Here is a 56,426-nt window from a genome sequence, read left to right on the forward strand (position 1 = left end):
TCGATCGCGCAGATTCAGCATTTTCAGCATTGTCTTTTTAATCAGCGTCACCATTGGCCTGGTTTACGACTACAGCCGTCCCGCCATTTACCGCAGCAGCGCGACATTGTTAACTTCGGCAATGACCGCTATTGACCGGGAAAGCGGCGATCCGGACGTTCAGCATGTTGCTATCCAAAGGCAGATCCTGCTGGGGCATGAACTGATCGCTGAAACCTTGTCGCGGCTCAAGGCGGCCGATAAATCCCTGCTCCGCCTCACGGCGTCCGATATACAGGCTCTGCTTCATGTTGAACCCGTCTCCGAAACCAATCTCGTTGAAATCCAGGCGGAAGATTCCGATCCGAAGTTCTTGCCCATTCTCATCAATACGTGGATAGATGTGTACCTTGACGCGCGGAATGAAGAAGTCAAACGACTGACGAGCGATACGACCCGAATTCTTGAGGACGAATTGAAAGGCCTGGCCGATAAGATGGAGTCTGCCCGGACAGAACTGGAGGCTTACAGAACAGCTCATGATATTTCCTCGACCGGACGGGAGGAAAATGAAGCGTTGGCTCGCCTTAAAGGCTTGACCGACTCGCTCAACAAGGCCAGCGAAGAGGAAGTCAAGGCCAGGGCAAATGTGGACGCTATAAAATCGGCCATCGCCCGGGGGAAGACTGTCGTCCCGAATGACGAGAAGGGCAGTGTGACCGAGCTCCAATTGCGCTTGCAAAATTTACGCGAGAAGCTGGCGGACCTGGATAAAAGATATACCCGCGAATATATCAATCTGCATCCCGAATTTAAATTTATTCCGGAGCAAATCAAGGAACTGGAAACGACAATCAAAAGTAAGCACCAGGAAGGCAGAGACGTGGTCCTGGCCGATGCGGAAGTGGTTTATGCCGCTGCGCAGCAGACCACGCGGGAAATTCGCAGTCAACTGAATGAACACAAGCACCAGGCATCGGCTTTCACTACGAAATTCGCAAAACATGATGCATTGAAAACCGACCTGGAAAGCCTGGAGAAACTCCACCGTGAAACGCAGGAGCGACTAGTACAGGTCAAAACGGGACAAAAAGAAAAATACCCGCAGGTAACGGTCATTAGCCGGGCCTATGAGTCCAGGGATCCGGTGAGGCCGGATTATGGCCGTGATGCGCTGATCGCCATAGCGGTTTCCTTGTTACTGGGTCTTTTCAGTGTATGGGTTTTTGAGTATTTAACGCAGAGAAAGGAAGAACAACCATCGCCGATAGCGGTTTTCGGGATACACAGCTATCCCTCCACCGGCCGGGAACTGGCTAATTATCCTTCGCCCCCGCCTATTTCGCTGGATAGTAAAACAGAACATGCGCTGAGGGGTCCTTCGGCCAGGGAGCTCTCCAGTCATCAGCTGAGGATTCTGCTCAAAGCTTCAAATCTGAAGGCGAGGCAGTTGATCAGTCTTCTGCTCAGCGGTCTGAGCGTTGACGAAGCCGCCGCCTTGCGGCCGGGCCAGATCGATCTGCAGGCGGCAACCCTCTCGGTTACCGGGAGAACGCCAAGAACCATTCCCATGAGCGGGGCGCTTAAATCATCATTTGAGCAATCGGGTGGCCTCCCCGCATGGAATCCGGATGATCCCGGATTGCGGATCGATCTTTCCGCCGCCCTGGTTTGCGCGGCGGTGGATTCGGGGTTGCCCGATCCCCAGGAAATTACCGCCGAAGCCATCCGGCATAGCTATATCGCTTATCTTGTCCGGCAGGGGTTGCGGCTGTCGGATCTTGAACAAATCACCGGTTACCTGGAGCCTTCCGTTGTTTCTGGCTATAGCGCCTATTCACCCCCGCAACAAGGCCGTCATATTTACGAAATAGAACTCCTGCACCCGGCATTGATGACGAGTGCCTGACAAGATTCGGGGGGCTGGAGTTTACGGGACTGAATCGGCGGTGGCCTGGCCGCGCCACTCCGCCTGCAGTAATGAAGTCCGTTCTGATTCCGGGAGATGACTGATTTCTTTTACCGTCTCATAAAACTTGCCAAGGTTACCCTCATCCCGCGCCAGAAGCGCCTGAAATGCAGGTACCAGGCGTGTATAGGTGGAGATCGACGCGAGATACGCATTATTGAGATGTTGCGCCAGCCACCGGTCATAGTTGCCGGGCCCGGTTTTGGTGGTCTGCAACCCGGAGAGTTTTTCGCGCAGCTCGGCAAAAATGCCTGCCTTGGCCGTACGTTTTTCCGCATTACTCAGGGTGGAGGCAAAAAGCGCTTCCAGCCTTTTGCGGTATTCGAGCATTATTTCGGCGGAAACGGCTTTCCTTTTTTGGGCCGCCTCAAATGCGGCTTGCTGTTCATCTGTCCCATTATCGTTCAGCCACCGGCCTATGCCTTCCAGTTCGACCGCAGTTGCAAAGGATTCATTGAAAGTGCTGTCATCACGCACATACACAACCTGATGGGCAAGCTCGTGAAATATCAACTGGGCGAGTTCAATATCGGAATAGCCAAGGAACGTATTGAGTATGGGCTCCTTGAACCAGCCTAGCGTGGAGTAGGCACGGACTCCGCCGACCGTTACGTCATAACCCTTTGTCCTGAGTCCTTCCGCAAAGCGTTCAGCCTCGATTTTTGAGAAGAAACCGCGATAGCTGACACAGCCAGCCGCCACGAAACACCATTTCTCAAGTTCCAGCGATAGCTCGGGGGCGGCGGATACATTCCAGATCGCGTACGGGCGCCCGATGTCGGCATAAGTCGTGAAGCTCTGGTTATCCGGGAGTTCAAGTTCGCGGATGGCAAACTCGCGCAGCCTGGCCACCGTGGTGAGGGAGCGTTTCAATGCCTCCCCGGTGCCGGGATCGGCGATAATCTCGCTGATGGGCCGGGTGCGGTGCCGGATATCAAGATGGCCATCCACTGCTTGCGCGTAATAGCCGAGATTGGCGCAACCCCCCAAAAAAATGGCAAGGCCTATGGCAAGGTTCAGCGTCAGCGGACGCCATATTCGCAAAGACATGATCCTAAGGCTGCCGGTTTAAAGGAGGATCGGGTAAAAAATGGCCGGATCGCAAGAATGAACAGGCCTGGCGGATCAATGCGGCGGATAGCAGCATCCCGGAATGACTCACATCAAGCACTATTTCGTCGCTGGTGCCCGGCATCCTCGTTTCCTCGACCGCCACCACACCGTCGTTGGGATGCGGCAAGCGGGATATCAACCTGCCACCCCCGATACTCTTGCGGCCCGCGATCACTCCGAGTTCGTATTGGCCATTCCACCCAGGAAATTTCTGGCTTAACCATTGTGGCATGCTGTGTCCGAGAATGTATCGTCCCGGCGCGATTCGTGCAAGCCTCGCTGCCACGCAACTGCCGCCATAAGGGCTCCCCGCCAGAATAACGCGCCCCACTCGTGGCTGAGGATATTCCGCGAGCATCTGCAGCGCTAAAAGACCACCCAGGCTATGACCAATAAGATGGATGCGCGGCGCGGCAATATCCGCCACGAAGTTTGATAGCAATAATGCGTTCTGTGACAGCGAGTTGCGCATGGAAGGGTAGGAAAAAAAGACAGGATGAAAGCCGCACCGCCGCAGCCGAATTCCCATCAGTCTCATTACCCAGCCACGCATCCACAGGCCATGCACGAGCACAACGGTGTCTTGATCGGCGGCCGCCCCTGGCAATTTTACTCCTCGACTGATTTCTTCGTATTTTACTCAGCATCCGTACAAATGAGAATAAAGAAAAACCCCTGGATAAATTCCCGAGGCGCCGGCGCCGGCGCCGGCAAATCCAAGGATTTATTCAGGGGCAGATAAGACAGGCTGATTCGTGTGCCCATCCGGCATCCATTCTGGTATGAGCTTCTACACCAGATTGATGCCTTGCTTCCTCCGGCGCGTCGTCCAGCCCATCAATCCCATGCCTATCAGGATCAATGCATAAGTGGCGGGTTCAGGAATGACACTTGCCGGGGGAATTGCATCGACCGCGCCGACAGTGGCACCATAAAAATACTCATAATCAGGCGTTGTAAAGAGGATATCGGTGTAGGTTCCAATAAACTTGAGCAGCCCATTACCTTCCCAGCCGGTGACAGAACTGCCGTTCTGGGTGAGCAAACCCCCGCCCCAATTGCCCGCACCCTGGCTTACTATGGTGAATGCCGCGTTGTCCAGGAAATTGAACGAGACGGGTACACCTGTTTGCCCCACGCTAAAAAGACTTATGATCGGGTCAACTACTGCCTGGGAAAAATGAAAGCCATTTATTCCGCTGGTGCCGCCGGTCATCAGGAGCGTTCCATTTGTTTCCGGAGTATTTGTCACCTCGGCACTGGTAAACGAAGCCGGGACATTATAGATGTATGAACCATAATCCACCCCAAAGGTACTTCCAGTGTAGGTGACGTTGATGGTATTCGATCCCTGGGTAAAGCTGCCGCTTGATGGTGATGTCCAATGGGTCCAGCTGGCCGTATCCAGGGGTATGGCTTGGGCAGGCGCAATAAACAGGACGCCGATAATAGCTGTGAGTTTTCTTATCATTCTGGATCTCCTGATAATTTCATGCTTAAAATAAAATATTGTTGTATGACGGTTCATCACTTCCACCTCCTTGCCAGCAAAATCCTTTAAACCGCTCCGGGCATGAGGAAGAACCGGTGGATGATGCGGTACTATGACTTGCCTGGCTTTTCGTCACAATTGGACCGAAGTACATCAAGCTGCGGTTTTTTTATTGGACTAAAGTACTAGGACGACAGGCGCGCTCGGCCGGGAAACCGGCACCGGAGGGCGGGGCGGGAAATCGGGGCTGCAAGAAAACGGGGGAAGCATTTAGGCCGTATCGTTAGACTAAGCCGGGAGCAAATCAGTCACGCGGCAGGCATGACGCGATAGGAGCGGGAAACGAGAGCTGGCATTGCCGGGTTGTGAAGGGGGGTCGCACTTGCGGCGGGCGTTAAAATGGAAGGCCCGGATATTAATACGCGCTTGTCGTTCTTTTAGCGCCTTTCAGCCATGATTCGATATATCCGGCCGATACAAGTGGACGCGGAGCCGGTCTACAGCGTCCTTTGTCATGTCGGGGTAATTTTTCGTTCCAGTGCCGGGCGATCCCAATTCGCCAGTGTAGCGGCGGCGTCGTAAGTAGTCTGGAGAAACAGAAGGAGGGTCTGCGCCGGATTTTCGGCTGTCCGTACAGCTTCGTACGGAAGGATAAAAAAATGGAGCTTGTCATGGAAATCGACTGCCTCCGGCTGAACGGGATACTTATCGAAACCGGCAGGAGAGGGATAAGCATAAGCATAGAAAGCCGCCTCGCCTAAACCCATTCCCGGCCAAAACCCGGCGCTCGACACTTCATGCGAATACGCGTCTTGCGTTACCCGGACAGCGACGTTGGGCGCGCCCCCGGGATGCTTCGGCGCGGTTCGCCCGGAAAACCGGGTTACGGCCAGATCAAGCCCTCCCCAGAAGAAATGCACCGGGCTCACCTTGCCCATGAAGCGGGCGCGGAAATCCTTGAAGATACAATCGGCATGCACGAGCGCATGCCAGAAACGAAAGATGGCTTCCGCATCGTAGCTCGCATGCTGATCATCATGCTCGAACGGGATGGCCACTTCGATCTCAACCGGCCGGGCGAGAATCTTGACTTCGATTCCCAACTCGCTGAGTGCCTGCATTGTCTTGCGGTAGAAGCTGGCGACCGACATGGGCTCCAGGGCGAACGACCGCTCGGTACCTGATGATGTAGTAATCCGCAGCACGTGGGCGATAAAATCGAAGTCGATTGCAAACGTAAGCACTCCATAGGGAATGGGCGAGGTGGTGAGGCCGCGCGTGGTGACATAGAATGTCGAACCCCAGCAGTGATTGATGTCCGGCGAAAGCATCAACCGGATTTTGCCGACGATTTGTATCCACATGTGGAAAGTGGTGCAGGTGTCCTCCCAATCCTTCAGCGGAGGCAGCTTGGGCCAATCACCGCGGGCATCAGCTACATAATGGGTCGTCATAGTCATTTCCTCCGATTGTTGGCAAGCGTCGCGCGGTTGTCTTCGCGTAGTGCGGATATGCCGTTATATTTCACCCCGGATCGCTTGCATGGGGCTGGAGAACCCCTGCATAAGCCGTGGATCGCGTTGCCCGGAATCGGGGGATCCATCCGCGGTTTCCTGAGCGCATAATCATTTTCTAGACTACATTGTTATAAATAGCAAGACACGGAATAAATCGCGCCGCACCCGCGCCGGCTGAAATCGACCGCGCATTGATGGCCAAATAGGCCTCAAGCCCCATCGGAAGCAAACTCACATTCAAAAAAGGAGATAGCTATGTCACTTGATTTATCTCATCTTAGGATCGCATCTGCAGAGATAATATCCATAATATCCATGACCCGTTCCTTTCGGCCATAGACACTGACACTCAGCGGCTAGCTAGGACTGAGCTCTCATGAGTTGTAAAATGTTAGCGTGCTTTAAATTCCGATTCGTGAGCTGACCCCTATTACAGGTTACTGAAAAGGAGATTGTGAAATGGTAAAAAGTGCCCGACGTGAATATCTTGAAACCATGGACTCCGTTGCCGTTTCCCGGTAAGAATGAAGTCGGTGAATATTTTGAAGGTGCGAAATACCAAAATTCCTGTTTACTCTTGGTTGGCTGCGCTTCTGCTGCCGTTGCAAAGCCATGCTTTGGACTGCCCCGGCATCCCCGAGCAGGCGCACCAGAACTTACAGATTGAGGTTCGGGCCGCGGTGGGTAGGATTGGCTCTGCCAAGGGTGCCGAACTTGAAACGCTTACTCGCGACACTACCCGCGACCTTCTCGGTAAGCTGCCGCAAGCCGACAAGGTCTATCTTGAACAAATGATGTACGCGACCTATTGCTCGACATTGCGTGATGACCCTGCGCTCAACGAATCGCAGAAGAGCGCTCGCATCAAAGCCTATAACCTTGAGCTAAAGAAAACCCTGCAGGCAGTCCAGGGAAAAGACGGTTCGGGTCAGCGCGGCACCTCTTCCAAAGACGCCGCACGCGCCGCACTGGCGCGGATTCCGCTGCCGTATACGCCGGACGCTTTTATCAAGAGCGCAGGCGATGGAAACCTCTCCGCAGTAAGGTTGTTTCTGGCAGCAGGAATGAACCCCAATGCGAAAGATGAAGATTACGATACTGCTCTAATGTATGCTTCCGGAGGCGGCCACATCGAGATCGTCAAGATCTTGCTGAAGGCGAAGGCCAAAATCAATGAAAGGAATCAAGGGAGCGCGACGGCTCTCTCTATGGCAGCCGAGAGTGATCGCAGGGATGTTCTACGCGTTTTGCTGGATTATGGTGCCGATAAGGATTCAATCAACAAAGCTTTTCTAAGCGCTGCGGAAAACGGGTATGTGGAAGTATTGCGCATGTTGCTGAAACAGGGAGCGGACAAAGGTCTCATCAATGAGGTGCTCATCGGTACCGCCGACTCGCACAGTGGCGCGAGTGAAGCGGATCTGAATGATGTAATCCACTTCCTGCTGAAACAAGGCGCAAACGTCGATGCGAAGGATGATGACGGCTGGACGGCCCTGCTGAAAACGGCATATTTAGGGCGTCTCTTGATCATGCAGACTCTGCTGGATGCTGGCGCTGATATCAACACGAAATGCACATGTATCGAATATGGCGGGTACACCGCCCTGATGATGGCCTCTTTTGAGGTAGTGTCAACCGGTGTGGTATTGACTGAGGAAAATAAGAATGCCATGGTGGATATGCTGCTTGCGCGGGGAGCGAACCCCAACATTGCCAACAATCGGGGTCAGACGGCAATGATGTTAGCATTGGGCAGCATTGATAAAGTGCGCGCCTTGCTGGATAGAGGCGCTGACGCGAACGCCAGAGACGCCAAAGGATCAACAGCGCTTATGTGGGCCGCGTTCTTGAGAGGTGACCCTGAATCCGTTCACGCCCTGCTTGAGAAGCATGCTGACGTGAATGCCAAAGACAATGTTGGGTCAACAGCGCTCATGGGAGCAGCCGCAAGCGGTCATGTCGAAAATTTGGAGGCGCTGCTTGACGCGGGGGCCAATTTGCATGCCAAAGATGCCAAGGGCAGAACAGCGCTCATGCTGGCGGTACAACAAGGGCAAATCAACGAGGTTCAGGCGTTACTTCGCAGGGGAGCCAAAGTTAAGGACGAGGATGCAAATGGCAAGACAGTGTTGAACTACGCGGAAGAAGATCTGAAAGGGCAAAAAAAAATGGATATGATGCGGATTCTGAAGAAGGCGGAGGCACAATGACCATCGTGCGCTGTGAGTTATTTTTGTTCGCGGGTTCCGCTATGGGAATGCTGGCTGCCGCATTCAATGTTTTTGCGCTCGACTGCCCGGCGCCACCGGTGCAGGCAAACAAGGACTGGGAGACGTTTGTGCGAGCCGAGGTTGCAAAGATCGGCCCGGTGACAGGTTCGCAACTGGAAACACGCGTGAAATCAGCGACGACTGACTTATGGGAAAGCTTCCCGGAGCGGACAGGCTTTATCTCGAACAAATGATGTTTTCCGCCTATTCTTCTGCTTTGTTGCGCGGCGACACGTCCATTTCCGAATCAGCCAAGGCAAGGCAAATCCTCGAATACCGTCGTGAACTAAACAAGAGCTTGGCGGCCGCCGCCCCGCCTGCGCAAGCGCGATGAGTTCCAAGTTTCAGTGAGCCAGAAATCTCGCTGGATATTATCAAGGGTCCTTCCAAAAATAATCAATAAGCCGCTGTCCGGCATGCTCTGCCGGCACGCTGTAGCGGTTACGGTCATAGCTCACCAGGTAAGTGGAAGCTACCCGGTTGGTTTGCTCGAAATAGCCGTCGAAGGGAGTGGCAACAGGTCGAAGGCACGATTGTTCTTCGGCAAACACCTCTGTAATGGCGCGCTCCTGCAGCGTGGGGTGATACCGCTTTCCCAACTGGGGTAGACCCAACAGTCGTGTTGTCAGCCGCCATTTCACGAACTACCATACCGACCACTGAATATCAGGTCGACGGTTTCGATTTGCTGGCCCCGTTAGCAACACCAAAAACTTTACTGAATAGGTATTGCCTGGACTAATTCATGACATAAAATACTTGTCATACGTAATCCGGGCGCTGAAATTACGCTCTCAGCCCGCCTTACTGCGGTGTGGGCGACTTCCCGGTATGGTCGGTGAGAAGCTGGATATTATTATCGGCGTGCCACGCGACGGCATGTCCAAGGTGGCCGTGTGCCACAACTTCGGCGTCAAGCGCACTACGTTAATTGAAACCCTTGCTCGGGTCGGCTGGCCCGAATCAACCTGGACCATGGACGGCCAGCATGGCGGAGGCGGTCGACAGCTCGGATGAGCAGTGGATATTGATACCGGGTGATCACGACTTGGTGATGACTAAGCGCCGCGCAAGCCGGCTTGGCTTCGCGATCCTACTCGCATTTTTCCGTGACCGCGGCCGGTTTCCACGGCAGGAATCCGAAATCGAGCAGCAGCGGATAGCCGCACTGAGCCGACAACTCAATATTGCGGTTCCAGTGGATAGCGAAGCATTCCTTATCGGGCGCACCGCAGAGCGCCTGCACGCCGAGATTCGAGTCAGGTTTGGATTCCGGGAGGCTACGGTCGCGGACGCGGAGATGCTGACCGAATGGTTGCGCGATCATGTTGCCGGCGAAGCTGGCGGCGAGATAGAGCCGATGATCGAGCGGCTGGAAACGCCATGCCATGAACTGGCGATTGAACCACCCGGGCCGACCACGTGGAACGCATCGTGCGTGCGGCACTTCGCGCACATGAGGAACGTTTCCATGCCGATATCTACCGGCGGTTGGCGCCGGTGATTCGCAAACGTCTGGACGAATTGCTTCTACCCGACAAGCATGAAAGCGATGGGTCATCACTGGACGACAAGTCGAATAGCGCTCCAGCGGTACTGTTGAAGTTGCGTGGCAACCCGGGGCGGCCCAGTCTTGCCAGCATGCAGGAGGAATTGGCGAAGCGAGATCTGATCTGGCGGATGGATCTCCCAGACAACCTGTTCGATCACGCTTCATCCCGCGATCTGGAACGCTGCCGGCGGCGAGTGGCCGTCGAGGCTCCGCATGAACTTCGCATCTTCTTTCTCTATGTAAGGCTGCTGTAACGGGAATTGGAAATCATCGTGCGGCACCGGGCGACGTAACGGCGAAGGGCTGATGGTCCCCCCAGTTCGTGCCTGGGCCGTCGTGCCACCAAGTGCTCCCAATGGCGCCATCCGGTCCGACCCAAAAGACATCCATGTGCTCCCTCTGGCGGGCAATGCATGCGAGCCGCGCACCGTCGCCCGCGGCATGGGGCGGCGTGATGGCAAACGGCTGATGATCGCCCCAGCCCAGGCCGGTACCTGCGTTCCACCAAGTGCTCCCAATGGCGCCATCCGGTCCGATCCAGAACACATCGAGGTGATCATCTTTTCTGCCGATAGCTACTAGGCCGGAAGACGGCCCGGCTGCAGCAGCAGGAGCGATTGGGAAGGGTTGGTGATCAGCCCAGCTCATTCCGGGGGCCGCATCCCACCATGTGCTTCCAATGCCTCCGTCGTGCCCGATCCAGAAGACATCCATGTGGTTCCCCGCACGAGCTACGACACTGACCGGCGAGCCGCGGCGGGCCGCGTTCGGCTGTGTGATCGCGAAGGGCTGATGATCGCCCCAGCCCAGGCCGGCGCCTGCGTTCCACCAAGTGCTCCCAATGGCGCCATCCGGTCCGATCCAGAACACGTCGAGCTGGTCAGAGGTGCGCGAGACGACCGTGATGCCGCTACCTGGCCCGGCGGCATTGGGTGGCGTGATGGGGAACGGCTGATGACTGCCCCAGTTCATACCGGGTGCCGCATCCCACCACGTGCTCGCAATCGCGCCGTCGGGTCCGATCCAGAACACATCGAGGTGATTAGGGCCGCGTGCGATGGCTGCGATCGGTGAGTCCGCTCTCGCCGCTCCTGGCGAAGTGATTGAGAACGGCGCGTGATCACCCCAACTCATCCCGAGCGCCAAATCCCACCAAGTACTGCCAATCGCGCCGTCAGGGCCGACGTAGAAGACATCAAGATGCTCCGTTGTGCGGGAAACGACCGCAACCCCGCTGTTGAGCGCAGCGGCGTTGGGCGGCGTGATGGGAAAGCTAGGATGGTCTCCCCATCCCGCTCCCGGATTCGAGTCCCACCACGTGCTGCCGACGGCACCATCAGGCCCGACCCAGAACAAGTCCATGTGCTCGCCTTCTCGCGCAACGGCGCCAAGACGGCAATCAGAGTGACTGGTGGTCAGCAATCGTGCGGCGCCGGGCGACGTAACGGCGAAGGGCTGATGGTCCCCCCAGTTCGTGCCTGGGCCGTCGTGCCACCAAGTGCTCCCAATGGCGCCATCCGGTCCGACCCAAAAGACATCCATGTGCTCCCTCTGGCGGGCAATGCATGCGAGCCGCGCACCGTCGCCCGCGGCATGGGGCGGCGTGATGGCAAACGGCTGATGATCGCCCCAGCCCAGGCCGGTACCTGCGTTCCACCAAGTGCTCCCAATGGCGCCATCCGGTCCGATCCAGAACACATCGAGGTGATCATCTTTTCTGCCGATAGCTACTAGGCCGGAAGACGGCCCGGCTGCAGCAGCAGGAGCGATTGGGAAGGGTTGGTGATCAGCCCAGCTCATTCCGGGGGCCGCATCCCACCATGTGCTTCCAATGCCTCCGTCGTGCCCGATCCAGAAGACATCCATGTGGTTCCCCGCACGAGCTACGACACTGACCGGCGAGCCGCGGCGGGCCGCGTTCGGCTGTGTGATCGCGAAGGGCTGATGATCGCCCCAGCCCAGGCCGGCGCCTGCGTTCCACCAAGTGCTCCCAATGGCGCCATCCGGTCCGATCCAGAACACGTCGAGCTGGTCAGAGGTGCGCGAGACGACCGTGATGCCGCTACCTGGCCCGGCGGCATTGGGTGGCGTGATGGGGAACGGCTGATGACTGCCCCAGTTCATACCGGGTGCCGCATCCCACCACGTGCTCGCAATCGCGCCGTCGGGTCCGATCCAGAACACATCGAGGTGATTAGGGCCGCGTGCGATGGCTGCGATCGGTGAGTCCGCTCTCGCCGCTCCTGGCGAAGTGATTGAGAACGGCGCGTGATCACCCCAACTCATCCCGAGCGCCAAATCCCACCAAGTACTGCCAATCGCGCCGTCAGGGCCGACGTAGAAGACATCAAGATGCTCCGTTGTGCGGGAAACGACCGCAACCCCGCTGTTGAGCGCAGCGGCGTTGGGCGGCGTGATGGGAAAGCTAGGATGGTCTCCCCATCCCGCTCCCGGATTCGAGTCCCACCACGTGCTGCCGACGGCACCATCAGGCCCGACCCAGAACAAGTCCATGTGCTCGCCTTCTCGCGCAACGGCGCCAAGACGGCAATCAGAGTGACTGGTGGTCAGCACAAGCGGCTCGCGCTGCTCGTAGCTCTGCGTGAAGAAACAAATCGGCGAATGACCCACGTTGATGTTGGAGCGGACATCGAACAGGGTTTGGTCGGTGCGCGAGATGTCGACACGGATGGTGACGTCGTCATTCAGGGGCGAATTCGGGTCGTAGACCCACACAGTCAGAACCTGGCCTTGCAACTGGTACGCATAGGCGCAGACCTGGTGGCCCCCGTGTGTGACGTCCGGAAGGCGTCCGATCACCACGCCGATAGGGCACGGATGGCCGCTGTCGATGACGTTGCGGATGCCCGGCCAAGTTACATGCGCCATCACCCAGTTGCGGCCATCGGCCGTGATGTCATCGGTGTCGGGATACAAAGGATCCGCGTACTTGACGAAGTCGGCGGCATCGCCGACGTTCAGGCTCTGCGCCAGACGGCGAACGATGTAGTCGAAGAGAGGATCACCCTCGCCGGCGGGGTTGACCTTTTGACGGGGAGCCCGCAGACGCGCCTCGAAGTAGTCGCGCGAGGCAAACGACATCCCGCCGCACAGCCCCCAGGAAGCATTGCCGACTGCGATGTCACCGAATGGATCGGGCAAGGAGATGGACGTGATGTGAATCGAGGGCCAATGGTTGGAGAACGCGAAACCGTGCACCGAAGGCAAGTAGCCCCCCACGGCTCTTCGCTTGTCTGGGATGAGCGCGTAAATGGCTTCAGTGTTGTTGCCCTTGCCGCCCTCGAAATACAGGCCGAACGGCCCTGAAATAGACTGTTCGTAAAAGTTGGTGCCCGCGTAAGGGTTGTCCCAGTGGATGTTGAGTTCGTTGCCGCCGTTTCCTACTCGATAGCGCACACGCCCCTCTGTTCCCGTTTTAATCCCGTCGGATTCGGATTGCCACGACACGGTGGCTCCTGCAGGAATCTCCCGAGGCGGGGTCAGAGGGTCTGTCCATTCGCCGCCATCGAGCGAATCGCCGATGTGGTGCAGAGTCTGTCCAGACTGGTTGCGAAATGTGATACGTGTTGATCGAGCCGCCATGATTTCCTCCTGCTGGCTGGTCTGAGCTTCTTGCAAAAGTCCCTGAGCGAGGGGGCGCGATTACTGCGGCTTGAGGCTCAGGGCGATTTTCTGTTGATCAGTCCTGTTTTTGGTTACGTTCCTTGTAGCGCTGCTTCTGCGCCGGGTCAAACTCGATTTTCTCGCCCTCGCGCGGGTTGATCAATGGCGGCATATGCCCAAATTGCGGCTGGGCTCCGAATCTCCGCGCTGCAATAGGCCGGCGTCCATCAGGTCATAGCAGTGGGTCACCCACTCGTGAGTCACCAGCGCCTGCGCAAATTCGTCAAAGGCCCGCGAGAAGGTCGTGAGGGCGGGCATCCGCTTCCATATCGAAAAGCCGCATATCCGTCGCAGCACCCGGCCCACCTTTAGCCGTTCGGTAAACGCCTCTGTCGTCGTCAAGCCCAATACCGCTTTGGCTGCAAACGCGCTCGCCAAGGCACCTTGATCATATGGTGGCCGACTACACCACACCAGGCCGATTTGATAAATTCTTTGATCCGACCCATCCAGCCTGTGGATCACCTTCTCCAACCTCGGCATGAGCGGCCCAACTTCCAATCTTAGCTTAGGTATCAACTCCTGCTGAACCACCGACCACCGTTGCATCCGCGGTGCGTAGTATTCATTTTGGGCGTAGATGTTTGTCTCGATAACTCCCATCATGCCAGCAATGGCTGCGCCCAACCCCTTCTCACGCCTCTATGCGTGAAACAAATTCTGCTCATCAAGCGAGTTTTGCAAGAGCCTCGTCTGCTCGGTATTTATGTCTATCAGGCCGATTATCTCTTAATGACCGTTTTTGGGTATACAGTGAATTATATCGATCCATCAATAGGTTAAGGATATCTTACTGCCGTTCAGAAATTCCGGCGGTTTGGACATATAACCCCGAGCTGGAAGATTTCATTAGGCTGCCCGAAGAATTATTCGAGTCGCTACCAGAATATGATGTAGTTATGTTCGTAGGGTAAACCTACCATACGCACCACCAAGGGCAGCTGATCTTTTTATAGCACAAGAATTATTTTTTGCATTTAATTCTCGACCTTCCAAAGGTCGGGACCAGCGTAGTGGCATGTAGCTTTTACCCTTGATAACCTATTTTATCCTGGGTAAACCAGCCACAGAATTCCCATTCCCTGTACTCAACACGCATTGTAATACCGTGCGTCCTATGTTTTATCTCGTGGTCTGAAGTCCAATATTTTCATGTTGGCTGCTGGGTATCCATACCGCGCAAATTTATGAAGACATGGCATCGGGGAGCCTGGACGCACGGCTTGGTCTAGCCGCCTGCCTGAAGGCGCTACGGCACGTTTGACGGGCTTGTTCACGATCTCACCCGTTTCCTCGTCCACGTAGTGCACTTGGAAGACCATCTTTGCAGAGGTGGGGTGAGGGGACGAGAAGCCGAGCGGAAGACCTACCCGGATGAAATTACTCTTTATGACTTACGTGATCGCCTTCTATAAAGGCGAGGCTGCCCGATAGGCGAGAGAATTGGACTGCCTACGTTCGGTTGGAAACCCAATCCAGCAACATCCCGGCACGTCGTTTTTATGAACGATACGAATTTAAGTTGGGCGGTTTCGACCGCTACCTTCCCGGATCGCCGTTAGTAGCAACTGTTCGATATACTCCTCGATCGGAAAGCGAAAGATGCCGCACAGGTGAGGCCTTCGATATACGTTGGCGCGATGCGCCCGGTCAAGGCGCTCGGTATGTTCTCGCTTCCCAAAATCTGCCTGGCTCGTATCGCCAGCGGTGGGAAGGGTAAGTAACCAAGGGAAGGGATTGATTCACTTCTGGCGCAATAGTGATTTTATAAAAAGGCGATCATGACAAATTACGAAGGGGTACGTTACGAACCGACATGTTGTGTTTATTGCGGGGAATCAGGAAGGGTAAGTAGTTCCGCTTGTCACACATGCAAAGGGGCGGGGTGGGGCCATGTGAAGTAGGTTTAATGCTATCCCATGTTGCGAGGAGTTGATTCAATCTATTATTCAAAAAGTCAGTACGCTAAAAACAAAAAGAGGTAGTTTGTGCAACATTTAATTGCTGTAATTATTCTGGCTGCATCACTCGGAATTCCAAATCAATCGCATGCAGGTAGGTGTGTAACCTTTCCCGATGGTGGTGCAGAGTGTGATTACGACGCGACGACTTGCATTACTAATCCAAAAGGGGGCGCCGCCTGCGGCGGGCGGTCTACGAGCTGCACCACTACTAACGGGCGCTTGGGGGCGGCTTGCGGCGGAGAGTCAACTTCCTGCACCAGTAATTCAAAGGGGGGCGCTGCCTGCGGCGGGCGGTCTACGAGCTGTACTTCCGATCCAGTAACCGGTGAGGAAGTTTGTGGTGGGATAAGGTAACAAACCTGCATTAGCTACATTGGAGAGGATTGGCCTATTTTGTCCACCTTCAAATTTGCGCCGGAGCAATGCAATGCGGACACAATGAAAGTACCTATAAGCTATGAATCTGATGACTTCGGTAGACAGTTTTGATAAATTAAACTGTTTTCCAGGAGTCGTTATGAAAATAAAAGCGCAGAGAGAAATTTTCCCGCAAACTGACGGTATTCGCCCATGCTGCTGGTTCTGGCAACGTGTTCGAGTCTTCGCATCTAGAACGAGTATGTTGAATTATTGATATAGGTGGCAGTTAATTATTATTGATAAAATATGTTATCAATAAGGGGTATGAGCACCTCTGATCTTCCCGCTTCTCTACCTCCTTCCAGCTAGCTTTTGAGTGCTGCCGACCTCCGCCTTAAGGGGTGAAAGAGGAGCGAAAGTTCTGTCGCAAGGGTTGCACATTGTGAGCAAGGAGGCAATTGCAAAGCTTCCCAGTGGCATCAACCTGCTCGTCGTCAGCCACGCTGACCCCCCGCCGCACTTCGGGAGAGCAGTGGCAAACAACCTTATTGGGCAATAGACTGGGAAGCTCTTTGGTTCTCATTGAGGAAAACTAAAGCGTTTCTTCGTTGACCCGTCGCCGGTATGTCTGTGCGTATTATCAAGGCCTTTTCGCGATCACGCACTGTATGTAAAATTGCGATGACTTGCACTTGGGTTTTACCCCATTTCCACGGACGGTTTGGTTAAGCCTAAAGCATACTGCTGACGCATTTCCAGTTGCCTGCATTTTCGGGTTATGGAATCGTTCGATATAATCGAAGATATCTGTGCGGCGCTTCAGCGCGGGTTCGATACTGCCGACGATATATTCGCTCCCGTTTGAGCACGCCAAAGAAGTTTCCCGCTGCTGCATTGTCGGAACAGCTGCCTGCTGCACTCATGCTGCAAATCAGGTTGTGCCCCTGCAGGAAGCGCTGGTACTCGTCACTGGTAAACTGACAGCCACGATCCGAATGCAGGATGACCGTGGTTTTCACTTCGCGTTGTCACAGCGTCTTGCGCCCTCAGCCCCGCATTGCGGAGTGAGAAATAATACCAGTGTTATCAATATCTTGCTGAGTTTACTCCGCGCCAGTTATTGCGTCGAAAACGAGGGGGAGCCCAATCCGCAACAGTTTTACTTCGGGATAATGACTGGCGGAACAGCTGGAGAAGGCAAAAAATTTGTCGCGGGAAGTAAGGGGAGGTTGGAAATACCGGTCGGACCGGGCGAATATCCTACTTGTTAGCCTCCTTCCATTTCGCCGCCGCCAGGCAAACCGTGGCGCGCAGGGTGGCCGCGCTGGTCTTGATGTCGTTGCAATACAAGGTGAAGCCGCCGGTATATTCCGGGGTAGGGCGGTTATAAACGGCCTGGTCGCAGTATTCGCCCAGCCAGTCGAGTATTTCGGTGTCGGTAAGGGTAAGGGGCGCCGGGCGGTGTTCGATCCATGATTCAGCCCGGCGCCTCATGATCCAATCCTCAATATGTTGATTACAAGTTTTGGGCTATCCTGACCCTTTCAAATCGGGCCGAGTTCCGCGCCAGGCACGGCCTGGACATTTCTTTGCGCTTCTCCGTCGCCAGCCGCTTGTCTTTCCATGCCACAAGGGGCTTACTGGATCGAGGCTATGCCGGTTCGGGCTGCGCGTCTGTTTCGCGGGTGGTTCCTTGAATGCCGTGATGAAGTACGGCATAGGTCGAATATTACAAGTAAAACTTGTAATTGTCAAGAAAATTTGTGTATATGACGGCGCGAGATTAGCGTCATGAGGGGTGAGCGCGGAAGAGGATTGAAGCGTTACCGGTAGGGAACCCGTCTGTAGGGGATCTCTCCGGACTCTCGTTGCTGGGCCCTGCCGGGACCATATTCGATCACCTGGCCATCTTTCAGGATTACCGAATAATCGACAATGTCCTGAATGGAGCCGGAGAAAAAGGACCAGGCGCTGGTGCGCCGCTCAATATAGAGCAGGACTTCGTACTCGCCGCTGCGCTGGTAGCCATCCGGGTTGCCGGCGATTCTGATCACTTCCTCTTTCGAGAGCCCCTCTCGCAACCCCGTCATTTTTCCTCCCATCACGCATGAGGAAAGCATCAATGTGCCGAGCAGGGCGAGGATGATGAATTTCATAATAGGGCTCCGGATGGATGGGTATTCGAGTTGATGGGTCTGTTCAAGATTGTTCTGCTATTGTCCCGAGGCAGGAAGAGATTCAAGCTCCTTGATGAGCAAGGCGACTTCGGCGACTTCCGCCAACACCTCTTTCACCGCGCGCTCAAGCGTGTAATGGCGTTTTTCCAATTCACGCAAATGCTCGGGAAATTGCAGGACATATTGCTCCTGCCGGGCACGTGCCTTTTCCGAAACATGGAAAGCAAACAGCATTTCCAGATTGTCGTAGGGTTTGTGCGCTGTTTTCATCGCTGCGGGTCGATTATTGCCGGAGGGTTGGTCGCGTAGGGGTTATTCGCGCTATCGCTGCCATATGGGCTGCCATAGCGGCCATAGGGATTGTTGATCGAATCTGGGCTGTATTGGCTTCCGTATTGCCCGTAAGGATTGCTGGTGGAATTGGGATCATGCGGGTTGGCGCTTAGATTGCCCAGATATTTTCCGGTCTGCCGGTCCCTGAGTTGCGGCGTTTCCGCATGCGTGTCATGCATCGCCCCGGCCATCAGAATAGCATGCAGTGCAACGATGCCCCATTTCATATCATCCCCCAAAAATGATTGGATTGTCGCATGCGGTGTTGCTCGTCGTTGCATATGAATTACCCTGCGCCTCCTTGCGCCTTGCCCGACGCCCATCCGGTCATTTTAAACCTCTGGCAGATTACCGCCATGCACCGTTGCCGGTAATCATGCATTTTCATTTTAGATGTCTTGCGCAGATTTATCCACTTCTTCAATACATTCGGCTAATTTCTCCCGCGCCGGTCAAATTTCCGTCGGTTTTGTTGATGCCTGTATTGCTGTCTTCTATCAGATTGCCGTCTTTCCCCGAGCCTTGACTCTCGAGGGCATCCGGCGCGCAGGAAATGCCGGAGGTGGGTGAGGCGCCAAATCCGGCTTGGGTAAAGGTTTCAGATCTATCACCGCCTCTTCTGTTTTTTCACCCGGTTCGGCGGCTGCAAGCGCCTTGCTTATCGTCAGTAGGCGGGAGGCATCTTCGTCCGACATGTGCCGCATCGCCCTTGCAACTTCCCTGATGAGTGCTTCTCTGCCGGAAACAGGCGCTTCGGTGGCAGCTTGGGAAGATTTGCCCGAAGCTGCCTTACCGGTCTCGGATGGCGCCGGCATTGTTTCCGCGAACTGCCCCGGTTGCGGCATGGGCATCCCGAAATGCATCAGCGCGGGCGGCAGTTTGAGCACTTCCGCAATTTTGTTCAACCGCTTTCCGCGGGGCTGCGTCACGCCGGACTCCCATTGCTGGACTGCCTGCGGAGAGACGCCAACCAGCTCGGCCAATTGAGATTGGTTCAAGTCGAGTTTTTCACGCCCCTCGCGAATAATCTTCGCAATATTCATGCTTGCGCAATACCGGTACGTCAAAGAAATGTGTTGCCACAATTTATAGCAATGATACAAGCAACACTTGCAGTCTAATTACAAGAATCACTTGACATCTACAAGTAGAACTTGTAATAATGCCTCCCATCGGTATTTCACGGCGAAAAACAGCCGGCCAGCCATCCGGTTTTCGGGAAAGAAGCGGGTTTTAACCCGTTAAAAGCTAAGAGATGAAGCAAGCAAGGGTATTCCAATGAATTATTACGAACGCTACTGCGGCGACTATCAGCGCGACACCGCGCATCTTTCCCTGGCTGAACACGGTGCCTATACGATGTTGCTGGATACCTATTTCAGTGTCGAAAAGCCGTTGCCCAAAGAGCTTCCCGCACTTTTCAGGGTTTGCAGGGCAATGACGCGGGTGGAGCAACAAGCCGTCAAGGCAGTCGCGGATCAATTTTTCCCCATTTCCGGAATCGACGGCTTGCGCCATAACGCTCGCGCAGACCGTGAAATCGCGAAAGCCCGGCCGAAGATAGAGGCTGCGAGAATCAACGGCAGGAAGGGAGGGCGTCCTTCCAAGGAGAAAGAGTCCGTAAATGAAAACAGGAATGAGATTCCGCAAAAACCCCCCGGGTTATTCGTGGGTTCCGAAAACCCGGCCTCTGAGAGAACCTCCGGGGCTGCCGCAAGGGAACCCGGCGGCGAAGCCCACCAGCACCAGCACCAGTTCCATAAAAGCCTGGAAAGCATCCATACACAAACCATTTATCCCTCGGACAAAGAGATGCGCGGTGATCCGCTGCCTGCCCCTGAGCCCATCGTCCAGGCATGCCATGAAAATGGCGCCGCAGCCCTGATGCCACCGGGCGTGGCGGGTGCATGCTGCAAAAGCATGGCGCGGCAGGGCGTGCAGGCTTGCAATCCGCATCATCCGACGCTGCTGGCGTTGCTGCAGGCGGGAGCGGTGGAAGAGGAATTTGTGGAGGCTGCACGAAGCGCCGCCATCAAGGGCAAAGCGAACTTTGCTTACGTTATCGGCACAGTGAAACGGCAACGCGAAGAGGCGGCAAAGCTGGTATTGCACCAGGGCCGGATGCCTAACCGGCAGGAATTGCTTGAGGCATCCAACAAGGCCGCAACCAAAGACTGGCTGCCCCCGGAATTGAGGGTCAGCGGTCCGGAAGGGTCGAAATCGGGAGAAAACCGGCATGCAAACCAATGATTTCCAGAAATTCCACGACGGAATTGTCGGCGTGATGGGCTTTTATGGCCGCAGTGTTTCGACCTTTGCCCTGGATGTATGGTGGACCGCGCTCAAAGGACATGACTTGGCGGCGATCGTGGATGCTTTCAATCGTCATCTGGCGAATCCGGATGCGGGGCAGTTCCCACCCAAGCCCGCCGACATTATCCGCATGCTGCAGGGCTCGACGCAGGATTCCGCGCTACGCGCCTGGGCCAAGGTCGATCAGGCGGTGCGCCGTATCGGGACATATTGCGACGTGGTGTTCGACGATGCGCTGATCCATCGGGTGATACAGGATATGGGCGGCTGGATTGCGCTGGGGACCAAAGGCGAGGATGAATGGCCATTCGTGGCGAAGGAATTCGAGAATCGCTATCGTGGATTTCGCTCGCGCAACGAATATCCGGAGTATCCAGCCAACCTGATCGGCATGGTGACGGCGCATAACAACCAGAAAGGTTTCAGGACTGATCCGCCGGTGCTGATCGGGAATGAGCAATTGGCCGCGCAGGTGCTATGCGGTGGTGCGGACAAGCCCGCGCTTGGATTCAGGCAGTTGCGTGACAAACTGGAGGAAACGGCGAGTGTGGTGTTTCTGAATGAGGAGACCAGTCAGAAAGCGGGCAAGGAAAAAGCATGTCAAACATAAGATGATAAAGAATATAAAAGCATCGAAAAGCATTAAAAATACCCCAGAATCAATGAATATCGTCGAAAACAAGAGAAAAGGAAATAACATGATGGAATCTCCGGCAGTCCATTTACGAGAAACAAATCCAATGAAGGAGTCCTGGTTGAAAGCCGGGCTGGCAGCCCTGACGGCAATGATGGTGTTTTTTCATATCGAGGCCGGGGCGCAAGTCCTGCCCGGTCCCGGGATCGATCTGGGTCTGGGCACCCAGGCAGCTTCTCAGGCCGCGGCGGCCGCCGGCGCCTTGTCGAACTCGCAACAGATCCAGACGCAAACCGCCGTTGCCACGGCAACGGGAGGGCAGGGCGGGGCAGCCTACAACACCGGAAACAGCCAGACCATGAATCTGGGTGTGCATGGCGTGCGCAACAACCCGAATATCGGGCTCGGGTTGATGGTGCCGACCGCGCCGTGCCGTGACACTTACTCATTGGGCGGCTCCGCCGCCGGGGTTGGCGGCGGCGTGGCCTGGTCGAAGGCCGATCGCGAATGCCGCTGGCAGGATATCGGCGCGGCATTTATCCGGGCGGGGTTTATTGAAGATGGGCTCGCCCTGTGGTGCGCGATCGAGGGTGTGGAGGATATCGCGCCGACCTGCAGGCGGCTGAAAGCGGCAAAACAGGTGATGCAGGGCTCCGTCGCAACATCGAATGACAAACCCGGCCAGGGAGGGTGGCAGGAATGGTGAAAGTGGCGATGCATAAAAACGGTACGGATTGCGAGTCGCCAGGTCTCGAGCGCTGGGAGTATGGAAATCCGGAGTATGTGGTCGCGCGCAGGCGAGCGCAGTCGTGCCACGGCTGCCGGCACGAGGAAACGGTCCACGTGATTTCACAATCCATCAAGTACTGCGGAAAAGGCCGCAAATACGGCAAGCGTTGCCTTTCATATCAACACAAGGAGCATGACAAATGAAATTCAGCAGCCCGGAGCGCGCCCTGAGATGGGCGTATGAAACCAGTAACAGGCCAATCGTGAAAATATCGTCCGTCAATGACATGCGCGAAGCCAGCAGGACGGGGGGCATGGCCGGGAATGGCGAACTGACGGTGCATGACCGCCATGCCCAGGCGGCGCTGATACTCAGCTTATGCGAGCGCGTGTTGCCTTCGGTGCATATGGCCTACGTGCGGGTCCAGTTCGGCAGGGAAGCCAGCGGGTTCGAGCTGCTGACGCACCATCTGGCGGCGAATTTTGGCACGGGGCTCCACAGTCGCCGAAGCATCGAGCAGATCATCCGCGCCTACTGCGGCGAGAAAATAGGGCTGCGCGAGATACGCAAATCCATGTCGTGCGGCATGCTCAAGGCGGTGTCCTACCGCAACCAGGCTTATGATACGCTGGATGTCATCCATGCCCAGGCGATGGATAGATTAGGCATGGAAATGGAGGCCAGGGGGCTGTTGCGGGATGCATCCTCGGGTCTGGTTTCGTAAAGGCCACCCGATATGAAGTTAAAGGAAATCATCGCATCAGCTCTGCCAGAACTTCATGTGCCGGGCTCCTGCGCCAGACGAATGATCACCGGCCGTGGTATTGCCCCCGCTTTTCTCTGGCGGGACTGGGCGTTGGCGCTATCCTCGCCCAGTCCTTTTCTGCTTCGATTCCTTAAGTCCGGCCGTTAGTGCTGAGGTACCGAACCACGCCATGATCCGGTTTCGCTCGCGCGTTCTTCCAGGAATTTCTTGAAATCCTCCAGATCTCCCCGGGTTTCTGTCTCTACAACACCTGCCGCATCCCCGGCCTTTTCGATGAAACCCTTAGGTGCGTAGTCCATTTGGAGCATGATCCGGGTTGTTGAATCGGAAATCTTGTGGAAGGTCACGACACCGGCGTTTTGAGCTCCGCTCGTGCTGCGCCAGGCAATTCGCTTATCCGGGATTTGCTCGGTAATTTCCGAATCCCATTCTTCCTCTTTGCCGGCTACCTCGGCACGCCAGTGTAAATGGGTATCGTCAAGCTGCCGTACTTCACGCACGCCTTTCATGAATCTGGGAAAATCCTCGAATTGGGTCCATTGGTTATACGCAGTGCTGACGGGCACATTCACTTCGATGGATTCTTCGATTGTCGTTTTTCCTGATTCGCGGGATTTTCTGAGCTGTTTCGATAACAATATACCGCCAGCGGCAATTGTCGCGATCGTTAAAATTTTTGCTAACATTTTGATCTCCTTCAGGACTGGATCTGCTTCAAGACGGCAGCAGCTTATAAAAAAGATTCGCCCACTCAAATGCTTGGGCACGGAACGAACAAATCGGCTGGTGTGATGATGAACTTTCAGGTGGGCGCGATCTGTGCGGTGGTCAACGTAATGCATCATCTCGCAGACCTGTGGATGCAACCGGCTGTGGAGGGGATGCCGGAAGTTGCCCCGGATGGGCCGAAGACAGGATGACGAGAATCCTTCGCATCGCTTCCCACTTTCGAGAGCCCCGGAAATCCATCCCAAAAACCGATCCCGGTTTTCTTTTCTCTTTTTAGAATATATTTGACTTTATCTCACATTTCTATAATACTGGAAACATGGAAATAAAGGAAGCTGTCGCGGCCCTTGCCGCACTCGCCCAGGAAACACGCCTTTCGATATTTCGCCTGCTGGTTCAGGCGGGGCCGGAAGGCGTGCCTGCAGGGCAGATTGGCGAAATGCTGAAAGTCGCGCCGGCGACACTTTCGTTTCATTTGAAGGAACTCAACCGCGCGGGCCTGATCTCGCCGCGCCAGGAAGGGCGATTCATCTACTATGCCGCTGATTTCGAGCGCATGGCCGGGATCATGGCCTTCCTCACGCAAAACTGCTGCCAGGGAATGCCTGAGGCATGTCTCACCGTAGTCGAAAACGCGCTGGGCGGCTGTTGTCCGCCGAAATCGAAAACCTGAATCTATAAGGAGATAATCATGAAACGCTTCCACGTTCACATCGCCGTCGATGATCTTGATGTCAATATCCGCTTTTATTCCGCGGTGTTCGGTATCCCGCCAACCGTCACAAAAACCGACTATGCGAAATGGATGATCGAGGAGCCGCGGATCAATTTCGCGATTTCAAACCGCGGTGCAAAAACAGGTCTTGATCACTGCTGTCCCACAATTTGTCATTACCATAAAGCTCCCTGGATGGGTTGATGATCACCCGGCGGCGGTTCAGTCTTGATCAGCCTAATCAGGTCCCGTTTTGCAAACAGGTTAAGTGCGAGCAGCCTCAGGATTTGTTGCTGAGATATTGCCACTTGATGACTGAATTTGATGAATGCCAACAGCAAATAGACGCACATGGCAATCCAGATTTGGGTCATCACGGCATTTTTGCTGGTGCCCAAAAACGATTTGATCTTGAGATTTTGCTTGATCCATTTAAAAAACAACTCCACTTGCCAGCGCTGCTTATAAATGGCAGCAATGGTTTGCGCGGACAGCTTGAAATGGTTGGTGATAAAGATGTATTCCCGTTGTGTTTGCGCATCCTGGTAGACCACTTGGCGCACGTTGGGCAGCTCCTTCTGGCACGAGCGGTACGAATTGAAGCGAATGACTGCATCACTGATGACGCTCGAATGAACAGGAACGGCACACCGTTCAATAACTTCATAAGTGGCGTTGCCCCGTTGTCGGGTGACGTAAAAGACCCCCTGCCCGGTCAGTAACTTGTACCAGGAATAATCATTGTAGCCGCGATCACATACCACAATACTGCCTTTGGGCAAGGCAAGCAGTTTGGCGCACTCGCTATCCGCCTTCCTGCTTTCCGTGAGGGTGGCAAATGCGGGCAGATTGCCTCTTAAATCCAGTCCAACCTGTAACTTCATGGCGCCTTTTCCCAACGCGTAATGCGACCAGGGAAAAAGCTTGAGCGATAGATCAATGAGAGAAGCATCCAGCGCATAAAGCGGATTCTTAAAGCGGAAGCCGTGCTTGGGTGCCCGCTTGAGGCAGCGCTCATACAGACGGTAAAACAGCGCTTCGTAACAACTAGCGGGTTGCTGGTTATTCAGGCGTGCCAGACTGGACCGGGAAATGGGCGCGCTGCCCAAGTGATAGCTGTGCTGGCGTTGTGCTTGCAGGTTGGTTTCAATATCACGCAAACTCTGCCGCCCGCTCAACTGTGCAAATACCATGGCAACAAACTGTGCCCAGCGGCTGGTCTTGCGCAACCTCTGGCCTTGGTGATGCAAAGAAGCGATCGCTTCAAATTCATGTCTGCCAACAATTTTAAGCAGTTGCAAGAAGACTGTATTACAATGCGCCATGGCTTGGATTCCTTTGTCTTTCAAAGAGTTGTCGAGAAACTCATTGTAAATCAACAAAGGATATTCAGGCCTTTTTTAGCGGTTTTGTGGGACAGCAGTGGGTCTTGATCATTTGGGATTGCAAGTCGATTCGGATGACGAGCTCGAAGAATTGCGCCAGAACGTGGCCGAGGCCGGGATCGCCGCACTCGATCAGCCACATACGGAATGCTGCTACGCGCGTTCGGATAAATACTGGATTACCGACCCGCAGGGCATAGCCTGGGAAACCTACCACACGCTTGGCGAGGTGGAAATCTATGGCGTGGATACGCCAAAAACACCCGGGAAATCCAAGACCGCCCGGTCCGCCGCGTGCTGCGCGCCCAAGCCCAAAGCCGCGGAATCCGGTGCATGCTGCACACCCGCCAAGCCAAATGATACTGCTCGCAAGCAGGAGGGGTCAGTCTGCTGCTGACATCGGGGTGTGGAGAACCCGGCCGTAGTGGCATAGATCCAGAGAGTCAGGAGTGTCATGCAACACAATGCAAAACGGGAGCCGAAGCTCCCGTTTTGCATTGGACTGGACTTGAATCCGGATTACCGGACGGTTGTTTTTCTGCGACGCGCCACCGCACCCATCAAGCCCAGACCCGCCAGCATCATGGCGTAGGTTTCGGGTTCAGGCACAGCGGAGATCAGAATGGTGCTGTCCACGAGGCTATCCGGGTGTTGTATGTTTACGTAGGCGATATTGGCATGGAACTTGTCGAAATAAAGGCCCGTGGGTTCCGCGCCTATGGTGGACATGGAAGCCCAGCGTGCGATGGATTCGGCTACGCCATCATTGTTGGTATCCTGGGCGAACCAGATGTCAGCGACACCCCCGGGTTGATCCTCGACGATGTAGACGTTGCCGGCGGCATCGACCGCAAGATTGTCCGGGCTGGTCAGCGAGGTGCCCACTGCCAGGCCGGTAGCCCGATCGAGCGTGTCGCGGCCTGCGAAGAGCTTCACCTCATTGGAGCCGAGGTTGATGGAGTACACTTCATGCGTGGTCGTGGTGGTCACAAACACCATTTCATCGCCATTCGCCAGGGTTTTGATCTCCATGTCCTCCGGACGCTGGTAATCGGTTCCCTGCACGGCGTTGGCTGTCAAGCGGCCATCGATACTGCCATCCGTATTCAGAACGGATACGCCCGCAAGCGCGCCACCGGTGGCATTGGTTATCGGCGCCCAGGTGAAGGAACCCACCGCATTGGCGTTGCCGCCGCCATTGACCAGCATGGCGAAGGTCTGACCCGCCGAGAAATAGTCGTCGCCATTGGTCGCATTGGGGTTGGCGGAGACGTATTTGTATACGCTGCCACCATTAAATTCATCGATGAAGTACAGGCTGTGGTCCTTGTCGAAAGCCAGGCCTTCATGCGATACGTGGGGCAGGATCGAGCGATTCACGAAATTGGAGTCACCTGTGCCGGTGGCGGTCACCGGGTTGGTCAATTCGAACAGGCGGCCCTTGGTGCTGCCGGCACCCCAGGATTCTTCCGCGGTCAGGTAACTGCCCCAGGGTGTCCAGCGGGAGGCATCACCGGAGACGAAGCCTTGCGTGCCGGGCTGAACGAGGGTTTTGGTTAGTCCCGTCATCAAATCGGTGCGCTGCACACCGGCAGCGGAAGTTTCAAAGGGGCTGAACAGGTAGCGGCCGGCATCAGGACCGGTCTCGTTGGCGGTGATCATGTCCCAATTACCGGAGTTGGCTTCGCCCAGGCCGAGCTGCGTGGTGCGATCAGCAATCCGGATCTGCGAGAAATTGGGTGAAGACAACTGGAACGGAGCATTTTCGGGGAGAAAACCAGCCGCCACATTGCCGGGCAGCGGGGTGAAATTGTCGAAATGGGTATCCGCGGCGATAGCTTGCGCTGCTCCCGCCATGACGATAAGTGCTCCTGAAACAAGGATACTCAGTTTTTTCTGCTTGAACATTGGTAGGGACTCCAAGAAATTGAGATATTGAGTTTTAAGATGTACTGGCAGTCCGGCTGTTTACGCGTTTTTTTTCGGAACCGCGCAAATCCTGGATTTTCCGACCCCGGCTTGTGGCGGGTGTGGCTTTACGGTACAGGAAAAATATAACGCCGGCACATGACAGGACATGCTTCGGGGGGATTTGTTAGCGTAGGCTGTTCGATCCAGACGGCAGGTGAGGGGCAAGAAGTTATTATTAATTTCCTTCATCCCTGCAAAATAATAGCGCCTATCTATCGGCCTGGAAACGAGAATACTCAAATCACATGATCCGGTTCGAGCGCACATGGAATGTGCTCATGTATTTCGATCTGGATTGTCGCGTGGTCAATTTTGAAGCGCTCCTGCAGTTCATGCGCAAGCTGCGCCAGAAATTCATCGCCTGGATGGCCCCCTGGCATCAGACAATGGCAGGTCAGCACTGTCTCCGTGGTACTCATCGACCAGATGTGCAAGTCATGGATCGCTGTCACGCCGGGCTGTTCCCCGAGAAAAGCACTGACCTCATCCAGCTTGAGCCCGGCCGGGACCGCGTCGAGCGACATGCCCACTGAATTACGCAATAAACCCCATGTTCCCGCCAGGATAATGGCGGCGATGGCAAGGCTTGCAACGGGATCAAGCCATGTCCAGCCCGAGAGAAACATTACGCCGCCTGTTATCACTACGCCGAGTGAAACCAGTGCGTCGTAGACCATGTGCAAGAAGGCACCCCGCAAATTAATGTCATCCTTGTTTCCGGGGGCAAGCAGCCACGCTGTAACGCCATTGACAACGATGCCTGCCGCGGCCACGACGATGACCGTGACGCTGGCGATTTCACCCGGTGCCGACAGGCGCCGTATACCTTCAATCGTAATCGCGCCGACGGCTGCCAGGAGCAGCATCGCATTAACGAGCGCAGCCAGAATCGTGGCGCGCCGCAAGCCATAGGTGTAATTTTGAGAAGGCGCGCGCCGTGCGAGCACTATGGCAATCCACGCTATCACCAGCCCCAGCACATCACCGAGATTGTGTCCTGCATCGGCTATCAAAGCCATGGAGTTGGCCAATAGGCCATAAATCGCTTCAACGACGACGAAACCAAGATTGAGGGCGATGCCGGCAGCAAAAGCAGCTGTCAAATTCCTGGATGCATGCGGCTGCGTATGGCCACGTGGATGGAGATGGTCATGCCTGGTCATGGTTTTCCCTCATGTCCGGGATTTCGTTGGTTTTGCCTGCACAGCAGCTGCGTTGCGTCTGAATCGGCGAACACTCTACTTTCCGCAACGAGGATCGTGAACCTTAAGCATGATGCTGCAGACATGCCTAATCGTGGCATGTTTCCAAGATTGCCAGGCAAAATCTCAAATCTCTTCTTGTTCGTTTATCCCCCAAAACCGCGGAACGGAGCTGCATGCCCGGGGGAAGTCCTGATCGAGAAAAGGGGCTGCGGGGCGCACAGGAAGGAACAAACAAAAGCGCCTTGGCGCACACCCCTTACATTTCGATAATGCCTTTCAAGGGCAGGTGATCGGATGTCACGCGCGCGAGGTCGCTGGCATGAGCCTCCACCCTCGCGAGCCGTTTGCGCGGGTGCACCCAGAGGCGGTCAAGCGCCATGAAAGGCAGGCGGGCGGGAAAGGTTGCGCAGTGGGGAGGGCGCTTGAAGTGTGCGTGCAGCCAGCGCAGAGGCCGTCCCCAGAGAAACCATTCGTTCAGGTCACCCATCAGCACATAAATATTCGCGGAACCGATGTGGAAAAGCTTGAGCAGCTCGCGGACCTGCTGACGCCGCTCCCAGGGCATGAGCCCAAGATGGGTCGCGACTACCTGCACGCGGCGCCCATCTCCATCAAGGGTGATATCGATCGCCCCGCGCGCCTCGTGTCCGGGCAGGGTCAGGTCGACCCGGTTCACCCTCAGGATGGGAAGCCTTGTCAGTATGGCGTTGCCATAGTGCCGGGTTCTGCGCAATAAAGTAGGGCTGGCAACGGCGGTCAACCCGGTTTTCGCGGCTAGATAATCGAGCAGATCGTGGCCGTCAACCTCATGATGTTCCACTTCCTGCAGCGCCACGACATCCGCATCCAGCTCCTTCAGCACCTGCACGGTGCGTTCAGGCTCGAAGCGGTCATCTGCCCCGACACAGGCATGAATGTTGTAGGTGGCGAGCGTTAGCGTTCCCATCTCATCTGCTTTTCCATTTTGTATACGGGTGGTTTACCAGGTTGGCGTTGTAATAGCGGGGATCGTCGGTCACTTCCTCGCCCGCCCAGGGGGGTCGGTCAAATACCTGCTGTGCGCTTTTCAGCTCGACCTCGGCCACTATCAGGCCGGCATTGTCACCGTAAAATTCATCCACCTCCCATACGAGTCCGCCGTACCCGACGCGGTACCTCCGCTTCTCGATCAGGGGCCGCAGGCACAAATCATCCAGCATCTCCCGGGCGTGGGCAACAGGAATCGGGTATTCGTATTCGGCGCGCGTGGCGCCTGCGGTAATACCCTTGATCGTCAGGTAAGCGGAATCCCCCGCGATACGCACGCGCACCGTGCGTTGTTTGTCGACGCTCAGGTAGCCCTGGCGGATTTCGCTGTAGATTGCGTTGCGCCAGCTATCGGCGTTTTTGTCTTCAACAAGAAACTTGCGCTCAATTTCCTTATTCATAGCCCTTCGCATCCGGCAGGGGGCGGATTCCCAGGATACGGGAGACAGCCAGCGGATAGGCGACGTTTTCAAATTGCTCCAGCCCCAGAGCGGATTGCACCGTGAGTACCTGCTCAGCGTACGGGGATTCGATAGCGATGGATTCGATAGCCGCGCCGTTGACCAATATCCAGTCTATCTCTACCGGACAATCCTGCAAGGTGAAACGGGAGCGGCGCTTGAACACGTTGGCGCGATAAAGGCGGTGGCCGCATAGGCTGTCCTGGGTGACATGATGAAGAAATTCTTTCTCGGTTACCATCGCGGTCAATGAGTCGGGAAAGGGCAAGGCCCGTTCCAGCGCGGAAACCGGAAAAAGGCTGTCGGGAATGGCCGCGCGTTCGATGGGGAATGCCATTGATCCCGTGGGTTTCCAGCGTTCCAGTCCATTGACGCGGTCGATCAGGCGTTTGAATTCCAGTTTGCCCTCGCGAATTTTGACATTGCGATCGCTGTTTTCATTACCGAGAATATAAATTTCCCTGCTTTCATTGATTGATTCGCAAGGTGCGGCTTTGCGAATACGTTGTTCCATCTTGTTGAAACCGTGCCCGAAAATCCGGAATTCGAAGCGTGGCATGATTTCATTCACTGCCGCCAGCCGGAAAACGGGCGCGTCCAGGGGCGTATTCCCCGCATCCAGTATCTCCCTGGGCATGTCTATTATTTGTGCAATCATTTCAGCCTCCCTCTTTTCTGTAAGTAAAAAATGATTCAACGGTAAATCATGAGCCGGTTCAATCAGTCCGGGCTCGCAGCCGGGTATTCCGCCGCCGCCCCTCCCGGCGCCAGAATGACCAGCCCCTGACGACAATGGCAGCGATGATGAAAATGCAGGCGTGGGTGGACTTTCCATTCCTTCTTATAGAGCGGCATCCATTCCCGGAAGGCGCGAAAGAAATGCGCTCCATCGACGAGAAAGGCAATCCGGTCGGCGCGTTCGGTTCGCCAGCAGTTTTTTCCCGGTTTAAGGATAGAGGCTGCTCTCATCACGCTCCCGAATTCATGGCGGGAAGCTTGATGACCACTTTCGGCGGACTGACAATCCGTACCACCGCCCGCGCGGTGGTCAGCATGCCCACGAGCGCGTCAAGTTTCTCCAGGCCGTTAATCGTTGCGATCCTTGCCAGAAGTTCCGGACCACCGGAAACATCGATATCTTCCAGCTCGGCGGCGGGCGCATGAGGATGAAGCCTGTGAAACAAGGTGTGGTTATAGTTGAGCGGCAGGATAACTTCTATCTGCCCGGCTTGATCGAGGAGCGCGGGTATGGATTCAACCGTTTCATGACCATGCCAGGTTAACCTGATCGCTGGTTCTTTTTCCATTATCGGCTCCTGATTCATTCAGTTTTCCTGCCCGGGAATACAGGGTGGTCTAATCGCCATTACATTACTATGGGCTGCTTCGCGCCGGCGTTCCGTTCGCTTCCGAACATAATCCCCCATCGGGCTTGCTCAGAGAGTCCTTGACGGGGGCTCCGCAATTGGTAACCATATCTCGGGCACGTGGGATTCCGTCCGGAAACAATGGAGGATCAGGAGTTGGCTGACCAGACATCAGATCGCAAACTGCTTTACAGGCTCCCATCCACGAGGGATGTAGAGGGATACGATTCCCTGGCGGAGCTGGCCCTGGATATGCGAACAACCTGGAATCACAGCGCGGACCACATATGGAAACAACTGGATCCTGCACTATGGGGCCTGACGCATAATCCATGGGTTGTGCTGCAGACGGTCTCGAGGGAGAAACTTCAGAGTAATTTCGCCAATCCCGTTTTCTGCAAGGACCTGGCCGGTCTGATGCAGGACAGAAGCGACGGGGTGGCGGCGCCCGCCTGGTTCCAGCAAACGCATCCGCAATCACCCCTGACTTGTGTCGCGTATTTTTGCATGGAATTCATGCTCAGCGAAGCGCTGCCCATTTATTCGGGCGGACTGGGCAATGTGGCGGGTGACCAGCTCAAGGCCGCCAGCGAATTGGGTGTCCCGGTCATCGGCGTGGGGCTGCTCTACCAGCAGGGTTATTTCCGCCAGGTAATCGACAAGGACGGCGCCCAGCAGGCACTTTTTCCCTATAATGATCCCGGCCAGTTGCCCATCACACCGTTGCGCCGCCCAAACGGAGAGTGGCTGCGGCTGGAATTCAAGCTGCCCGGCTATTCGGTCTGGCTGCGTGCCTGGCAGGTGCAGGTCGGCAGGACAAGACTGTTTCTGCTGGATAGCAATGACGCGGCCAACTATCCCGCGCACCGGGGCATCACCAGCGAGCTTTACGGTGGGGGATCGGAACTGCGCCTCATGCAGGAACTGGTGCTCGGGATAGGCGGATGGAAGTTACTCGCCGAGCTTGGTATCAAGCCGGAAGTCTGTCACTTGAATGAAGGCCATGCCGCTTTTGCAGTGCTGGAGCGTGCCCGAAATTGCATGAAGGAGACGGGTCATGGTTTTGAGGCCGCATTGTCCATCACGCGCGCGGGTAATCTTTTCACCACGCACACAGCGGTAGCTGCCGGTTTTGACCGTTTTTCCCCGGGCCTGATCGAACAATACCTGGGTAATTATGCGGAAAAAGAGCTGGGCATCACATGCCATCATTTGCTGGCGCTGGGCCGTCAGAATCGAGATGATTCATCCGAGTTTTTCAACATGGCTTACCTGGCAATTCGCGGGAGCGGTGCGGTGAATGGCGTGAGCCGCTTGCACGGGGAAGTAAGCAGGCATCTCTTTGGATCACTTTTCCGGCGCTGGCCGATTGATGAGGTACCCATCGGGCACGTGACCAATGGCGTCCATATGCCGACCTGGGATTCTGCCGCCGCGGACGATCTCTGGACGCAGGCCTGCGGAAAAAGCCGCTGGGTGGAAACGACCGAGATGCTGGAGCAGAAGATTTTCTCCGTGCCCGACGTCGGTCTGTGGCAATTCCGCTGCGCCGCGAGCAAGACTCTGGTCGAGTTTGTCCGGCAGCGGCTCTCCCGGCAGTTGACTGCATCGGGGGCGCCGCCGGCGGCGATCGAGGCCGCGAAGGGCATGCTGGACCCCGATGCCTTGACCCTGGGGTTTGCACGCCGTTTTGCAACCTATAAAAGACCGGATCTGCTGCTGCACGATCCCGAGCGGTTGCTGCGCCTGTTGAATAATCCGCAGCGCCCGGTGCAGCTTATCATGGCAGGTAAGGCTCATCCGGCGGACGAGGCTGGCAAGGATTTGATCCGCAAATGGATTTATTTCATTCGCCATACCGGGGCGCGCGCCTCCGTGATCTTTCTGGGCGACTACGACATGCACTTGACCGAGCAACTGGTGCAGGGGGTGGATGTGTGGATCAATACGCCACGGCGGCCATGGGAGGCGAGCGGAACCAGCGGAATGAAAGTGCTCGTCAATGGAGGTATCAACCTGTCGGTGCTGGATGGGTGGTGGGCGGAAGCTTACACACCGGAGGTGGGATGGGCGTTGGGCGATGGCAAGGAGCATGGGGATGATCCCGCCTGGGACGCCGTTGAAGCCGAGGCCCTTTACGATCTGCTGGAACATGAAGTGATCCCTGAGTTCTATGCCCGGGATACCCAAGGCATTCCAACCGCGTGGGTCAAGCGCATGCGCAACAGCATGGCTCAGTTGACGCCTCGTTTTTCAACCAATCGCGTGGTGCGGGAATATACGGAGTCCCACTATCTTCCAGCTGCGGCGGCTTACCATAAACGGAGCGCCGATAACGGCGCGGCCGGTGCGCGGGTGTCCGATTGGCAGCAAGCGCTGGCAAAAAAATGGTCCGCCTTGCGTTTCGGCGAAATGACGGTCGAGACTGAAGGCGGACAGCATGCGTTCCTGGTGCATATGTATCTCAATGATCTCGACCCGGAGGCGGTGCGGGTCGAGCTGTATGCTGACGGAATTCCGGGGGGCGCACCGGTACGCCAGGAGATGGCGCGCCTGCATCAGCTCGTGGCCGCAGCCACGGGCTACGCTTATCATGCGCGCTTACCTGCGGATCGCCCGGCATCGGACTATACAGCCAGGCTCATACCTCGCCACGAGGAGGCAACGGTTCCCCTGGAAGCGCCCGAAATTCTATGGCAGCGGTGAATGCGCTCATCAGATCCACCAGGCCATGCTGACGCCAGCCTGGTATCGATGCCGGCCACCTGCGGAGACTGAGCGCTCGAAGCCGTGGCCTGTCCCGCGTATATCGCGGAATGATCGGGTCCGCCCGATGGGAGGCTGGCGCTCACGCGCGGCGCGCGGAATACGCCTTTTCTGGTGCACGATCCTGCTGGTGCCTGGCGCAAGCCAAGCCCTGGACTGTCCGGGCATTCCCCAGCAGACACAAAAGGATTTGCAGGTCGAGGTGCGGGCTGCCGTGGACAGGATCGGTTCCGCCGAGGGCGCGGAACTGGAAAAGCTTACCCGCAACACCACGCGTGACCTGCTGGGCAAGCTCCCTCAGGCGGACAGGGTTTATCTTGAACAGATGATGTATGCCACCTATTGTTCGGCGCTGCGCGACGATCCTGCTCTTACCGAGTCGCAGAAAAGCGCTCGCATCAGGGCCTATAACCTCGAGCTCAAGAGAGCCCTGCAGGGCACCCAGGGCTCCGGTCAACGCGGGGCTTCGGCCATGGACGCGGCGCGGGCGGAACTGGAGCGGCTTCCGTTGCCGTATACGCCGGACGCTTTTGTCGACAGCGCAGGCAACGGCAAACTCGAGGCGGTAAAGCTATTCCTGGTGGCGGGAATGGACCCCAATACGAAAGATGAAGATGGAAATACCGCTCTGATGCATGCCGCCGGGAGTGGCCATGCCGGGATTGTCAATGCCTTGCTGAAAGCGAAGGCCAATGTCAACGAACGGAATCAGGGGGGCTATACCGCTCTTTCCTGGGCCGCCTCGAGTGATCGCAGGGATGTTCTGGCAATTTTGCTGGATCATGGAGCCGATCATGATGCGCTCAACAAGGCCTTTATGAGTGCTGCGGGGAGTGGGCACGCCGAAGTGCTGCGAATGTTGCTGAGGCAGGGTGCAGACAAGCATCTCGTCAATGAGGCGCTCGAAGATGCAGCAGGGTCGGCAATTGTCAACGTAAGTGAAGCAGACCGGAGCGACGCGATCCGCTTCCTGCTGGAACAGGGCGCCGACGTCAATGCAAAGGATGATGAGGGCTGGACAGCTCTGCTGAGCGCGGCGAGAGAGGGCCGTGTCCTGCTCGTGCAGACCCTGCTGGATGCCGGCGCCGGCATCAACACGAAATGCATATGTCGCGGCTGGCTGGGAGGAGGATGGACCGCGCTGATGATGGCCGCTCGGGAGGGAGGAGAAAGGAAGGCCATGCTGGATATGCTGCTCGCGCGGGGTGCCGATCCCGGCCTTGCCAACAACGACGGCAAAACCGCCTTGCTCATCGCCCTGGAATTCAGAGGCGGCATCGATACCATTCATGCCTTGCTGGACAGAGGCGCCGACCCAAACGCCAGAGACAATACCGGATCAACTGCTGTCATGCGGGCAGCGGGAGAAAGAGGCGACGTTGAACTCCTGCGCGCCCTGCTTGAGAAGCGTGCCGACGTCAATATCCGGAACAACGATGGGTCAACAGCGCTGATGTGGGCGGCCATGCGCGGCTACGTCGATAACATGGGGGCACTGCTTGATGCGGGCGCGGATATCAATGCTAAAAGCATAAAAGGTAGAACGGCGCTCATGCTGGCGGTACGGCAAGGGCAAATCGAGACGGTTCAGGCGTTGCTTCGCAGGGGCGCCAAGGTCAACGACGAGGATGCGAACGGCAAGACCACGTTGAATTACGCGGAAGAGGATCTGAAGGAGCAGGCCAGAACGGACATGATCCGGATTTTGAAAAAGGCGGGAGCGAAATGACAATGACACATTGCAGATTTATTTCGGGTACGGTTTACGCCACGGTGATGCTGGCCGCCGCGTTCAACGTTTTTGCACTGGACTGCCCGGCGCCGCCGGTGCAGGCGAACAAGGATTGGGAGACGTCCGTGCGGGCAGAGGTTGCAAAGATCGGCCCGGTAACGGGTTCGCAACTGGAAACGCGCGTGAAATCAGCAACCAATGACCTGATGGGAAAGCTTCCCGGGGCGGACAGGCTTTATCTCGAACAGATGATGTTTTCCGCTTACTGTTCCGCCCTGCGTGGCGACAAATCCATTTCCGAATCGGCCAAGGCGAAGCAAATTCTTGAATACCGGCGCGAACTGAGCAAGAGCCTGGCAGCCGCGACCCCACCCCCGCCCGCTCAGGCGCCCAGGCCGCTTCCCTGATGCATCACCGCATGGAGTCAGTGGCATGCCGGTTATTGCATCCACCCATAGTCGCGGCATGATGGTGGTGGGTTCCGCCAATCGTCCCCGTCCTGGATCCCTGTCCATTATCGCCTGCCAGAAAATGAAAAATAATTTTTCCACTAAAAACGAGGTGCAAAATGTTTGATTCTCCCTATTATCATATCGGAATACTCGTCCATGATTTCGCGGAAGCCGTTGAGCATTATTCGAATGTGTTAAACGTAAAGTTTACCGAACCCACGGATAGCGTATTGTGCATCGAGAATCCGCAAACCCAACAAACCGAGAGCATAAAGGTGACCGCCGCGTATTCAAGGGCGCGATCGCCCTATCTGGAATTAATTCAAGCCAATGGCAACGGGATATTTTCGGAAAAGAATGCAGGCCGGATTCTTTACTTCGGCATCTGGGAACCGGATATCGAGGGCAGGATACAGAAACTAAAGCAACAAGGCATCGGCATCGAGGCGCTGATAAGTTCGGAGTGCGGCAAAACCGCCAATGCCATCATTACCGCACCCGACAAGATGGGCATCCGCATGGAATACTTGAGCACGTCGTTGCGCCTCCCCACGGAAGCCTGGGTGCTCACCGGCAAGTATCCGCTGTCGCAGCGGATGTAAGAGCGGGGCCGCCCGACTTCCGAATACTCGTTTTTCTTTAAACGGATTTTCATCAGGCGGCGCAATGCGCTTCGCTTATTGTCGCCCTGCGCTTACTGCACTTGTGGGTCGGGCGTTGCCGGATTCAGATTAAATCAGCACCAGGCGCTCCAGTTTGGTGACCGTCGCGCGTTGCTCCGCTGAACCGTAAAGATCCCAGCGCACCTCGGTCTGCCCCTGATCGTTGCGTTGCACGTTAATAACCGCAAAATTGTTGGTCTTGCAAGGTTCCATGAGCAATTGGAACGCGACATTGGGTTCGCTATGTTCCGCATCCCTCTGCAAGAGTCCCTTATCCCTGACAATCAGCGCAAGGGCGGAAGCTTTTGCCCAGGGCAGGTCATAGGTGATGGCGCTCGATGTTAATTGATAAATGCGGGTATCCGGATACTTCTTGTGGGTCATGCGAAACGCCGCGCCGATATGCACGTCGCCGCTCAGAAAATAAAGTGACTTTCCCTGGGCTTTCGCTGCGGCAAAGGCGGCATCCAGCAGCACGTCACGCTCCACCCAGTTGCTCTCGTGCTCCCATTCGTCGCGCATATCGTCGGCTACGCCGAGAATATCGAGATAATTGACAACAAAGCTCATCGCATGCACAACGGGGACAGGCGAAACCACAAAAATCGATTCCGCGTTCTTGACTGTCTTGGAGCCAAGCCAATCCTTGAAACGCTGCATCTGGGCCTGGCCGAGAATTCGATCGTCGGTCGCGCGGGTATAGTCGCGCTGCCCACGCATGTCGAGAACATAAAAAGCCGCCGTGCCCCAGGTGAAGGCATAATCGAATTGGTTCGCGGGAGTCTCGGGGTTATGCGAATGCTCATATTCGTGATAGGTAAGTTTCGCGGCTTCATACATCTGGTTGAGGAGCAGGAGTTTCTCGTCATCGTCGCCCCAGTCCCACCATGAGTCCAGCAGGTTTCTTCTTTCCTTGGCATCGTAAGAGCCCCAGCCGTCCAGGATTTCATGGTCGTCCCACATCATATAAATAGGGAAGCGCGAGAATACATTGCGTAGTTGGCGATGGCCCCAGTAGCCCCGGTAGATATCCCGGTACCACGAGCGCATCACTTCGACGCGGTCTTCCGGCTTCACTTCCTGCATGAATTCCTTGCGGATTTTTTTCAGCCACTCCCATATGCTGACATTGGAATTGCCATCCACATAGACCTGATCGCCGACACCCAGTATAAATTCGCCATTGCGTTGTTCAAGTTCGTCGCCGAACCGGTCCCACATGTGAATATTCACGAGATCAAACGAATTTTTCCTGTATGGCATATGGCAGCTGAAGAGACCGAAAGTCATGGACTCCTGCGAACCGCTCTGTGTTCTGAAACGGTTGACTTTATTATCCGGCACGATTTCCCACGGCGTTTTTCTTGCCGCCAGGTCCAGGGCAAAGGCCGCGTAATAATAGCGCTGGCCGGGCTTCAAGCCATCGATTTCCCAGACTTTCGTGATGTCTTGCCCGAACACCAGATCCGCCTTGTCCGTGAGCACGGCATTGGCGATCTCGCGCTTCTCGCCGCTATGGATGTTTTTCAGTAAAAAGATTTCCTTTCCCTTCTTAATCTTCGTTTCGGGGTTCCAATCGGTGGCGACCTCATCGGGACCCAAGAAGGGCTCGGGGCAGATCACCATGCGATAGCTGTTCGGCTGATAAGCGCGCATCCAGAGTTTGGTGCTGGTGGCCGTGGTATGGCCGACTATCACCGCGTTGGTGAGCATGGGGTTGATCCAGGGGCGATCGGAGCCCCGGTCGTAGAAATGGAAAGTTTTCATGATTGGTCACCGGAGAAGTTACTCAAACGAATTCATTGCAATCGTACGGCATGAATTTTCTTATGGGCCGCAAGCTTAATGATAGACCAAATTAATTTTATGACCGGATATTTAATGGGGCCGCCCGATTTGAGTTAACCCCCGGTGAGGTCCTGGCATGCGATGGAAGTAAGAGATAGTCATCCAACATCACAAATTTCCATAGCTCAGCAGTATCTGATACTGTAGATGTTGCGTTCCATGGCGTTTGCCCTGTATTCAATGCTGACATGCTGCTATGTGTCGGCTCGACGAGCTAAGCCGGAACAGCTATTTGCTAGCGCCGGATTACCCTGTTTGCCGCATTTGTGTGCCGTTTGTAGCTCACTTTCGTGCTGTAGAACAGGAGCTACTGTGGCAGCCGTTTTGATATTTACTACACCGTTTCTATAAAAGTCGAATGGTAATACTTCCGTCAGATGCTTTTGGAAAACTCCAGCGCAATGAATTTGATGCTGTTATCGGCTGGCATCCCTTGATCGATCACATGATCGACGTGGCAGCTACTTTTGAATGTCTGTGCGCGTGCCGATCTATTCGTCGATCCATGCGGGAAGCAGCGGGAACGTTGCTAGATGAGCGTGATATCGAGCGCCTTTCCGTGCTGGTTTTTCTGCACGATGTCGGCAAGGCGAATAGCGGATTTCAGGCCAAACGATGGAAAAATCTACACGATATTCCTAAAGAATGGCCTTGTCATGCGGGACATGGTATCGAAGCCTTCAAACTTTTCGATCCATCTAACCGGCTTGATCACTTGTCAACACTCTTGCCTGTTGATCAGATGGATACTTGGGGAGATGCTTGTTCCCCATTGCTGGTGGCTAGTATCAGCCATCATGGCCGTCCTCTCAAGGATACACCAGCGGATTGGAGCAAGAATATCTGGAAGAAAGTAGGGGGGGCTTACGATCCTGCTCTGGTGTTAAATGAAATGGGTAAGCGTGTTGTAGAGCTTTTTCCGCAAGCTTTTGAACCCGGTGGCAGGTCGCTACCGGATGCACCCGCTTTTGGGCACTTGTTCGCGGGCCTGGTTCAATTGGCCGACTGGTTGGGGTCTGATACGAAATTCTTTCCATACTCTGAAAAAGAAGAGGATAGAGCTGTTACGGCCAGGGAAAGGGCCCGTAAAGCTGTTTCTGCCATTGGCCTGGATGCGGACAATTGGCGCGACAAGCTGAAGCATCATCCACCCAGCTTTGCAGATACCTTTGGCATTGCCGAACCGCGGCCCATTCAAGCAGCCATGAGCAATGACCGGCTGGGTCCATTAGTCATACTTGAATCAGAAACTGGCAGTGGCAAAACCGAGGCGGCATTATGGCGGTTCGTGCATTTATTCCGTGCCGGGCTGGTGGATAGCCTTTATTTTGCCCTGCCGACCCGTGTTGCCGCGTCGCAGATTTACAACCGCACTCAAGCTGTCGTCAGGAATTTATGGATAGAAAATCCGCCAGTTACCGTACGCGCATTGCCCGGCTATGTGAATGCCGATGGCGGGGACGCCACCTATTTACCGAATTTTGATGTGCTATGGTCGGACAATCCGGACGATGCTGAAGCTCACCGGCGCTGGGCGGCGGAATCCGCCAAGCGATTCCTTGCCGCGCCGATAGCCGTTGGCACCGTTGACCAGGCCCTGCTGGGCGCATTGCAGGTGCGCCATGCCCACTTGCGTCACGCCATGCTAGCACGCAGCCTGCTGGTGGTGGATGAAGTGCATGCATCCGACCCTTACATGACAGTGCTGCTAGAACGCCTGCTCAAGGCCCATCTCAATAATGGCGGTCACGCAATGTTGCTTTCCGCCACGCTGGGTTCCAGTGCGCGAAACCGTTATCTGGCGCTTGCACCCCATGTGGAGAGCCCACAAGCGAAGTCCATGACGTTCGAAGCAGCGTGTGGCGTTCCTTATCCGGCGATTTCCGACTACAGTCAGACGCAAGCGGTTGAGGCGGCTGGGGGCACCAAAAAGGTGACCTGGGCAGCGTATGACATTATCGGCGCACCCGACAGGATCGCGAACATGGCGATAGATGCGGCCAGGCTTGGTGCGAAGGTTCTGGTGATTCGCAATACTGTAATAGATGCCATCGCAACCTTGGCTGCCATCGAGGAAAATATTCCAGACAAGACTTGGCTATTCACCGTCAATGGCGTAGTCACTTTGCACCACAGCCGCTTCAGCCGGCAGGACCGGCCTGTCATGGACAAGGCCATTGAAGCGCAGCTTGGAAAGCAACGCCCGCCTGGAGCACTTATCGTGGTAGGCACGCAAACACTGGAGCAAAGCCTGGATATCGATGCGGACCTATTGATTACTGACTTGTGCCCAATGGACGTGTTATTGCAGCGCATAGGACGGCTGCACCGCCATGTTCGTCCGGCATCCGAACGTCCCCAGGCATTCCAGTCAGCAAAGGCATGGGTTCTAACGCCAGCGGTGCACGACCTTAATCCGTTAATTGCCAAATCGCGTCATGGCTTGGGTAGATTTCATAATGGCGGCGGAGTCTATGCCGATTTACGCGTGCTGGAAGCCACCCGAGAATTGCTTATTGAGCGACCTGTTGTATTGATTCCGGCTGACAATCGCTACCTGGTGGAAAGTGCAACGCATCCCGATAGGCTAAGGGTCATTCAGGTGAAAAACGGTGAAAGCTGGCAAGTTCTGGGGCAAAAGATCGAAGGGGAAACCAGTGCACAAAGAACGGTTGGACATCTGCACGCATTGGATGTCGAGCAAGTATTTGGTGAGCAGGAATTCCCGAGAGATGTACAAATTGCCACCCGGCTGGGTGCGCAAGACCGCATTCTTTATTTCAATCTTGAATTGCCCAGTGCATTTGGCGTACCGATCAAGGAATTGCCGGTTCGTCATCATCTGCTGCCCAAAGATCTGTCGCTTGACGTTTTGTCAAGCGACATTAACCAGACTAAAACAAGCCTTACCTTCCGTTTGGGTGAAGCGAGATTTAGCTATTCTCGTCTTGGGTTGGAACGCATGAACGATACTCTATGTGCCGATACTGGAGGGCTGCCGTGACGCTTCAATACTCTTTGCTTGGTGAGCCGCTGATACGTGCGCGAGACGTTAGCGGCGGCCAACCCATCAAATATAATTTACCCCGCTTGTTTGTAGCGCTGGCGCACGATGAAGTGCGCGATTTTCCGGCGCTACGCCCGCACCAACGCCACCCGTGGCACGCCTTTCTGGTGCAGCTCGCCGCCATGGCTTTGCACCGCGCTGGGCAGGACCAGTCTTTTGCATCGGAACAGGCATGGAGAGATGCCCTGCTGGCGCTAACGCCTGAACATCCTGACGGCGCGCCTTGGTGCTTGATTGCACCGCATGACAAACCCGCTTTTATGCAAGCGCCGGTCCCAGACGGCAGGACCAGTGATTGGAAAAATATCTTATACACGCCCGATGAGTTGGACATGCTGGTGACTTCAAAAAACCACGATCTGAAAGCTGCCCGGATGAGACAAGCTGAACCAGATGACTGGCTAATGGGGCTGATCAGCCTGCAAACACAGGAGGGATTTCTAGGGGCAGGCAACTATGGAATTTCTCGTATGAACGGCGGTTTTGCAAACCGCCCTGCTCTCGGTGTGGTTCCCAAGGGGTATTGGGGACGCCGTTGGCAAAGAGATGTTGCTGCATTGCTGAACCATCGCGCCGAAATTGCCGAACATATAGGCCTTCGTGTTCAAAACGGCATCCAACTCCTGTGGTTGCCAGCATGGACTGGGGACGACAGCTTGGCTTTCTCCTCCCTTGATCCTTTTTATATTGAAATCTGTCGTCGCATTCGTTTGATTTTGCTTGGCGGCAGTAGATCGATTGGTGCGATCGCAAAAGGTAGCAAAGCCGCCCGCGTAGAAGCCGAAGAGCGCAAAGGTATTACTGGCGATGCCTGGATGCCCGTTGACACAGCCGCGGGCAAAGCACTGACCATTACCTCGAAAGGGTTCGACTACCAATTAGCTGCTGAACTGGTGTTTGGTAACAAGTTTCAACGCCCCTCGGCACAAATACTTGACGTTACCGATGGCACGGAGGGCGTAGTGGTGCTGGCTCAAGGCATCACACGCGGTCAGGGAAAAACCGAGGGTTACCATGAGCGCCGTATTCCTGTTTCCCCGAAGGTTCGCATGCTGCTCATGCAGAAACCTTCTGACCTCTCCGCAACAATTGCTGGTGAACGCATTGATGCGATTAGCAAAATACGTAGTGTCTTGTGGACCGCCATGGCTACGCTATTTGATCAAGGTGCTGTAAAAGACAGGTTTTCGGACAGCGCAAAAAATAAAGCCAATGAGTTCATCAGATCATTTGAGCAAGCTGAGGACGCCCGCTTCTTTGACGAGCTTAATGCCGAAATCGAATCCGATGATCCTGGCGGTGCGCGCTTGCAGTGGCTCTTATCTATGGCGGATCGTGCCGAGGTTGTACTTAGAAATGCTTTTATTACCGGCCCCCAAAGTAGCGAACAGCGCTACCGCGCGCAATCGGCCGCCTTGAGCAGGCTTCACGGTGGTTTGCGTAGTGACAAAACGCTTCCCACTCTTGCGAATTATTATCGTCATTTAACCGCCAACAAGGAGAATGCGCATGAGCCTGTCTGATGCTGTTCCACGGCAGCAGCCCGAAAAACCAGTAAGTGACGAAATCGCTTTCAATGGCGGAAAGGAGCAGCCCATCTCGCGCTTGGCGCACATTATTGCCCAGGCCTCCCGTTTTTCGGGTGACGCGCACGGTCTTGATAACGGGGAACGTGCTGCACTGGCGCGGCTGGACCCCGATGGCGAATTGCGGCCTCATCAAATCGCCGCCTTGTCGCGAGCATTGATTTATGCCGGGCTTGAGCCGGACACATGGCAAGTAGAAACATGGCAACGCTGGTCGTTGATCGCGCATGGCATGGCTCTAGCTGGGCACGACATCAGCCAGAGTCTGGGGCAGCAACTCAGCAGGGCAGACGTGTCCGAATCCCGCGTGACCAAGCTTCTCACGTCCCGCGGGGATGCCTTCCGCCAAATATTGCCACGCTTGTTGCGACTGCTCGCCAGCAAAAATGTGGAGCCCAACTGGCACGAACTGGGTGGACTGATTCTTAATCAGGAACGCGACGAAGAAAAAGCGGAAGTCACACGTCTCAGGATTGCCGGACGATTTTTCACTGCTGAAGCCAGAAAATAAAACAACTAATTTTACCATTGGAGACCGGTCATGCCACTACCCCGCTTTATTCAGATTCACACCTTGCATACTTATCCTGCTGCCTTGCTGAACCGTGACGATGCCGGACTGGCGAAACGCTTGCCATTAGGCAATGCCGTTCGCACGCGCATTTCATCGCAATGTTTGAAACGCCATTGGCGCGTGACGGATGATCAGTTTGCATTGTCGCGCCTGGATGTGCCTATGGCAATTCGTTCGCGCTTGACGCTGGAGCTTATCAGCAAGCGCATTGAGGAAAATGGCATTCCCGCTGCGCTGGCGCAAGCTGCCGCTGAAGCACTGCGTGATGGCGGTTTACTCGATAAGGGCGGCAAGGACAAAAAAGGTGAAGATGCTCTTAAAACTGGACAGGCGGTCTTAATGGGTAAACCGGAAATCGATTACCTGGTAGCACGCTGTACGCAATTGGCTCAAGCCGGCCCGGATGAGAAATCCATTAAGGCTGATGTCATTAACGCGCTGAAAAATGAGAAAAATAATATCAGAGCACTCAAACATGGCAGCGGACTTGAATCTGCCCTCTTTGGCCGCATGGTGACATCGGATATTCTCGCCAGCCGCGAGGCCTCTATTTATGTTTCCCATGCTTTTACTGTGCATCAAGCCCAGGTGGAAAATGATTATTTCACCGTAGTAGATGATTTATCTAGAGAAGCAGGTGATTTGGGATCTGCCGGTATTTTCGATACCGAACTCGCTTCCGGCCTTTACTATGGCTACGTGGTGGTGGACGTGCCGCAGCTGATTGAAAATCTGGAAGGCATTGCCGCCAAAGAGTGTTTTGCCGATGGTATTCCAGTAGAACGCCGCGAACTGGCAGGGCGCATGGTGCAACATTTGCTGCATCTGATTGCTACCGTCAGTCCCGGCGCCAAGCGCGGTTCGACTGCGCCCTTCGATTGGGCCAAGTTTGTGTTGGTGGAAGCGGGCGATTGGCAACCGCGCAGCTTGGCGGGTGCATTCCACGATGCATTGCCGCTGGAAGAAAAAAACAATCCCGGTACTATCCGGCAACGCGCCGTGGCTCGCCTGACACAAGAGATTACGGCGATGGATGATGCGTATGGTGCTACTTTAGCGCGGCGCTTTTTAGCGCTGGATACGGTTGAGGTGCCAAGTGCCGAACGTGCCAGCCTCAGCCGGCTAGGCGCGTGGGCAAGCGAAATTGTGCGGCAGGGAGCATGCTGAGATGCACCGTCATCTTTTGCTGCGGCTGGAATCGCCGCTTAGCGCTTTTGGCGGCGAAACCATTGACAACTTTGGCGTGACTCGGGACTTCCCGGCACTTTCCATGGTTACCGGATTGTTTGCCAATGCACTCGGCTGGAGACGTGAAGATTGCGTATTGCATGATCGCTTACAGAGCCGCTTGATAGTTGGGACCCGACTGAATACGCCGCTACAACGCCTTAGGGATTTTCAAACCGCCCAGCTGGGGAAAAACGATAAGGGCTGGACGACTTGGGGTATTCCAGAAGAACGTCGAGGAGGCGCAGGCACCTATGAGGGTCCACATTTGCGCTACCGTGACTATCATGCCAGTCTCGATGTCCTAGTCGCTCTGCGCCTGGAACCCGCGCATGAAGCTCCCACACTCAGCGACTTGGCTCTTGCCCTGGATCATCCCGCACGGCCTTTGTTTATCGGCCGCAAATCCTGTCTGCCAAGCCATCGTCTTTTTTCCGGCTGGCAAGAGGCCGACAATGTGCTGCATGCGCTACGAACTGCTCAAATTCCTGAAATTGGTAACGCCCAATCTCTGCGCATGCAGTGGCCCGACGGTGAAGGCCGTCTTGCGGGAGATCGTTTGATCGACCTATGCGACGAACGCAACTGGACCAGCGGCGTGCATGGCGGCTGGCGGCCTGTCCGTGAGGGCAGTTTCACGCTGCAAGGTGCGCAAACATGACATTTAAATTGATACGTTTGCAACCGGATTCTGTGGCGCTCGCGTCTTGGGCCGCTCGCTACAAAGTACTGTCGCCCGATGGTGACTACGGTTATGCCTTCCACAGCTTGCTCAGCACCGTATTTGGTGAGCAGGCTCCCAAGCCTTTCCGCCATATGGACGCCAAGCAAGGGTTGCTTGCCTATACCTCGGCGAAGTTGGAAACGTTGCGCCTGAATGCCAGTTTGGCTGCGCCGGATGTCGCGCGTGCATTGGGATTGGATGAGCTGGATGCACGTCCGTTTCCCGATACGTGGAAAGAAGGGCAGATACTAGGTTTTGAAGTGCGGGTGCGTCCAGTGATCCGCGCTAAAGATGGTCGTGAACGCGATGCGTTTTTACATGCAGTTGATATACTTCCGGCGGCCGAGAATGGAGGCATTGCCCAGCGCGCTGCCATTTATCAGGACTGGCTTGCGAAGCAGCTCGCGGCGGAAGGTGCAGCGCAAATTATTCAAGCACAAATGGAAGCGTTTCGTTTAACACGCGTATTGCGCAAGGAAAGTGCCGGGGATAACGAAAAACGAAGAGTACGCTTCATAACGGGACCGGACGTGGTTTTTAAAGGTCAATTGCGGGTCGACAGCTCCAATGCATTTACCCGCTTACTGGCTCGCGGCGTCGGGAGGCATCGGACGTTTGGTTTTGGTATGCTGCTGCTCAAGCCTGCCGCATCGTGCTGAAAGGTCGGCTCGGGCTGGAAACGGCACGCATACCACATGCCGACAGGCATGGCTTGATCTGGCTGGAACGTGGCGAACTCTGCGTAGTGGACGGTTGCCTGAATTTTTTATCCGGCAAGCACACTGTTGAGCCGCATATTCTTCAGGTGCCCCACCAAGCGATATCCATGATACTGCTCGGGCCGGGTAGCAGCGTTACCCACGATGCATTGCGCCTGCTGGCACGACACGGTACTTTAATGGCGGCAGTCGGAGTGGACGGAGTTCGCACTTACACCGCACCCCCGTTGATGCCCGACCGCTCCGATGTAGCGCGGCGGCAAGCAGAGTTGTGGGGTAGTCCACGCCGCCGTATCAGTGTTGCGCGGCATATGTATGCCCTGCGGCTGGGGGAGGTGCTGCCGCATCGTGATTTGGACACTTTGCGTGGAATTGAAGGTGCGCGGGTGAAGACGATTTATCGTCTCATGGCGGAAAAATATGGCATTAAATGGAATGGTCGCCACTACGACCGCGGAGATCCGGGCGCGGCGGATACGCCAAATCAAGCTATCAATCATGCTGCCACTGCCGTGCAAGCCGCGGCAGCCATTGCCGTCCAGTCGTTAGCCGCTGTTCCTCAGCTTGGGTTTATTCACGAAGACTCCGGTCAGGCATTTGTGCTGGATATTGCCGATCTGTTCCGCGATTCCATAACCCTCCATATCGCTTTTTCGGCAGCAAAAAAGATCAGCGAAGGCGACGAAACAATAATTGATCGATTGGTAAGGCGTGAAGCATCCACCATATTCAGAAAACAGGGGGTGATCCCCGCCATGATAGACAAAATCAAGCAGGTATTGCGTACTGAGGAAACAAATGGCTCTGGTAGTGATAGTAACGCGTGATGTCGCCTACAAATATCGCGGATTTCTTTCTTCAATAATGCTGGAGATTGCACCTACGGTCTATCTTTCTCCCCACTTGAATGCCGGAATAAGAGCGAGAGCTTGGGATATTCTTGCCGATTGGTATAAGGCTGAGCCACAGGGCAGTATTGTTATGGTGTGGAAAGATGTAAATGAAATCGGCGGTGTTGGCATAAAAAACCTGGGCAACCCTCCAAGTGAACTGGTAGAACTTGATGGTCTTTGGGTAGTAAAGCACATGATGTAATTCGATCTTTAACAAATCGCATGCTTTTGAATGATTGCTCTTGCAGATCAAGAAATTGTCTATGAGAGTTTCCCCCGCGCCTGCGGGGATAGGCCCCTGCGCAATCCCGCGGTAATTGACGCGGCGGGGTTTCCCCCGCGCCTGCGGGGATAGGCCCGTTAGTTCTCACACTGCAAGACGCCGCTAGTAGTTTCCCCCGCGCCTGCGGGGATAGGCCGTATTCGTTGACCGCTGACCTCAAAGCCTTCTCGTTTCCCCCGCGCCTGCGGGGATAGGCCCATGACGCTAACGGGTAAGACAATCAATGCGGAGTTTCCCCCGCGCCTGCGGGGATAGGCCCATGTGCCCAGTGTCCACCAAGGCTTTTGAGAAGTTTCCCCCGCGCCTGCGGGGATAGGCCGTAGGGGCAATGGAGAGTAACGCATCTCTAACCGTTTCCCCCGCGCCTGCGGGGATAGGCCCAGTCGTCAGAATGGGTTGCGTTGGGATGGCTGGTTTCCCCCGCGCCTGCGGGGATAGGCCCATATAAGAGCTGCCCTTTGAGGCGGCTTTTTTGTTTCCCCCGCGCCTGCGGGGATAGGCCTTCAAATGGCAGGCGTGAAAGGTAAGAGTGGCGGTTTCCCCCGCGCCTGCGGGGATAGGCCCTGAGGTAGGCGAGTTATTCACGACTTGGCAGAGTTTCCCCCGCGCCTGCGGGGATAGGCCCTTCAGACAGAGGCCGCGAGAATTGACCTTGCCGTTTCCCCCGCGCCTGCGGGGATAGGCCCACTAAAGGCGCTGGCGGCCGACAGCAATACGGGTTTCCCCCGCGCCTGCGGGGATAGGCCCCCAGCTAATACAAAGGATCAGCCAACCGCTAGGTTTCCCCCGCGCCTGCGGGGATAGGCCACCAATCCGCCAGCTATCGTTGTGCCTGGATACGTTTCCCCCGCGCCTGCGGGGATAGGCCCCACTCCGGGAATGTGTTGGGGATATTCACAGCGTTTCCCCCGCGCCTGCGGGGATAGGCCCCACCCGATAGGCTCTAGCCATTCCCTAATGCTGTTTCCCCCGCGCCTGCGGGGATAGGCCCTCGACCGCCAGCGCGAACATATCTCCTGGGTGGTTTCCCCCGCGCCTGCGGGGATAGGCCTCACCCGGGTGAGTAGGATGAAGCCAGTACGCTGTTTCCCCCGCGCCTGCGGGGATAGGCCTTAGAAGGCGGCCGGTACAGGGAGTTGAAGTTAGTTTCCCCCGCGCCTGCGGGGATAGGCCCACGCACAACGTCATCGAGCGATTCCACAATGAGTTTCCCCCGCGCCTGCGGGGATAGGCCCGTCAGGCGGGAGTCCGGCAGGGGCGGCGGAGAGTTTCCCCCGCGCCTGCGGGGATAGGCCCTCTGTGGTAATGTCTCCGAACAGAACGACATCGTTTCCCCCGCGCCTGCGGGGATAGGCCCTGGTTCGTCTTGGTCAGGTTAACCGATGTCGTGTTTCCCCCGCGCCTGCGGGGATAGGCCCCGTTACGACTACTGGGGCAAATAGCCATATCAGTTTCCCCCGCGCCTGCGGGGATAGGCCCCGGCAGGATACGCATCGGCTGTTGACGGGGATGTTTCCCCCGCGCCTGCGGGGATAGGCCCAAGCTTAATCCACACTGCGAAACGCATCACCTGTTTCCCCCGCGCCTGCGGGGATAGGCCGCGATGCGGGTGTCGGGCGCGGCTCCGTCCATGGTTTCCCCCGCGCCTGCGGGGATAGGCCCGTATCGAATGGGGCGGTGATAGTTCCTAAAGAGTTTCCCCCGCGCCTGCGGGGATAGGCCCGCAGAAGGCATTATGGCATTGCTAATGCCGAAGTTTCCCCCGCGCCTGCGGGGATATGCTGTCGAAGTACTCTCGAGTACTCTATTTCCCCCGCCTACCAAATGGGGTTATGTCAATTTTATTTCGCTAACGGTGTAAAGCAGCGTTGTCGACTCTGCCAGATTATGCTTTGCGAATCTAGTTTGGGGCAATACGGACAAATGCGGATCCAGTTAAATTTTGGGGATGCGCAGCGTTTTACTGATCATCAGGCTTCCGGACAATACGAACAGTAGAGCCAGGGGATGCAATTCCCACGGCCCAATTGTCCACACTCCCCAGTAAAGATTCTCGCCAAGCCGTCCCATCCAGGCGGACAGCGCCAGCACGGCGGTGAGAACAATACTGGTGGGAATCGGCGTGCCCTCGAAGTAGGCCACCTTGTCGGCTCCCGCCGAGAGACTTTCCGCCGTGACATTGAATCGGGCCAGCCGGCTTACCCCGCAGCATACAAAGTAAATCAGCGCCACCCAATCCCAGCCGCCGCGCAGTCCGGCGGCGAAACCGAGAGCTGCGGGGGCGATGCCGAAAGAGAGGATGTCCGCCAAAGAGTCGAGTTCCCGTCCCAGTGCCGAATGCTGATGCCGCCATCGCGCGATCCGTCCATCGAGCACGTCAAATACAAAAGCCCCCGCCATCATTCCAGTTGAACTGTAGAAATGAGTCGTGGACCGGGTGTCGATATAGAGCATGGCGAATAACACGGCAGCCACACCGCAGCCCGCGTTGCCCAGCGTGAAGAAGTCCGCAAGCTGGAACCCGCGTATCATCGAGAAATGTTTGGGGGAGTTGGGAGATGGGGGCAATGCCTTATCTCCCTGGGATGAAATGAGGTCCGCCGTCCGGAATGGCAAGCGCCACCCGGTGACATGCACGTTTATGGTTTTCACTCAGCATTGTTTTGAAAGATCGGGTTTCATACGCTATTGTTAATGGGGAGTGTGCCAGGGTGAGTTCAAGAGTCAGCGGAAGAACCCGAAATGAAGGCCTTCAAGTATTGTGTATTGCTTCAGGAGGTGATGATGCAAGCTGTCATTTTATTCTTTACCTTTGCAATTTTCAGTGGCAGTGCTTTCGCTGCTGACTGGAAGCTGATTGGTGACGATATCGAGCAAGGTGTAAAAACCTTCATCGATAAAAGTGCCATCAGCAAAAAAGGGACCGCAGTGAGGCTGTGGTCCGCGATCGATTACGAGAGCCCCAGATCCGTGGATGGCAAAGAACAATTGTCAACAAAATCGCTGGACGAATATGACTGCCAAAACCGGCAATATCGTACGCTGGCCTTTTATTGGTATTCACGCCATAGAGGAGAGGGTGACCTGGTCTATTCAGAGACTGCTCCCGGCACCATGATGCCGGTTATTCCGGGATCTGTGGGTGAAATAGCCTGGAAAATCGCCTGCGGGAAAGAATGAATGCAGCGTCAGACCGTCCTTCAACGGGCTACGATGCTAACCGAGGCCTTGTGTTGACTACCCCTTAATCCAGACTCGCTGTGGGCCTTGGCACAAGCCCAAGTACGCAAGGCGACGGGGCAGACGCATCGATCCGGTTCTGCGGCCGACAAAGGATACCGCTTGCGACGAGGGTTAAAAACCCTCCTCTGCTTCACGGGAATTTAATGGAGCTGGTCTACATTTGCCTCACGCGGATAGGGGGTGGCCCTAGCGCAAGCCGAGGAAACTTAATATGGCGATGATGATAACAATGAAGCCCACCCACCAGATAATGCTGTTCATGATACCTCCTTGGAATTGGATTGGTTGATTGACATCCCATGAAACGTCATTCAATGCGCTTTAACCGTTAACAATTCTCTACCTTCATGTATTTATGTTCTGCTCGCCAGCGCACATAAGCTCCATCTGGAGCCATTTCCCATTTCGATCCCAGCAAGAGATCGCATCCAAACCATAGCGCTAATCCAGGCCGCAACCTGTTCCGTTGGTTTCCGTTCTGGTCCAGCCTGACGTTCCGGGAAAGCGTGTCCGCCAATAAGTAAATGCGGCTGCTTCACGGGCTTCGGCGCGCGGTTGTTCGAAAACGCGATCGCAGGAATGAGAGAATTCGTGCATCAGCAGGGCCGTAGCAGGCGTGCCGGTCGGGTGCCGAGGCATTGGCACTGTTATTGAAAAAGGTGCCGAAGATGCGGGTGGTCTTGTCAAGAGGCAAAGACCGGCCCAGCATGCAGCGGCCGTTGTTGTTGCAGGGGGTCTGTTGTTCGCAGATCACACGGGCGTTGTCCCTGAATCGACCGCGAATGCAATTACCGAGATCGCTAGGGATAGTATTAATGGACCAATCATGTTAATTTTGCCAAAGAAATGGCGAATCGAGGGTCAGACTATTGCGGCAGATGCCACTCCAAGCCCAGCAATCAATCTGTAATTCATCAATACTCATTTCCCGGGGAAGACATGAGACTACAAGTCACCTATATACAGTTATTGTGCGCACTATTTTATTTTAATAATGCAAACGCACAGGCTACGCCTGACTACCAATGCAGAGTGGAGCGTATCGATACCGCATCGACCGCGCCGTCTTCTTCGCGAAAATACCAGGAAGAGGAACACGTCGGAAAACAGTTCACTGTCGAGCGAAGAACGGGTTTGATGGCCGGTGTTCTCAAGAATTCATATGCAACAAAACCGATTGTCATAGACCACGGGTCAACCGAAAATTCCTTCAAGGTTATATCTACGATGCGTCGTGATGAAGGAGCCGGGCTTGGATCGAGTATCTATGCACTGACAATAAATGAGTTTGAGCAGTCTCCAAAGAAGTCATTTATTTTTCTGAGGAACGACTTTGTTTATTTTGGGTATTGCGAGCATTTCTAATCATTGTTAAATATTAGATTTGCCCGCAATGTTTGGGCGGATTTGGCAAAAAGAAGCACAGGAGCCAACTTACCGCGTGCACAAGCGTTGTAACCACCTCAATAAGGTGTTCATAGCGCTTGGCCGGTGGCAATAAAAGTACCGCCTCCATTGCTTGGATTCGCCTTCAGTAACACTACTTCTTACCACAACAGCCTCCCATTATTGGCGCGGGCAAAGCCATCGTACCTGTGTTGTAGTCTACAGGTCTCGATCTTGCAAATTCGAATGCGGTCATACGCCACCGTAGCCTCACATCCACGTTCATGAGCCCGATCCTTAGTTGGCGGTTGCGAATACTCGATTGCTGATCACGCTCGATTGAGTTCATTTCCGACTTTATCCAACCACGGTCTGCGGACCTGGTTTTATTATCTTTAGCAAGTTCACGTAATCGATCTCGTGTGACCTTTCGTCCAAATTTTAGCCGGTCAGAGCTGGAATGACTGTTGCAAATCTGGTTGACGGTACGCGTCATTTTGGTTAAATTCCAGAATCCAGAACGATTGTTCTGGATCGAGCAAGATCGCACAAGGCAGAATGAGGGTGCGCAAACCTGATTCTGGCGTAGCCATAAATCCCGCAGCAGGAGTGAACTTGAACGATTTAGTGGGGCTGGACCGGGGAGTCGATGTTGTCCGGGCAGAGCCGGGTGACTTGAATAGCCTGCTGCCGGCGCTCAAGCGGCGCCACGCGCGGCGCATTACGGGCGAACTCCTGATCCCCGCACGGGCCGCGAGCTATGCTGCGTTTCCAGCCGGGCTCGATGCGCGCATCGCGGACGGGTTGATGCAGCGCGGCATTACCCAGCTCTATAGCCATCAGCGCGAAGCGTGGGACCGCATCACCCGGAGCGAGCACGTCGTCATCGTCACGCCCACGGCCTCCGGCAAGACGCTTTGCTATAACCTGCCGGTGATCCAGGCGGCAATCCAGGAACGCTCCAAGGCGCTTTATCTTTTTCCCACCAAAGCCCTGGCGCAGGATCAGGTCACGGAGCTGCTGGAGCTCAATCAGGCGGGCAACCTGGGCGTGCGGGCTTATACGTTTGATGGGGATACGCCGGGGGACGCGCGCAAAGCGGTGCGCACGCACGGGGATATCGTCATCTCCAATCCCGACATGCTGCATCAGGGCATCCTGCCCCACCACACCAAATGGGCGCAGTTCTTCGAGAACCTGAAATTCGTGGTCATCGACGAAATGCATACCTACCGGGGCGTATTCGGTTCACATGTTGCCAATGTCATCCGCCGCCTGGACCGCATCTGCAGGTTCTATGGCGTGAAGCCCGTCTATATTTTTTGCTCGGCAACGATTGCGAATCCCGGCCAGCTGGCCGGGGGATTGCTGGGTGCGCCTGTTGCCGTGATAGACCAGTCGGGCGCGCCAGCGGGCGAGAAACATCTATTGTTCTGGAATCCGCCCATGATCAACCCGGATCTGGGGTTGCGCGCCTCGGCCCGATCGCAGACCACCCGGATCGCCCGCAGCGCGATCAAGGCCGGGCTCAAGACCATCGTGTTCGCCAATACCCGCTTGATGGTGGAGGTGCTGACCAAGTACCTGAAGGATGTATTTGACAACGATCCGCGGCAGGCGCCGCGCATTGCCGCTTATCGCGGCGGCTATCTGCCTACCGAGCGGCGCGGCACCGCAACCCGGTTGCGTGGCGGGCAACTCGACTGCGTGGTGGCGACGAATGCGCTGGAACTGGGGGTGGATATCGGTGGGCTGGACGTATGCCTGCTCAATGGGTTTCCGGGCACCATTGCCGGCACGTGGCAGCGGTTGGGCCGGGCGGGGCGGCGCAACCGGCCTGCGCTGGGCGTGTTGATCGCCACCAGCGATCCGCTGGATCAATACATTGTCCGCAATCCCGAATTCTTTACTTCCGCCTCGCCCGAACACGGCTGTATCGACCCTGAGCAGTTGCTGATCCTGATGGATCACATTCGCTGCGCGGCGTTTGAATTGCCGTTTCAGGACAACGAACGCTTTGGCAAGGAGCCGCTGGCCGAGATGTTGAGCTACCTCGAGGCGCAGGGCGTGCTGCACCACGAAGGGCAGCGATGGCACTGGATGGCGGACAGTTACCCCGCCAACAGCGTCAGCCTGCGCTCGGTGGCGGATGGAAATTTTGTGGTGGTGGATGTGACGGACGGGAAACAGGACGTGATTGCTGAAGCCGATTATTCCACCGCGGCGTTGACGTTGTACGAAGGTGCGATCTATCTGATCCAGGCAAGTCCATGGCAAGTCGAGAAGCTGGACTGGGAAGGACGCAAGGCCTTCGTGACGAAGACCCGCGCCGACTATTACACCGACGCGATAGACTTTACCCGGCTCAAGATCCTGGACTGCTTTGAAGAAGACAGGCAGTCAAATGGCCTGTGCGGACGCGGTGAAGTGCATCTGGTGCGCCGGGTCGCCGGCTACAAGAAGATACGCTACTACAGCCATGAGAATGTGGGCTACGGCAAGGTCAACCTGCCGGATCACGAGATGCATACCACCGCGGTATGGTGGCAGGTCAGCCCCGATGCATTGGAGGCCGCCTTTCCCGCCCGCTGGCAGGCGCTGGATGGCTTTCTCGGCGCGGCCTACGCGCTGCATCACGTGGCGGCGTTGTTGACGCTATCGGAACGGCATGACCTGGGCAGGGCGGTGGGTGATGGCGAAGGCATCTGGTTTGCCAGCGTCGGCCAGAACGGACGGGGCAACCCGCAAACTATTTCCGGTGAAACGGTCGAGATCGATGACCAGCAATTCACGCCCACGGTATTCCTGTACGACAATTTCGCGGGTGGCATCGGGCTTTCCGCACCGCTGTTCGATCTGCGCCATGAGATCGTGGCACGGACCATTGCGCTGATACGGGACTGTGGCTGCCAGTCCGGCTGCCCGTCGTGCGTGGGCCCGATTCTCGCTTCCGACGAGAGCCGGGGCCATGCGCCCAAGCAGGCCGCGCTGACCGTTCTGGGCCTGCTTTCGCCCAATGGCCAGGCCCGCACGCTGGATATGGAAGCATCATGACGCTGGCTGAGCGGCTGGCCTTGCTCAAGGGCAAGCATCCCACCCCTGATCCTGAGCCAGCGGCCAAACCTCAGAGTTCGCGGATACCTTTGATTCCGCTGAATGTTCGCCTGCAGCGCCTGTCCGGCGGTAACGGGGATTCCCGCAATGCGGTTAACCGGGCAAGCCGGACAAAATGCGGCGATGCCGAGGTTGCCAAACACTTGCGCGGGGAGGTGATCGCGCCGGGGCTGATCCAGATTGATCAGGCCATCCCCCTTGCCAGCCGGCATGGCAGGATTGCGTTTTCAGCCCTGACCGGGATCTCGCTCGCCGCCCTGGGCATGTCTCACGATGCGCGGCTGGACGGATTGCTGTTCCTCGATACCGAGACCACCGGTCTTGCGGGCGGCACCGGTACATTGCCTTTCATGGTGTGCCTGGCGCGAATTCAGGGGGACTGTCTGCAGCTCGGGCAATGGGTACTGACCGGGTTCGCGGGGGAGGCGGCTTTGC

The 56,426-nt window shown here is 55.7% G+C and carries 55 protein-coding genes, 3 pseudogenes and 1 CRISPR repeat array (2 of these 59 cut by a window edge); of the genes and pseudogenes, 33 read left to right on the top strand and 25 right to left on the bottom strand.

Translation table 11 applies throughout. The features are described 5' to 3' along the window. Positions 1-1,888: the 3' portion of a GumC family protein gene (locus EBAPG3_RS07985; RefSeq protein WP_151898884.1), read on the top strand. It extends 71 nt beyond the left edge of the window; only the last 1,888 of its 1,959 coding nucleotides appear in the window; its start codon lies off the left edge, out of view; it ends in the stop codon at positions 1,886-1,888. A 21-nt stretch (positions 1,889-1,909) separates the two neighbouring features. Here the strand turns inward: EBAPG3_RS07985 and EBAPG3_RS07990 are convergent, their stop codons facing one another. From EBAPG3_RS07990 to EBAPG3_RS08005, 4 genes are all read right to left on the bottom strand, one after another. Beyond that, positions 1,910-2,998 (bottom strand): aminopeptidase, encoded by a 1,089-nt coding sequence (locus EBAPG3_RS07990; RefSeq protein ID WP_151898885.1) that lies wholly within the window; start codon positions 2,996-2,998, stop codon positions 1,910-1,912. Between the two features lie 4 nt (positions 2,999-3,002). Then, positions 3,003-3,668: an esterase/lipase family protein gene (locus EBAPG3_RS07995; RefSeq protein ID WP_004176392.1), complete on the bottom strand. Its 666-nt coding sequence runs from the start codon at positions 3,666-3,668 to the stop codon at positions 3,003-3,005. Between the two features lie 183 nt (positions 3,669-3,851). Further along, entirely contained in the window at positions 3,852-4,532 is a 681-nt protein-coding gene (locus EBAPG3_RS08000; RefSeq protein WP_004176396.1) for a PEP-CTERM sorting domain-containing protein, read from the bottom strand. 533 nt (positions 4,533-5,065) lie between these two features. Next, the gene (locus tag EBAPG3_RS08005) at positions 5,066-6,007 is read right to left on the bottom strand and encodes a DUF5996 family protein (protein ID WP_004176398.1); all 942 of its coding nucleotides are present in this window, start codon (positions 6,005-6,007) and stop codon (positions 5,066-5,068) included. Between the two features lie 596 nt (positions 6,008-6,603). On the opposite strand from EBAPG3_RS08005, the gene EBAPG3_RS08010 reads away from it, so the two are divergent. After that, positions 6,604-8,283 (top strand): ankyrin repeat domain-containing protein, encoded by a 1,680-nt coding sequence (locus tag EBAPG3_RS08010; RefSeq protein ID WP_227869180.1) that lies wholly within the window; start codon positions 6,604-6,606, stop codon positions 8,281-8,283. After that, positions 8,280-8,537 (top strand): hypothetical protein, encoded by a 258-nt coding sequence (locus EBAPG3_RS08015; RefSeq protein WP_004174826.1) that lies wholly within the window; start codon positions 8,280-8,282, stop codon positions 8,535-8,537. The genes EBAPG3_RS08010 and EBAPG3_RS08015 overlap by 4 nt, the downstream gene beginning before the upstream one ends. A 180-nt stretch (positions 8,538-8,717) precedes the next feature. Here EBAPG3_RS08015 and EBAPG3_RS08020 read toward each other — a convergent pair whose 3' ends face one another. Then, positions 8,718-8,984, bottom strand: coding sequence for a Mu transposase domain-containing protein (locus EBAPG3_RS08020; protein ID WP_040851205.1), 267 nt, complete (start codon positions 8,982-8,984; stop codon positions 8,718-8,720). A gap of 118 nt (positions 8,985-9,102) precedes the next feature. Here EBAPG3_RS08020 and EBAPG3_RS08025 point away from each other — a divergent pair, with 118 nt between their 5' ends. Genes EBAPG3_RS08025 through EBAPG3_RS08035 form a run of 3 tightly spaced genes read left to right on the top strand, consistent with a single transcriptional unit; the run spans position 9,103 to position 10,149 of the window. Next, complete coding sequence (locus tag EBAPG3_RS08025; RefSeq protein WP_227869181.1) at positions 9,103-9,360, top strand: hypothetical protein; 258 nt, start codon at positions 9,103-9,105, stop codon at positions 9,358-9,360. Further along, a complete protein-coding gene (locus tag EBAPG3_RS08030) occupies positions 9,332-9,847 on the top strand; it encodes a DUF4158 domain-containing protein (protein WP_004174818.1) in 516 nt (171 codons plus the stop codon). The genes EBAPG3_RS08025 and EBAPG3_RS08030 overlap by 29 nt, the downstream gene beginning before the upstream one ends. After that, a complete protein-coding gene (locus tag EBAPG3_RS08035; RefSeq protein WP_161493780.1) occupies positions 9,778-10,149 on the top strand; it encodes a hypothetical protein in 372 nt (123 codons plus the stop codon). Before EBAPG3_RS08030 ends, EBAPG3_RS08035 begins: the two co-directional genes overlap by 70 nt. A 13-nt stretch (positions 10,150-10,162) precedes the next feature. On the opposite strand, the gene EBAPG3_RS08040 is transcribed toward EBAPG3_RS08035, so the two are convergent. Next, on the bottom strand, positions 10,163-12,631 hold the full coding sequence (locus EBAPG3_RS08040; RefSeq protein WP_151898886.1) for a PLL family lectin: 2,469 nt from the start codon (positions 12,629-12,631) through the stop codon (positions 10,163-10,165). Positions 12,632-12,646: 15 nt separating this feature from the next. Between EBAPG3_RS08040 and EBAPG3_RS14985 the strand changes: the two genes are divergently transcribed. Further along, entirely contained in the window at positions 12,647-13,222 is a 576-nt protein-coding gene (locus EBAPG3_RS14985) for a hypothetical protein (protein ID WP_151898887.1), read from the top strand. 564 nt (positions 13,223-13,786) lie between these two features. On the opposite strand, the pseudogene EBAPG3_RS08045 reads toward EBAPG3_RS14985, so the two are convergent. From EBAPG3_RS08045 to EBAPG3_RS08080, 7 genes and pseudogenes are all read right to left on the bottom strand, one after another. Then, positions 13,787-14,128 (bottom strand): annotated as a pseudogene (locus tag EBAPG3_RS08045) (transposase); the annotation flags it as partial. Positions 14,129-16,602: 2,474 nt separating this feature from the next. After that, positions 16,603-16,919, bottom strand: a pseudogene (locus EBAPG3_RS08055) (IS3 family transposase); the annotation flags it as partial. A gap of 244 nt (positions 16,920-17,163) precedes the next feature. Next, a complete protein-coding gene (locus EBAPG3_RS08060; RefSeq protein ID WP_004176949.1) occupies positions 17,164-17,397 on the bottom strand; it encodes a hypothetical protein in 234 nt (77 codons plus the stop codon). 329 nt (positions 17,398-17,726) lie between these two features. Continuing rightward, the gene (locus tag EBAPG3_RS08065; protein WP_004176951.1) at positions 17,727-18,059 is read right to left on the bottom strand and encodes a hypothetical protein; all 333 of its coding nucleotides are present in this window, start codon (positions 18,057-18,059) and stop codon (positions 17,727-17,729) included. A gap of 57 nt (positions 18,060-18,116) precedes the next feature. Further along, on the bottom strand, positions 18,117-18,350 hold the full coding sequence (locus tag EBAPG3_RS08070) for a hypothetical protein (RefSeq protein WP_004176953.1): 234 nt from the start codon (positions 18,348-18,350) through the stop codon (positions 18,117-18,119). Next, a complete protein-coding gene (locus EBAPG3_RS08075) occupies positions 18,347-18,640 on the bottom strand; it encodes a hypothetical protein (protein ID WP_004176955.1) in 294 nt (97 codons plus the stop codon). The genes EBAPG3_RS08070 and EBAPG3_RS08075 overlap by 4 nt, the downstream gene beginning before the upstream one ends. Positions 18,641-18,910: 270 nt before the next feature. Next, positions 18,911-19,456: a helix-turn-helix transcriptional regulator gene (locus tag EBAPG3_RS08080; RefSeq protein WP_004176957.1), complete on the bottom strand. Its 546-nt coding sequence runs from the start codon at positions 19,454-19,456 to the stop codon at positions 18,911-18,913. 235 nt (positions 19,457-19,691) lie between these two features. On the opposite strand from EBAPG3_RS08080, the gene EBAPG3_RS08085 reads away from it, so the two are divergent. The 5 genes from EBAPG3_RS08085 to EBAPG3_RS08105 all read left to right on the top strand — a co-directional run bounded on the left by EBAPG3_RS08085 (position 19,692) and on the right by EBAPG3_RS08105 (position 22,814). Then, a complete protein-coding gene (locus EBAPG3_RS08085) occupies positions 19,692-20,663 on the top strand; it encodes a YdaU family protein (protein WP_004176959.1) in 972 nt (323 codons plus the stop codon). Continuing rightward, the gene (locus EBAPG3_RS08090; protein ID WP_004176961.1) at positions 20,650-21,336 is read left to right on the top strand and encodes a DUF6475 domain-containing protein; all 687 of its coding nucleotides are present in this window, start codon (positions 20,650-20,652) and stop codon (positions 21,334-21,336) included. The genes EBAPG3_RS08085 and EBAPG3_RS08090 overlap by 14 nt, the downstream gene beginning before the upstream one ends. An 88-nt stretch (positions 21,337-21,424) precedes the next feature. Beyond that, complete coding sequence (locus EBAPG3_RS08095; RefSeq protein ID WP_151898890.1) at positions 21,425-22,066, top strand: hypothetical protein; 642 nt, start codon at positions 21,425-21,427, stop codon at positions 22,064-22,066. Between the two features lie 2 nt (positions 22,067-22,068). Next, on the top strand, positions 22,069-22,293 hold the full coding sequence (locus EBAPG3_RS08100) for a hypothetical protein (protein ID WP_085921994.1): 225 nt from the start codon (positions 22,069-22,071) through the stop codon (positions 22,291-22,293). Then, positions 22,290-22,814, top strand: coding sequence for a hypothetical protein (locus EBAPG3_RS08105; protein WP_004176965.1), 525 nt, complete (start codon positions 22,290-22,292; stop codon positions 22,812-22,814). The genes EBAPG3_RS08100 and EBAPG3_RS08105 overlap by 4 nt, the downstream gene beginning before the upstream one ends. 185 nt (positions 22,815-22,999) lie before the next feature. Here the strand turns inward: EBAPG3_RS08105 and EBAPG3_RS08110 are convergent, their stop codons facing one another. Next, positions 23,000-23,542, bottom strand: a complete 543-nt coding sequence (locus EBAPG3_RS08110; RefSeq protein ID WP_004176969.1) for an SRPBCC family protein — start codon at positions 23,540-23,542, stop codon at positions 23,000-23,002. Positions 23,543-23,647: 105 nt separating this feature from the next. Here EBAPG3_RS08110 and EBAPG3_RS15560 point away from each other — a divergent pair, with 105 nt between their 5' ends. The 3 genes and pseudogenes from EBAPG3_RS15560 to EBAPG3_RS08120 form a co-directional block, all read left to right on the top strand. Next, on the top strand, positions 23,648-23,776 hold the full coding sequence (locus tag EBAPG3_RS15560) for a hypothetical protein (RefSeq protein ID WP_257789913.1): 129 nt from the start codon (positions 23,648-23,650) through the stop codon (positions 23,774-23,776). 128 nt (positions 23,777-23,904) lie between these two features. Beyond that, positions 23,905-24,258, top strand: a complete 354-nt coding sequence (locus tag EBAPG3_RS08115; RefSeq protein WP_004176971.1) for an ArsR/SmtB family transcription factor — start codon at positions 23,905-23,907, stop codon at positions 24,256-24,258. An 18-nt stretch (positions 24,259-24,276) separates the two neighbouring features. Then, positions 24,277-24,456 (top strand): annotated as a pseudogene (locus tag EBAPG3_RS08120) (VOC family protein); the annotation flags it as partial. 20 nt (positions 24,457-24,476) lie between these two features. Here the strand turns inward: EBAPG3_RS08120 and EBAPG3_RS08125 are convergent. Continuing rightward, the gene (locus EBAPG3_RS08125; RefSeq protein WP_004177414.1) at positions 24,477-25,625 is read right to left on the bottom strand and encodes an IS4 family transposase; all 1,149 of its coding nucleotides are present in this window, start codon (positions 25,623-25,625) and stop codon (positions 24,477-24,479) included. Between the two features lie 97 nt (positions 25,626-25,722). Between EBAPG3_RS08125 and EBAPG3_RS08130 the strand changes: the two genes are divergently transcribed. Continuing rightward, on the top strand, positions 25,723-26,082 hold the full coding sequence (locus EBAPG3_RS08130) for a VOC family protein (RefSeq protein ID WP_004174160.1): 360 nt from the start codon (positions 25,723-25,725) through the stop codon (positions 26,080-26,082). A gap of 122 nt (positions 26,083-26,204) precedes the next feature. Here the strand turns inward: EBAPG3_RS08130 and EBAPG3_RS08135 are convergent, their stop codons facing one another. The 7 genes from EBAPG3_RS08135 to EBAPG3_RS08165 all read right to left on the bottom strand — a co-directional run bounded on the left by EBAPG3_RS08135 (position 26,205) and on the right by EBAPG3_RS08165 (position 31,655). Then, positions 26,205-27,593 (bottom strand): alkaline phosphatase PhoX, encoded by a 1,389-nt coding sequence (locus EBAPG3_RS08135; protein WP_004174162.1) that lies wholly within the window; start codon positions 27,591-27,593, stop codon positions 26,205-26,207. A gap of 299 nt (positions 27,594-27,892) precedes the next feature. Continuing rightward, positions 27,893-28,819: a cation diffusion facilitator family transporter gene (locus EBAPG3_RS08140; protein ID WP_004174163.1), complete on the bottom strand. Its 927-nt coding sequence runs from the start codon at positions 28,817-28,819 to the stop codon at positions 27,893-27,895. Positions 28,820-29,117: 298 nt separating this feature from the next. Further along, positions 29,118-29,807 (bottom strand): endonuclease/exonuclease/phosphatase family protein, encoded by a 690-nt coding sequence (locus EBAPG3_RS08145; RefSeq protein WP_004174164.1) that lies wholly within the window; start codon positions 29,805-29,807, stop codon positions 29,118-29,120. Position 29,808: 1 nt separating this feature from the next. Further along, a complete protein-coding gene (locus tag EBAPG3_RS08150) occupies positions 29,809-30,288 on the bottom strand; it encodes a CYTH domain-containing protein (RefSeq protein ID WP_004174165.1) in 480 nt (159 codons plus the stop codon). After that, positions 30,281-31,006 (bottom strand): hypothetical protein, encoded by a 726-nt coding sequence (locus EBAPG3_RS08155; protein ID WP_004174166.1) that lies wholly within the window; start codon positions 31,004-31,006, stop codon positions 30,281-30,283. The genes EBAPG3_RS08150 and EBAPG3_RS08155 overlap by 8 nt, the downstream gene beginning before the upstream one ends. A gap of 62 nt (positions 31,007-31,068) precedes the next feature. Then, positions 31,069-31,317 carry a hypothetical protein gene (locus tag EBAPG3_RS08160; RefSeq protein ID WP_004174167.1) on the bottom strand — a complete coding sequence of 83 codons (249 nt, stop codon included), beginning with the start codon at positions 31,315-31,317 and terminating at the stop codon, positions 31,069-31,071. Continuing rightward, positions 31,317-31,655, bottom strand: coding sequence for a hypothetical protein (locus EBAPG3_RS08165; RefSeq protein ID WP_151898891.1), 339 nt, complete (start codon positions 31,653-31,655; stop codon positions 31,317-31,319). The genes EBAPG3_RS08160 and EBAPG3_RS08165 overlap by 1 nt, the downstream gene beginning before the upstream one ends. A gap of 201 nt (positions 31,656-31,856) precedes the next feature. Between EBAPG3_RS08165 and glgP the strand changes: the two genes are divergently transcribed. From glgP to EBAPG3_RS08185, 5 genes are all read left to right on the top strand, one after another. Then, positions 31,857-34,421 carry an alpha-glucan family phosphorylase gene (gene glgP, locus EBAPG3_RS08170; protein WP_004174169.1) on the top strand — a complete coding sequence of 855 codons (2,565 nt, stop codon included), beginning with the start codon at positions 31,857-31,859 and terminating at the stop codon, positions 34,419-34,421. A 127-nt stretch (positions 34,422-34,548) separates the two neighbouring features. Further along, entirely contained in the window at positions 34,549-36,210 is a 1,662-nt protein-coding gene (locus EBAPG3_RS08175) for an ankyrin repeat domain-containing protein (protein WP_004174170.1), read from the top strand. A 2-nt stretch (positions 36,211-36,212) separates the two neighbouring features. After that, complete coding sequence (locus EBAPG3_RS15415) at positions 36,213-36,620, top strand: hypothetical protein (RefSeq protein WP_004174171.1); 408 nt, start codon at positions 36,213-36,215, stop codon at positions 36,618-36,620. Positions 36,621-36,645: 25 nt separating this feature from the next. Beyond that, positions 36,646-36,789, top strand: coding sequence for a hypothetical protein (locus tag EBAPG3_RS15165; RefSeq protein WP_004174172.1), 144 nt, complete (start codon positions 36,646-36,648; stop codon positions 36,787-36,789). Beyond that, positions 36,782-37,267, top strand: coding sequence for a VOC family protein (locus tag EBAPG3_RS08185; protein WP_004174173.1), 486 nt, complete (start codon positions 36,782-36,784; stop codon positions 37,265-37,267). The genes EBAPG3_RS15165 and EBAPG3_RS08185 overlap by 8 nt, the downstream gene beginning before the upstream one ends. A gap of 129 nt (positions 37,268-37,396) precedes the next feature. On the opposite strand, the gene EBAPG3_RS08190 is transcribed toward EBAPG3_RS08185, so the two are convergent. Next, positions 37,397-39,094, bottom strand: a complete 1,698-nt coding sequence (locus EBAPG3_RS08190; protein WP_004174174.1) for an alkaline phosphatase D family protein — start codon at positions 39,092-39,094, stop codon at positions 37,397-37,399. A 439-nt stretch (positions 39,095-39,533) separates the two neighbouring features. On the opposite strand from EBAPG3_RS08190, the gene EBAPG3_RS08195 reads away from it, so the two are divergent. Genes EBAPG3_RS08195 through cas2e form a run of 8 tightly spaced genes read left to right on the top strand, consistent with a single transcriptional unit; the run spans position 39,534 to position 48,167 of the window. Continuing rightward, positions 39,534-42,179 (top strand): CRISPR-associated helicase/endonuclease Cas3, encoded by a 2,646-nt coding sequence (locus EBAPG3_RS08195; protein ID WP_004174175.1) that lies wholly within the window; start codon positions 39,534-39,536, stop codon positions 42,177-42,179. Further along, the gene (gene casA, locus EBAPG3_RS08200; RefSeq protein WP_040851066.1) at positions 42,176-43,765 is read left to right on the top strand and encodes a type I-E CRISPR-associated protein Cse1/CasA; all 1,590 of its coding nucleotides are present in this window, start codon (positions 42,176-42,178) and stop codon (positions 43,763-43,765) included. The genes EBAPG3_RS08195 and casA overlap by 4 nt, the downstream gene beginning before the upstream one ends. After that, a complete protein-coding gene (gene casB, locus EBAPG3_RS08205; protein ID WP_004174177.1) occupies positions 43,752-44,339 on the top strand; it encodes a type I-E CRISPR-associated protein Cse2/CasB in 588 nt (195 codons plus the stop codon). Before casA ends, casB begins: the two co-directional genes overlap by 14 nt. 30 nt (positions 44,340-44,369) lie before the next feature. Then, entirely contained in the window at positions 44,370-45,569 is a 1,200-nt protein-coding gene (gene cas7e, locus EBAPG3_RS08210; RefSeq protein ID WP_004174182.1) for a type I-E CRISPR-associated protein Cas7/Cse4/CasC, read from the top strand. Position 45,570: 1 nt separating this feature from the next. Beyond that, positions 45,571-46,290: a type I-E CRISPR-associated protein Cas5/CasD gene (gene cas5e, locus EBAPG3_RS08215; RefSeq protein ID WP_004174183.1), complete on the top strand. Its 720-nt coding sequence runs from the start codon at positions 45,571-45,573 to the stop codon at positions 46,288-46,290. Further along, entirely contained in the window at positions 46,287-47,012 is a 726-nt protein-coding gene (cas6e, locus tag EBAPG3_RS08220) for a type I-E CRISPR-associated protein Cas6/Cse3/CasE (RefSeq protein ID WP_004174186.1), read from the top strand. Before cas5e ends, cas6e begins: the two co-directional genes overlap by 4 nt. Next, positions 47,006-47,899 carry a type I-E CRISPR-associated endonuclease Cas1e gene (gene cas1e / locus EBAPG3_RS08225; RefSeq protein ID WP_004174188.1) on the top strand — a complete coding sequence of 298 codons (894 nt, stop codon included), beginning with the start codon at positions 47,006-47,008 and terminating at the stop codon, positions 47,897-47,899. The genes cas6e and cas1e overlap by 7 nt, the downstream gene beginning before the upstream one ends. Next, positions 47,871-48,167 (top strand): type I-E CRISPR-associated endoribonuclease Cas2e, encoded by a 297-nt coding sequence (gene cas2e / locus EBAPG3_RS08230; RefSeq protein ID WP_004174189.1) that lies wholly within the window; start codon positions 47,871-47,873, stop codon positions 48,165-48,167. The genes cas1e and cas2e overlap by 29 nt, the downstream gene beginning before the upstream one ends. Before the next feature lie 67 nt (positions 48,168-48,234). Then, positions 48,235-50,031: a CRISPR direct-repeat array (repeat unit 28 nt; unit sequence GTTTCCCCCGCGCCTGCGGGGATAGGCC). 152 nt (positions 50,032-50,183) lie between these two features. On the opposite strand, the gene EBAPG3_RS08235 is transcribed toward cas2e, so the two are convergent. Beyond that, a complete protein-coding gene (locus tag EBAPG3_RS08235) occupies positions 50,184-50,900 on the bottom strand; it encodes a CDP-alcohol phosphatidyltransferase family protein (protein WP_004174195.1) in 717 nt (238 codons plus the stop codon). A gap of 90 nt (positions 50,901-50,990) precedes the next feature. Between EBAPG3_RS08235 and EBAPG3_RS08240 the strand changes: the two genes are divergently transcribed. Continuing rightward, positions 50,991-51,428 (top strand): surface-adhesin E family protein, encoded by a 438-nt coding sequence (locus EBAPG3_RS08240; protein ID WP_004174196.1) that lies wholly within the window; start codon positions 50,991-50,993, stop codon positions 51,426-51,428. A 504-nt stretch (positions 51,429-51,932) separates the two neighbouring features. Here the strand turns inward: EBAPG3_RS08240 and EBAPG3_RS14995 are convergent. Continuing rightward, positions 51,933-52,130 carry a hypothetical protein gene (locus EBAPG3_RS14995; protein ID WP_151898893.1) on the bottom strand — a complete coding sequence of 66 codons (198 nt, stop codon included), beginning with the start codon at positions 52,128-52,130 and terminating at the stop codon, positions 51,933-51,935. A gap of 300 nt (positions 52,131-52,430) precedes the next feature. Between EBAPG3_RS14995 and EBAPG3_RS08250 the strand changes: the two genes are divergently transcribed. The 3 genes from EBAPG3_RS08250 to EBAPG3_RS08260 all read left to right on the top strand — a co-directional run. After that, positions 52,431-52,856, top strand: a complete 426-nt coding sequence (locus EBAPG3_RS08250; protein ID WP_040851069.1) for a hypothetical protein — start codon at positions 52,431-52,433, stop codon at positions 52,854-52,856. 630 nt (positions 52,857-53,486) lie between these two features. After that, positions 53,487-55,931, top strand: a complete 2,445-nt coding sequence (locus EBAPG3_RS08255) for a DEAD/DEAH box helicase (protein WP_418304111.1) — start codon at positions 53,487-53,489, stop codon at positions 55,929-55,931. Continuing rightward, on the top strand, positions 55,928-56,426 hold the beginning of the coding sequence (locus EBAPG3_RS08260; protein WP_004174209.1) for a ribonuclease H-like domain-containing protein. The gene runs 848 nt beyond the window's last position; 499 of the gene's 1,347 nt are visible here — the first part of the coding sequence; it begins with the start codon at positions 55,928-55,930; its stop codon lies off the right edge, out of view. The genes EBAPG3_RS08255 and EBAPG3_RS08260 overlap by 4 nt, the downstream gene beginning before the upstream one ends.

Source organism: Nitrosospira lacus (assembly GCF_000355765.4).
Classification (GTDB): Bacteria; Pseudomonadota; Gammaproteobacteria; order Burkholderiales; family Nitrosomonadaceae; genus Nitrosospira; species Nitrosospira lacus.

Excerpts from the sequence above, each read along its gene's own strand:
- EBAPG3_RS08000 (WP_004176396.1), bottom strand. The coding sequence starts at position 4,532 with ATGATAAGAAAACTCACAGCTATTATCGGCGTCCTGTTTATTGCGCCT.
- EBAPG3_RS08090 (WP_004176961.1), top strand. The coding sequence starts at position 20,650 with ATGCAAACCAATGATTTCCAGAAATTCCACGACGGAATTGTCGGCGTG.
- EBAPG3_RS08065 (WP_004176951.1), bottom strand. The coding sequence starts at position 18,059 with ATGAAATTCATCATCCTCGCCCTGCTCGGCACATTGATGCTTTCCTCA.
- cas6e (WP_004174186.1), top strand. The coding sequence starts at position 46,287 with ATGACATTTAAATTGATACGTTTGCAACCGGATTCTGTGGCGCTCGCG.
- EBAPG3_RS08070 (WP_004176953.1), bottom strand. The coding sequence starts at position 18,350 with ATGAAAACAGCGCACAAACCCTACGACAATCTGGAAATGCTGTTTGCT.
- EBAPG3_RS15560 (WP_257789913.1), top strand. The coding sequence starts at position 23,648 with ATGATGAACTTTCAGGTGGGCGCGATCTGTGCGGTGGTCAACGTAATG.
- EBAPG3_RS08135 (WP_004174162.1), bottom strand. The coding sequence starts at position 27,593 with ATGTTCAAGCAGAAAAAACTGAGTATCCTTGTTTCAGGAGCACTTATC.
- EBAPG3_RS08175 (WP_004174170.1), top strand. The coding sequence starts at position 34,549 with ATGGGAGGCTGGCGCTCACGCGCGGCGCGCGGAATACGCCTTTTCTGG.
- EBAPG3_RS15165 (WP_004174172.1), top strand. The coding sequence starts at position 36,646 with ATGCCGGTTATTGCATCCACCCATAGTCGCGGCATGATGGTGGTGGGT.
- EBAPG3_RS08005 (WP_004176398.1), bottom strand. The coding sequence starts at position 6,007 with ATGACGACCCATTATGTAGCTGATGCCCGCGGTGATTGGCCCAAGCTG.
- EBAPG3_RS08190 (WP_004174174.1), bottom strand. The coding sequence starts at position 39,094 with ATGAAAACTTTCCATTTCTACGACCGGGGCTCCGATCGCCCCTGGATC.
- EBAPG3_RS08250 (WP_040851069.1), top strand. The coding sequence starts at position 52,431 with ATGAGACTACAAGTCACCTATATACAGTTATTGTGCGCACTATTTTAT.
- EBAPG3_RS08165 (WP_151898891.1), bottom strand. The coding sequence starts at position 31,655 with ATGGAAAAAGAACCAGCGATCAGGTTAACCTGGCATGGTCATGAAACG.
- glgP (WP_004174169.1), top strand. The coding sequence starts at position 31,857 with ATGGAGGATCAGGAGTTGGCTGACCAGACATCAGATCGCAAACTGCTT.
- EBAPG3_RS08075 (WP_004176955.1), bottom strand. The coding sequence starts at position 18,640 with ATGAAATGGGGCATCGTTGCACTGCATGCTATTCTGATGGCCGGGGCG.
- EBAPG3_RS15415 (WP_004174171.1), top strand. The coding sequence starts at position 36,213 with ATGACACATTGCAGATTTATTTCGGGTACGGTTTACGCCACGGTGATG.
- cas5e (WP_004174183.1), top strand. The coding sequence starts at position 45,571 with ATGCACCGTCATCTTTTGCTGCGGCTGGAATCGCCGCTTAGCGCTTTT.
- EBAPG3_RS08085 (WP_004176959.1), top strand. The coding sequence starts at position 19,692 with ATGAATTATTACGAACGCTACTGCGGCGACTATCAGCGCGACACCGCG.
- EBAPG3_RS08195 (WP_004174175.1), top strand. The coding sequence starts at position 39,534 with ATGGTAATACTTCCGTCAGATGCTTTTGGAAAACTCCAGCGCAATGAA.
- EBAPG3_RS14995 (WP_151898893.1), bottom strand. The coding sequence starts at position 52,130 with ATGCCTCGGCACCCGACCGGCACGCCTGCTACGGCCCTGCTGATGCAC.
- EBAPG3_RS08030 (WP_004174818.1), top strand. The coding sequence starts at position 9,332 with ATGGCGGAGGCGGTCGACAGCTCGGATGAGCAGTGGATATTGATACCG.
- EBAPG3_RS08155 (WP_004174166.1), bottom strand. The coding sequence starts at position 31,006 with ATGATTGCACAAATAATAGACATGCCCAGGGAGATACTGGATGCGGGG.
- cas7e (WP_004174182.1), top strand. The coding sequence starts at position 44,370 with ATGCCACTACCCCGCTTTATTCAGATTCACACCTTGCATACTTATCCT.
- EBAPG3_RS08015 (WP_004174826.1), top strand. The coding sequence starts at position 8,280 with ATGACCATCGTGCGCTGTGAGTTATTTTTGTTCGCGGGTTCCGCTATG.
- EBAPG3_RS08145 (WP_004174164.1), bottom strand. The coding sequence starts at position 29,807 with ATGGGAACGCTAACGCTCGCCACCTACAACATTCATGCCTGTGTCGGG.
- EBAPG3_RS08060 (WP_004176949.1), bottom strand. The coding sequence starts at position 17,397 with ATGAGGCGCCGGGCTGAATCATGGATCGAACACCGCCCGGCGCCCCTT.
- EBAPG3_RS07990 (WP_151898885.1), bottom strand. The coding sequence starts at position 2,998 with ATGTCTTTGCGAATATGGCGTCCGCTGACGCTGAACCTTGCCATAGGC.
- EBAPG3_RS08125 (WP_004177414.1), bottom strand. The coding sequence starts at position 25,625 with ATGGCGCATTGTAATACAGTCTTCTTGCAACTGCTTAAAATTGTTGGC.
- EBAPG3_RS08140 (WP_004174163.1), bottom strand. The coding sequence starts at position 28,819 with ATGACCAGGCATGACCATCTCCATCCACGTGGCCATACGCAGCCGCAT.
- EBAPG3_RS08110 (WP_004176969.1), bottom strand. The coding sequence starts at position 23,542 with ATGTTAGCAAAAATTTTAACGATCGCGACAATTGCCGCTGGCGGTATA.
- EBAPG3_RS08160 (WP_004174167.1), bottom strand. The coding sequence starts at position 31,317 with ATGAGAGCAGCCTCTATCCTTAAACCGGGAAAAAACTGCTGGCGAACC.
- EBAPG3_RS08105 (WP_004176965.1), top strand. The coding sequence starts at position 22,290 with ATGAAATTCAGCAGCCCGGAGCGCGCCCTGAGATGGGCGTATGAAACC.
- EBAPG3_RS08115 (WP_004176971.1), top strand. The coding sequence starts at position 23,905 with ATGGAAATAAAGGAAGCTGTCGCGGCCCTTGCCGCACTCGCCCAGGAA.
- EBAPG3_RS08095 (WP_151898890.1), top strand. The coding sequence starts at position 21,425 with ATGATGGAATCTCCGGCAGTCCATTTACGAGAAACAAATCCAATGAAG.
- EBAPG3_RS08080 (WP_004176957.1), bottom strand. The coding sequence starts at position 19,456 with ATGAATATTGCGAAGATTATTCGCGAGGGGCGTGAAAAACTCGACTTG.
- EBAPG3_RS08240 (WP_004174196.1), top strand. The coding sequence starts at position 50,991 with ATGAAGGCCTTCAAGTATTGTGTATTGCTTCAGGAGGTGATGATGCAA.
- EBAPG3_RS08150 (WP_004174165.1), bottom strand. The coding sequence starts at position 30,288 with ATGAATAAGGAAATTGAGCGCAAGTTTCTTGTTGAAGACAAAAACGCC.
- casB (WP_004174177.1), top strand. The coding sequence starts at position 43,752 with ATGAGCCTGTCTGATGCTGTTCCACGGCAGCAGCCCGAAAAACCAGTA.
- cas2e (WP_004174189.1), top strand. The coding sequence starts at position 47,871 with ATGGCTCTGGTAGTGATAGTAACGCGTGATGTCGCCTACAAATATCGC.
- EBAPG3_RS08185 (WP_004174173.1), top strand. The coding sequence starts at position 36,782 with ATGTTTGATTCTCCCTATTATCATATCGGAATACTCGTCCATGATTTC.